Genomic DNA, 47,350 nt, shown 5'->3' with positions numbered 1-47,350 from the left:
ATGGTCTGATTCGTCTTAAAAATTACTATTATGCCTTTGCTTTAACAGACTTTTTTGTTTTTTTGTCGTGTGCAGAGAAGAATACTGTAGGAAATCTCTATTATTTTATAGAGCTTAAAAGTAATAAGATCACCACATGCCTTGAGTTAATATTATCTTGCTCAAGATTTGAAACTTATTAAAAAGCCCACAAATGAGTGGGCTAAAAATGAAAATATCTGGTTTAAATAAAATAGCTGGTTTTGGTCATCAGCTTGGAAATGCCTGTCATGGCGATTTTGACAGGAACGGGCAAATCTACACCACCCGCCTTTAAAGCTGTATCCCGATGGTGCAGTTCATCTTCGTTCATTTGTTCCAGAATACGGCGAGAACGTTCATCCTGAGCGGGCAACTGGCTAATATGATGCTGTAAATGCATGCTGACCTGACGTTCTGTTTCAGCCACAAAACCCAGACTGTATTTATCACCTGCGATTCCGGCAATTGCGCCCATACCAAAGGAAAGGCCGTACCATACCGGATTGAGCAGACTGGTATGGCTATCCAGTTCTTTCAAACGGTCTTCACACCATGCCAGATGATCCTGTTCTTCAATTGCAGCCTGTTCCATTTCACGACGCACATTCGGGAGTTTTGCCGTCATGGCCTGACCATGATACAGCGCCTGTGCACAGACCTCACCACTATGGTTGACCCGCATTAAACCGGCTACATGTCGTGCATCACTGACCGTTAACTGCGTTTCTACCGGTTGGGCCGGGTTTTCACGTTGCGCTGAAGTCGTGCCCGGGACTAGACTGCGTAATGCCTGGTCAAAAGAATGAATCAACTTATCCAGACCTGTATATTGACGCATGAATTAATCCTCCAAGGGTGCTTTCGCGATTTTGATCATTGGTTTTAGGCGGTAAAGTAACCATAAAGTAAACAGGCCACTTAATACTGTAGTAATACAAAAAAGTATTTTAAGATCAAGCTCTAGAATACTTAAAATAATAATAGAAAATATAGCAGAAGATACCATGAAAACGGCATTCAGAATATTATTTGCTGCAACCACACGCGCACGATGTGAGCGTGGAGAATGCGCCTGCATCATGGCATACAGCGGGACAATATAAAAACCACCACTAATACCGAGCAAGGTAATGGCTAGCATCACATGATAATAACTCCAGCCTTGCTGGAACACTTCTGCCAGACCAATTAATGCACCTGCACGTTCTGGAACAAAGGCCAGACTCGAGGCCAGATATAAGGCAAACACTACTAGACCGATTGCCCCAAAAGGCACCATCTTGATATTGACCTGACTGCCACCAATTTTACGGCATAAGTATGAGCCTAACCCAATCCCGACAGAGAAAAAGGTTAAGAGCAGACTGGCGACATTTTCAGATGCATGCAGATTCTGTAACGTCAGCTGAGGAATCTGGGTCAGATAGGTTGCACCATAAAACCAGTACCATGAATTGCCCAGTAAAATGGTAAAAACCAATGGTAAGCTTTTGGCATATTTCAAAGTCTGCAAGCTGGTACGAAAAAAGTTCCAGTCTATTTGCAACTCCGGTGCGGAAATGTTTTGCTTCAGAATATAACGGCTTGATATATAACCTATCAGTGCGATGCTGATGATGGTTAAACTGATCCAAATCAGGTTGCCAGCCGAAGCTGCAATAACTGCGCCGCCCAGAATCATACCGAACAGGATTGCCAGAGAAGTTCCAGACTGGAACAGGGCATTGCCGGACATCAGTTCATCCGGTTTCAGGACTTCAGGTAAAATGGCATATTTGATCGGGCCAAAGAAAGTGGACTGGGTTCCCATCAGGAACAGGGCAAATAACAGAATCCATAAATTGCCCAGCAGGAAACCGATAGTTCCCAGCAGCATGATGACAATTTCCAGAAGCTTGAGATAGCGAATCAGCTGTGAACGTTCGTATTTGTCGGCAATCTGACCGGCAGTGGCCGAAAAAATAAAATAAGGGAGAATAAATAGTAAAGCCGCCAGATTATTCAAGGTGCTGATGCTGGCTGATTGCTGTTGAATCCAGCCATAAGTGATGACCAGCAGTAACGCTTGCTTAAATACATTATCATTTAATGCACCGAAAAACTGAGTCAGAAACATCGGAAGAAAGCGCCGAGAAGCTAACAAATGTTCATTTTTGTTCATATAGGCCGTGCTACATTAAGTTTTATTAAGAAATGTCAGTTATGCGTAAACATTGAGAAAAATCATGTAAGATACTTTCAGCTATGTAAAGGTAAAAACCAATTAATTAAGCTCCTTAGCTTATATTTTTCGGTCAAATAATCAATTAAAGAATGTATTCGTTTAGAGTTTGCTATGCCTGCAAAGAAAAATTTTAAAAAAACGATGCTAAATCGCAGTATGGGGCCTCATATACCACCGCACAGTGGTATGCAGCTGTGTATGAGCATCTTTTTTATGATGTTATCCCATCAGAGCATGGCACAAACCGAACAGCCCGAAACGCCCGTGGCTATTTCCCAGGCAGAAATGGTAGATGAGCTGTCCAAAGAGGCGATTCGTCAGGGCTTAGTTACGTCTGAAACAGAAGCAGAAGAAAAAGTTGAAGAAGCTTTAGAACAGGAAGTGCCAGTTGACAGTATGCTGATGCTGGAACAACAGCAAAATGCAGGATCGGGTCTAGATGAATTTACTCCAATCGAATTTGATGATCTGGAAGAATTGCCAGTTCAGACTATTGACCAAAACATGGCCAATGAAATTTATCGTGTGGCTGAACAAGCCAAACAGGAAGCGCAAAATTATCGCAATAGCCAGACCACCGAAACTGTAGTCGCAGATATCAGCCAGCAAGAACTGCTGGAAATCAATCAGGCGCCGGTCAATGTGGATCAGTTGATGCAGTCCATTCAGGCAGACAGCCAGATTATGGTGCAAAACAACGAAGCAGGCATGACCTTAGCAGAAATACCAGACTCGCTTTCACCTGAAAATGACAAGCGGCCAAATATTTTTAAAAGACTGTTTTATAAGATCCGCCCGCCACGCCAGATTATGACGGCAAGAGTTCCTCGGATTAATGCAGACGTCGTCATTGTGAATGAGGAAGGTGTGGCGCAAAGCAACGGCACACTGAATCGCAAGAGTGAATCCCAAGGTTATCTGAATTTAAGAAATAATGTCAAAGCCAAGCTCTCCAGTTTTACCCAGGAGTCTTTTGGCGATTTTAATTCAGCTTTACCTCAATTGCGGACACTGTCACGGCAGGCAGCTCAGGCGGTGGGTTATTACGATGCCCAGTTCAGGTTTGAAAAAGTATCAGACAGCAGGCTTCGTGTTTTTGTCACACCGAATGAACCTGTGATTATTACCAGTTATGACCTGGAATTTACTGGCGCTGGCGCAGAGCAGCCACAATTTCAGGTCATCAGTATTTTGCCTGAACAGCAAGATGGCGATATTTTTAATCATGGTGATTATGAAAAGACCAAGAACCGGATTGTTACTGCAGCCAATAATAATGGTTATTTTGATTCATACTGGCGTATGCATGATGTCAGGATTGCATTGCCACAGAATACGGCAGATGTGAATCTTCGTTTTGAGACTGGTGATCGTTATAAGCTGGGGAATGTCGAGTTCAGAATGAGTGATCCTGAAAAGGAACTCCCACTCGACCGCGATGTACTCGAAAGTCTGGTTACCTGGAAAGATGGGGCGGATTATACCTTCTGGCGAGTCAATAGCCTGGCCAACAATCTGACCAATTCACGCTACTTTAACTATACCATGGTCGATGCGGTTCGCCCTGATCCGATTGAAAAGGAACTGGAATTGGCACCGGATATTCAGCAGCTGATTGAAGAACAAAAACTTTCTGAAGATCAGTCTGTAGAGAAAAAACCTGCCCGCTCGCCAGCCTCTTCTCAGGAGGTGACCCAGAATGTCGTGGATGAAGATCAGTTTGCCGGTAGCCGTGATCAGGAAAATCCAAACTTAAGAACCTTACGGGTTGAGCAGCAGACCAAAGAAAATGAACAGGATCGTTTAAAGGAACAGGCACGGGAAGAGAAGAAAATCCCGGTCATCGTGACTTTAAATGCAGACCGGGTAAACAGTGCAGAGCTGGGTCTGGGTTATGGAACAGATACCGATATCCGTCTGCGTGGTCAATACAGGCGCGCTATTGTAAATAAGCGTGGCCACTCTTTTGATGCCAATATCGAGTTGTCAGGCATCCGCCAGTCGATTGATGGACGTTATAATATTCCTTATAACCATCCGCTGAATGATTATGTCAGTATTGTGGGGGGCTACGAACGTGAAGAACGTGATAGCGTCGCACAGGGCCAAGGACTGATGATTGAATCAGCAGTGTTAGGTGCAGACCGGATTATTAAAAATCCACTGGGTAACTGGCAGCGTACTTTTGGAGCCCGTTATCGTCTGGATCGCTTAACACAGGATGGTTCTGTCGATTTTAACCAGATTCCAGAAGCATTTCGCTTTAATACCGAAGATGAACAGCAATCGTTGCTCGTTGGTTATGAAGTTTCACGTACCGATAGCGATCGTCGGGTCAATCCGACCAAGGGCTTCAAGCAAACCTATAAGATTGAGCTGGGTAGCGAGGCTTTATTATCCGATGCGGATATGGCCATTGTGAATGCAGGCTGGCGTTTTATCTATTCATTGGGTGAAAATGCAGATTATCAGTTTGTTGGGCGGATGGATTTGGGGTATATCTTTACCGATGATTTTGCCAAAGTGCCATATAACCTGAGATATTTTACCGGGGGTGACCAGAGTATTCGCGGTTTTGACTACAAGAGCCTTTCTCCGGAAATTGACGGTTTTAAAGTGGGTGGTCAGGCCTTGGGTGTGGCTTCATTAGAATATAATTATCAGTTTAAGGAAGGCTGGCGTGCTGCGGTCTTTGCAGATGCCGGAAATGCCTATAATAAGGAATTCAGTAATCCGACCGAATATGGTGCGGGGGTAGGCTTACGTTGGGCTTCACCGATTGGGCCAATACGTGTAGATATTGCGACGGGGCTGTCTGATGACAATCACCCGATTCGGTTACATTTCTTTATTGGATCACAGTTATAAAACTTCAATTTTAAAAAATAGTTATTTGGGTAGATCATGGTCGAGAACCAACCACAGCCAGAACAAGAACCACAAAATAGCGTTGTGCCGAAAAAGCGGCGTATATTTAGAAGTATCTTATTGTCAGTACTTTTCTCCCTGATTTTTCTGCTGTCTGTGCTGGCTCTCTTGTTTTCGACCAATCAGGGCAGTAAATTTCTGCTGGATCAGGTGCTGCAACGCCAGCAAATTATTCATTATGAATATGAAGGCGGTAATTTATGGCGTGGGATTATCCTTAAAAATGTGCTCGTCACTTTAAAACCGGTGGATGTCAAAATTGATCGTGCTGATGTCAAACTGGGCTGGCGGGCAATTGTCAAAAAAGAAATTCATCTTACAGAGGCGGATGTTCGCAATCTGCAAATTATTAATAAAAATCCGTCTACAGGCGAACCATTCAAGTTTAATGCTATCCGCTTGCCTTTTATACTGCGTGTCGATCATCTGTTGCTGGATCATCTGGTCATTAACACCCAGACCAATGCCGTGGATTTTTACAATATTGAATTAAATGATGCACTCTGGTCCGGCACCGAATTAAATTTTGAAGATTCCCGGATGGATATGGGCTATCTTTCGCTACGTGAAGCCACGGGTAAAATGCAGTTCGAAGGCAAATATCCTCTGGATGCCACGGGTATCCTCAATCTGCCTTCTTTAAGAGAAAGCCTGAATATTCATGACATTCAGGTTCGGGTGCGTGGAACGCTAGATACTATTCAGGCAGGAGTAGCGACCAATACGCCTGATTTGTTGACGGGTTGGGTTATCGTACATCCAATGCGTCCACAGGTACCGATGCGCGGCGAGTTACAGTTCAAGGATTATCACTGGCCTATTCTGACTGAGCAGAAACTGTTTAGCAAAGACGGGGTTGCCAAGTTTAATGGTGATATCAAACGTCTGGATCTGAATGTTGATACTGACCTGATTGGGGAAAATATTCCGCAAGGTCAATATAATGCGGTGATGTTTACCGATCTGGTCAATCAGCTGAATATTACTGACCTAAATGGTCAGTTAATGAAAGGTGCAGTTAGCCTTGCTGGAACAGTGGGCTGGAAAGATCGGGTCAGTTGGGATTTAGCCGGACGCCTGAATGGGATTGATCCTAAACATGAACGTATTCCGCAAGTGGTTCAAGATTTCTTGCCGCCAAGTCTGGATGGAAAGATTGCTTCCGCAGGTAACCTGGAAAATGGCCTGCACCTTACCGGACTGGTTGATTTCGACCGCTATGAAACTTGGAATCTGAAGCTGGATCAAAACCCGATCAAAGATGATAAAGTACAACCGATGCTACTGGATGTTGCCTGGAAAAATATTGATCGCGCCGTACCTTATGTGGGCTGGCTCAGCAGTCAGTCTGGTGATGTCAAATTGGCACTGGTTGAAGGTCAGCAGAATATTCATGTGGCGACCAAAGTCGAGCAGCATGAACAAGGTCTTTTGCCTGCAGGCATGTATCAGGCCAAGCTCAATCTGAAAAATAATATCCTGAATGTCCCAAGTTTTAATTATAATGCCAATGCACAGGCAGGTAGCTTAAGCGGTAATGCACGGATTGAACTGCCACAAGAAAAACGTCAGTTGAAGTGGACAGCGGTATTAAATGCCAAAAATTTAAATACCCAAAGTATTGCAGCAGCTTCACCGGTAGACCGTTTGAATGGCCAGATCAAGGCCAATGGCTATGCACAACCGAATCAGCAGATTATTAAACTGAATAATGTCAACCTGACCGGACGCTTGGCAGAGCAGAATGAAACTGTGCGTCTGACTGGTAACAGTACTATTGCCCTGTTATTCCATAATGAAAAAGCTGGCGGTGGATTTAAAGGCTATGCAGTCAATTATGATGGCGCTTTAAATGCTAGTCAGCTTAAAGCCAGTCAGGGCATGCTGAAACTTCGGGTTTCAGGTACACCCGAGCTACTGAAAGTCAATGAATTCCGTCATGATGGTGTGGCTGGCAAGATTAACGCGAGCGGTCTGGTCAATTTGAAGAATGGTATCGGTTGGGATATTAATGCTTCACTCATCCGCTTTAAACCACAATACTTTAATGCTCAATTGAAGGGCGAATTATCTGGCAATGTACAAACTCGTGGTGTCTGGTCAGATGCCTTAAAACGCATTCAGATTCAACGTTTGAATCTGGCCGGTATGCTGAATAATAAGCCGGTACGTGGTACAGGTAATTTATCGGTCATTATTAACTCAAATCAGCGCGGTTTTGTTCCAGAGCAATTTGAAGCCAATAACCTGTTCCTGTCTTATGCCAGCAACCAGATTCAGGCGACTGGAAATGCACAAAACCTGCAACTGAAGGTGAATGCGCCGGCATTGTATGAGTTATATCCGGGCTTAAGAGGTCGTGCGCAGGGCTATATCAATATGCAGGCGCAACCGCGTTTGCAGGCTTCGGCAAATCTTTCAATCGACAATTTTGCTTTTAAAAACCTGTTCAGCGTACAGAAAGTCCGTATTCGTGGACAGTTGCCAACATCGCAGACTACACCAACCTTATTAACTGCAACAATGGATCGCTTGCGTAATGGCTCACGGGAAATTGTTCGAGGCGAAGTATCACTCGCCGGCACACGTTCTGCGCATATACTTAAAGTTCAGGCAGAAAATAAACTGTCAAAATTCTTTGTTCAGCTGGCTGGTGGCTTTAATGCACAAAATAACTGGCTGGGTCAGATTCAAAAAGGTGACTTCGACTCTTTGCGCGCCCATTTGGTGCAGCGTCAAAATGCGGCAGTGATTTATAATACTGCCCAGTCTAGTCTGTTTATCGGTGCTCATTGCTGGATGAGTCAACAAAGCCAGTTGTGTTTTGATCAGCCGATCCGGGTCAATAAAACTGGAGGTAGTGTCTCTTTTATTACCCAAAACCTTGATCTGGAAGATTTCAGCGCATTCCTGCCTGATGGATTGGCGTTGACAGGTAAAGTCAATGGTTATGCCAAGGCAGCTTGGGCACAAGGGGCTAAACCAAAAATTGATGCACGTCTGGTCACCCGAAATGGCGTTGTAGGTTTATCTTCTGAAGACCCGGAATATTTAGGTTCTACGCTAAAATACGATGAAGTTGGCTTGGTAGCAAAAAGTGTGGCACAAGGCTTGCAGCTTCGCCTGGATGTAAAAACTCCAGATATAGGTGCAGGTTATGCCAATGTGATTATTGACCCATATCGGGACAGCAAACCGATGCGTGGCGAAATTGCCTTTAACCAGGTACAGCTCAAGGTCTTTAAACCATTTATTGAGGACATTCGTAATCTGGACGGGACTTTATCCTATGCCGGAAAGATTGGTGGCACTTTAACGGATCCTTTGCTGGAAGGTGAGCTTCGGGTCAAAGATGCCTCGATCAGTATGATTTCTTTGCCGGTGAATCTGACCAATGTACAACTATATTCATCCATACGTCAGAACTCTGCCAGCATTAATGGGGCATTTAACAGTGGTCAGGGTGTCGGTAAATTAACCGGTTCAGTCGACTGGAAAGGTGATCCAAGGGTACAGTTAAAACTGCAAGGTGAAAATCTGCTGATTCGTCAGGCACCATTAATTACGGCCATGGTGACGCCTGATCTGACCTTGGACATGTATCCATTTAATAAAAAACTGAGTTTAAGTGGCACGGTAGATGTACCGCGTGCACTGATTTCAATGCCTGAAGCTTCGGAACCGGTAGTCGGCTTATCCCCAGATGTACGTGTCGTGCGTGAAGGTGAGGATCAACTGGCGATTTTGAGAGCGGCACGTCCATGGGATATCCGGGCGGATGTGGCTGTTTCTTTGGGTAATCAGGTGATCTTCCAGGGCTTTGATAGTCGTATCCCGCTATTAGGCCGAGTGAACCTGTCACAGCGTGGTCTGGAAACCGCAATGCGCGCCAATGGTGCAATCGGGGTATCACAACGGGTGAAAATCGAAGCCTATGGTCAGAGTCTGGATTTGAATCGTGCCATCGCGCGTTTTAATGGTGAACTCACCAATCCGACGCTAGACATTGATGCCAATAAAATGGTTCAGGGTAGTACGGTTGGGGTGCGCGTAACGGGTACTGCATCGAGTCCAAGCATTCAGATTTATAATGATGCGGGCTTGTCAGAGCAGGAAGCCTTAAATGCCTTGATTACCGGTCGTATCAATGAAGGTGCATCTGGTTTAAACCAGACTGAAGGATTCAGGTCTGATGTAAATAATACGATCGCTGCCGCAGGTATCAGTCTGGGCTTGGGTGGTACCCGTGCACTGACTAACCAGATTGGGCGTAGTTTTGGCTTGAGTGGCTTAGCCTTGGATGCACAGGGAACAGGAGATGATACGCAGGTTTCTGTGACTGGTTACATTACGCCAGATCTCTATCTTCGTTATGGAGTTGGGGTATTTACACCAGTAAATAAACTGACTTTACGTTATCAGGTAAATCAGCGTCTTTACTTAGAAGCTAGTCAGTCCTTAGAGCGTGCAATAGACTTGTTCTATAACTGGCGCTTCTAAGCGCAGTAAAAAAGCCCTCAACTGAGGGCTTTTTATGTAGAAAATTTTTATTTATCATAAAATCATCCAGTTTAAGTATCAATCAGTGGAAACAATGAATGTCTAAAATTAAGCTCAATAGAAATAAATAATTCATCCAACATGACTAAATCCTGGCGATTTTATCTCCTAAGAAAGTTAAATACTTCTTATGTTATGACCCCAATAAAATATAAAAAATTAATTAAAAGATAGAATAACTGCCTAAAAATCAATAAACCCATAATAAAATTAGGTGTATATTGGAAATACAATTTTTTTTGTATAAGAGCATCTTTGTATGTCGACTAAATTTATCATCCGTTTTTCTGCGATACTATTTTCTATACTTATTTTGGCGGCATTAGTTATTAAATTCTTCTTTAGCCCAGATGTAACCATCGTGCTATGGATTTTTGCTGTGCCTTTCATTTTGGGTATACCAATTTTAGCTTCTGTTGTATTGGCGACCAATGAAGAGCTGGACCTTCATAGCGTGAATTAGACTCCAATCTTGAGCTAAAAGTTAGAGTAGCCGCCATTTTGGTGAATTTATTCCTAATAAATTTTTTAAGTAATACACGACATCTTAGTACGTCAAAAAATGAGTGTATGTATATGCTCATTTTTTATGGCTTTATCTGATAGTTTTGATTTAAGCTTGTAATTATCTAATTTACATAAACCCTAAGAAATAGTGGAATATTCCAATCCTTACTCATTCAATATAGGGATTCATCATAACTCATTATTTTAGAGAAAAAAGAATGCCTAGAAATAACTATTTGCCAGCTCTAGAACAAGTTTATGAATTTTTAATAGAGCGTCCAAATTTTAAAAATCAAAGCGAATTTGATAAATCAATAGAGTATTTTAAAACTCTACATGAAAGTGATCCTCTGGATTTTAGGGTTCAAACACCTCATGTTGTAGCAGGAAAATTTGGTGCTAAAGAAATCATAAATTTAGGATCTATGCCAAAATTCACTGATAAAGAAAATTTCATTAACTGGATTGATGCGCAGATTAACTGTTAAGTTTTCACACTGACTCATCATAGGCTGGATTCTAGTTATTATTCATACATTCAGTAACATGTAGTACAGAAAATAATCAAAACTGGATTGGAAAGCTACAAACTTGAATGATAACTTTATATTTAAATCTTCCCGGTGATGAGGTAAACAATGAAGTTGTTAACTTTGGTAGGTATGGGAGTTGCAGCAAGTTATTGTTATAAAACTATGAAAAATGGCAAGCTCGCTCTTTCAAAGCCTGACTTTGATGAAAGTGTAAAACGGTTTGTCTTGCAAGAATTTGCAGCTTCACATTCCTGATTTTTTTATAAAAAGGCTCATAAAATAGTGAGCTTTTTTATTTTCTAAAAGCTTATAACTTTAATATTCATATTAAAAGCAGTTTTATTATACTCAGCGTGCTATAAAGCTATTACATTGGCTATTTTAAATAATTAAATGAGAAAAAATGGGCGATGAAGATGAATGGTGTGAACTTATATATTCTGAGGCTTTAAGACTACACAAAACATCACGTTATAAGGCAATTGATAAACTTAGATTCTTTGCCTTGATTTTAGAATTATTCGTCGAGATGCGCAACGATGAGGCAACTATTCAGATAAAGACAGTAAATATCAAGTTTAAGTTAAGATCTAAGAATTATATTTTTTGGGTGTTTGAAATTCCTGATTATCAGGATAAAAGATTATTTATGACATATATGTATCGTCAATTAAGTAAATTTTGAAGTATATTGATGGTTAAAATCTTTAATTAATTCAACAACTATAGCTATTAATTATGCAACTATAGTTTTTTTATATGCTTATGGATGATTATATATTTTTATTTAGAAATTGCCTATGCTCTGCATGTTGTTCATTTTAACAACATACCTGAATCAGCGCAAAATTGAGGAAGGGGAAAGCCTATCGCTAGATAGGCTTTTTTTAGATGTACATTTCATTCAATGAAATGTAATTTAAAATGAATATAAAGGTGAAGATTATTAATACTCTTTATATTCTATTTATAAATTTGAAATGCTATATATGTTTTATGAAAAATAAGAAAATGTACATAATATAGAGATATTGACTACAGTATTAGCCTGCTTATTCAAAAGGTTAAAGAGGTTTTTTAATTGAAAAACTGATGTAATCTTATATTAAAGAACTCTATATTCTATAGCTGTAGTTTCTTCCAGTTGTTGCCTTCCTTTCTAAGGAGGATTTTTTGAACAGAGAAGACCAAAATTCAAACCTCTATTTTGTTTATTCAGTTACACAAATGATCATCGTTAACTATTGAATGAATCCCGTAAATATTTGAGCATGATATTTTCTTGGTTAAATAAATGAGGGACCGCCATGATAGATGAAGAAAAGCCGTTGAACTTTGACGATGATAATGTGCCTCAAGATTTTGAAGATGAAGAGTTTATCGATGATCAGAAAGAGGATGAAATGTACAACGCTATTACCAAAGACGGTTCAAGTGTTGATCCTGCAGATGACGGGACACGTCATATTCGACCTGAAGATGGCGACCCGATTGAAATAGAAGAGTAATAAAAAGCCCAATTTAATATTGGGCTTTTTATTGTATGGTAGAAGAAATATGAGCTGCAGTATTTTTCATTTAATGAGTCAAGCTATTGAGTAAAAAATACCTAAAAAAATGATCACTAATCTTATTTTTCATCTTCATAAAAAGCTCTCCATTACGAGATCTTCTAAATCAGATCAAATAAAACAATAAATAGCCGAAGTTATCTTTTGAGTGAAAAAAGATTTACTCTTTAAAGGTCTCATTGAGAGCGGTTTGCACCGCTTCAACGCGTGCTTTACAGGCCTTATATGCAGTCATGGATTCTTCCACGATTCTCATCAAGTTGTCGATATCTGGTTCTTGCTGGGATTCCAGCAGTTCCGCATTTTTTTTCAAGATGTTATAACCTTCTTCAAAGCTTAAAGTATCATGATTCATGAGGAAGTACCTGTATGAGCTGTGCTGAAAATAGGCCATCGTGTAATTCAATCTGAACAGGCTGCTGATTATCAATTTGAGTAATTGAACTCATCACATGATCTTGCTGGCGAACGATGGCATAACCTTTGGATAAAACGTGTTGAGGGTTTTGTAGCAGCGTTTCTCGCATCAGGGCATCAAGCTGCTGATTCATGAGTTGGGTATGCTGCTGGGCTAGACTGGCAGTATTAGACTTGATTTGTTGCAGACGTTGCAGGGCATCGAGAATCTGGTTATTGGCCAGAGTTTGAATCAGTTTAAAAAAATGATCATTCTGGTTCTGGTAAGCCTGAATCTGTTGTTGAGATAAACGCTGAATCCGCTGTAGACAGTTCGCCACCTCCTGAGTCAGTTCAACTATATGATTGCGGATGCCTGCAATGACTTTACTTGGAGTATCAAAGGAACGATGCGCAATTTCATCCAGAATAGTACGGTCTTTCTCATGGCCAATGCCGACCCAAATGGGTACCGAGCGTTTGCAGAGCAGGGCAGCCAGATCATAATCGTTCAAATAAGCCAGATCATTGACTGCACCGCCGCCCCGTATAATGACGATCAGATCCGGTGCAGTCTCATAGGTCTGCACCCATTGTTTAAGTGCTTGTGCCAGACTTTGCATAATATTTTGAGGGGCCGTATTTCCCTGAAAAGTCGCACTGTGATAAATAAACTCACACACTTGTGCTCGCTGTAATGCATCGGCATCTTTTCTAAAATCTCCAAGTCCTGCTGCATTTTCGGGAGAAATTACTAAAACCCGGTTTAGATCAAAGGGACTGGGCAAATTTTTATTACGCTGAATGAGTCCTTCAGCCGTCAATCGCTCGACAATCTGCTGGTAGCGCCGGGCAATATCTCCCAACGTGTAGCTTGAGTCAATTTCGACGATATTTAATGAAAATCCATACTGTGGATCGAAATTGGCTTTGACCTTAATCAGCACTTTTAGGTCTCGACTCAGTTCAATCCCGCTTTCACGTTCAAACTGCGAGACCATTTTCTGGGCACTAAATTTCCAGATGGTTGCACGGCAACTGGCAATGACCTGATCGCTATCCGCTTCTTTTTCTGCCAGCTCAAGATAATAATGGCCGGCTTTAATGCTTAAATTTCGAATCTCGGCTTTGACCCATACCGGCGTATCGAAAGTCTGTTTGACCACTTCCTGCACCGTAGCAAGATATTCCTTAAGGGAGAGTTGAGGATCGTCTGTCATGCCAATAGAAAGTTTAAGATTCAATCAAATATTAAATCAATCCCGCTTAGATCACAAATTTAAAAGTAAGAATAGATAGGAGTTATGTAATTACAATGTAATTCTGTTGGAATGTATAAATATCTACATGAAATGTTAATTGATTGTATTTTTATTTTAAAGCTCTTCTTTTATTTGATATGTATTCTTTTACTCGAGATTTCAAAGCGTTATAGAGCTTAATTTATTGCTGTTTTATTTTCAGTTTTTAATAATTATAAGGGCTAAAAATCTATACAGACTTGGGCCTGATGGTGATTAAAAAATATGCTAGATTGACAAAGAATGATTAAGAAAGAATAAGCTCTCATGAAAAAAACAATACTGTTGAGTATATTAGCTATCGCTTTAAGCGCATGTACCACCATGCCATCATCAGAAACGCAAACTCCTAAGATAGGGATGGCAAATCCCGCAAGTGAGTATTGTGTTAAGCAGGGTGGCAAGATTGAAATCCGCACTGAAAGTAAGGGTCAGGTTGGATATTGTCATTTAAAGAATGGTCAGGTTGTCGAGGAGTGGGAGTTGCTGCACTTGAATCAACCTAAATGTATTGCTGATCAGGCAGCGGCTTTGGTCGGTCAATTTAATCTGAATGAAGAACAAATCAAGCAAAAAACCAAAGCACAAATTGTACGTATGGTCGAGCCGGGACAAGCAGTAACCATGGATTATCGTGAAGAACGGGTGACTGTAACGGTGGATCCTGTAAGTAAAAAGATTATTCAGGCCTCATGCGGGTAATCATGCAGATTGAAGAAATCCATTGAGGAGTTTTTTAAAATTTAGCATGACCGGCATTTTGAAATGACAAATCTTCTCCGATCTTTTATATTGCCCCTCGGAAGGAGAAATTCATGAAAAAGTTATTGGCTTTATCGTTTATGCTGGCTCTGGCTGGTTGTGCCGAGAAGAAACCCTTAACCCCTGAAGAGCAGTGGCAAGGTTATTGTCGAAGTGTCGGTAATGCAGCGCGTACCATTATGCTGGATCGTCAGAATGCAATTGAGAAAGAAAAAGCAATTGAGCATGCCAACAAGATCGACGATGAAATCACTAAAGGTTTTATACTGGATATTATTGATGAAGTTTATGCGCTTCCAGAAGCTGAGATCAAGACAGATGTAAAAGCAGCTCGTGAAAAAGTTCGCGCTGAATTTACTGCAAAGTGTATTGCGACTCCGCATGATGAATTACCAGATTACAAACCGTTCTAAGGAACGGTTTTTTATGAATAACTAAAATCACTCGGTAAATATTACAACTACAAAATATTTAACCATCAACATTTAAAATACGACTGAATAAAAATAGCCTAAGCAAATGCACACTTTGTGACAATTTCTAAATCTCAAATATAGAAAAGCTTATCTTAATACTGAATAATGAACTTAACTCCAATTAACCGAGGAGTAGCACTATATGGAAGTCGTAAGATATTTGCATCATTCGGATTTGCTTTTGGAAGATGAAGAAGGTGTGGTCATTATTGGCGGAAGCCGCTATGTACTCAGCATCGGTGATAAAGTCATTTTAAAGAAGATGCTAGAACAGGATAAAAAGCTTTATCAGATAGATATTTCCTTTGCCAGCAATAATCACAGTACAACCTGTGAAGATGAATGTGTGGTGAAATTCCAAGGCTGCCGCAACTCATATCAGCAGTATTTAAACTCAACCACTGTACACTAAGGTGGAGTATCTTTTTCACTTCAAATCAGGCAACATCATGGTTGCCTTTTTTATACATTAAATTCCGTTAAAAGAGTCAATTCATGCGCTCGTTTCATGTGGTGTAAGCTGGAACTGATTATGGAATAATCATTAAGGGCATCATTTAGTTATAAAATAACGAGCATCACAAAGAAACACTTGAGTTGCATTAACTTTTAACTGGAAATTTAGTAAAATTTCGGAGTCCATATTATTTGTGAAGCTTGAAATAAGCAGGAATTCATAAGTAATTTTTTAAAAAAGAGGAATAACACTGTGCTAGAAGCTTACCGCCAACACGTTGAAGAACGTGCCGCACTCGGAGTCCCACCGAAGCCACTTGACGATGCCCAAACTGCTGCATTAGTTGAACTACTAAAAAATCCGCCAGCTGGTGAAGAAGCATACTTGGTAGATTTGCTTGAAAACCGTGTACCAGCAGGTGTTGACCAAGCTGCATATGTAAAAGCTGCGTTCTTAGCTGCATTGGCAAAAGGCGAAGCAACCTCTCCACTTGTTTCTAAAGAACGTGCGGTTTACTTACTGGGCACTATGCTTGGTGGTTATAACGTAGCGCCTTTAGTTGAACTTTTAGACAATGCCGAGCTTGCTGAACTTGCAGCTGAAGCATTGAAAAAAACGCTTCTTGTATTTGACGCGTTCCACGACGTTGCTGACAAAGCACGTGCAGGCAATGAAAATGCGAAAGCAGTTCTTCAATCATGGGCAGATGCTGAATGGTTCACAAACCGTCCAGATGTTCCTGAAGAAATCAAACTGACAGTTTTCAAAGTCACTGGCGAAACCAACACTGATGACCTGTCTCCAGCTCAAGACGCTTGGAGCCGTCCAGACATTCCATTGCACGCAAATGCAATGCTGAAAAACGAACGTGATGGTATCAACCCAGAAGTTCCGGGTGAAGTTGGTCCATTAAACCAGATCAAAGAACTGATCGCGAAAGGCAACAAAGTTGCTTACGTAGGTGACGTTGTTGGTACAGGTTCTTCTCGTAAGTCTGCTACTAACTCTGTACTTTGGTTCTTCGGTGACGAAATCCCGCATATTCCGAACAAAAAAGAAGGCGGTTACTGCCTGGGTTCTAAAATTGCTCCGATTTTCTTCAACACAATGGAAGACGCTGGTGCGTTACCAGTTGAAATCGACGTAGCAAACATGAACATGGGCGACGAGATCACCCTTAAGATCGACAAAGCTGCTGCTAAAGTAACTGCGTTCAAAGACGGCGCGCAAATTGCTGAAGCAGATCTTAAAACTCCAGTACTTCTAGACGAAGTTCGTGCCGGTGGTCGTATTAACCTGATCATTGGTCGTGGTTTGACTACTAAAGCGCGTGAAGAGTTAGGTCTTCCTGTTTCTACACTGTTCCGTACGCCTGTACAACCTGCTGCAACTGGCAAAGGCTTCACCCTTGCTCAGAAGATGGTTGGTCGTGCTTGTGGTCTTCCAGAAGGTCAAGGTGTTGTTCCAGGTACTTACTGTGAACCACGTATGACAACTGTTGGTTCTCAAGATACAACAGGTCCGATGACGCGTGACGAACTTAAAGATTTGGCTTGCCTAGGCTTCTCTGCTGACCTGGTAATGCAATCTTTCTGTCACACAGCTGCGTATCCAAAACCAGTTGACGTTCAAATGCAACACACGCTTCCTGATTTCATCATGAACCGTGGTGGTGTTTCTCTACGTCCAGGTGACGGTATTATCCACTCTTGGTTAAACCGTATGCTTCTTCCAGATACAGTTGGTACTGGTGGTGACTCACATACTCGTTTCCCAATCGGTATTTCATTCCCTGCGGGTTCTGGTCTGGTAGCATTCGCTGCTGCAACTGGTGTTATGCCACTTGACATGCCAGAGTCTGTTCTTGTGAAGTTCAAAGGTAAAATGCAACCTGGTATCACACTACGTGACCTGGTACATGCAATTCCTTACGTAGCGATCCAAGAAGGTGACCTGACTGTTGAGAAGAAAGGTAAGAAAAACATCTTCTCTGGCCGTATCCTTGAGATCGACCTGACAGAAATGGAAACTGACCTGACTGTTGAGCAAGCATTCGAACTTTCTGATGCTTCTGCTGAACGTTCTGCTGCTGGTTGTGCGATCACGCTTTCTGAAGAGAAAGTTGCTGAATACCTACGTTCTAACATCACTATGCTGAAGTGGATGATTTCACAAGGCTATGGCGATGCTCGTACTATGGCGCGCCGTGTTGAGAACATGGAAAAATGGTTGGAAAATCCATCACTTCTTAAAGCTGATGCTGATGCTGAATACACTAAAGTGTACGAAATCGACCTTTCTACGATTACTGAACCAGTTCTTTGCTGCCCGAACGACCCAGATGATGCAAAACTTCTTTCTGACGTTCAAGGCGTGAAAATTGATGAAGTATTCATCGGTTCTTGTATGACTAACATCGGTCACTTCCGTGCAGCTGGTAAACTTCTAGACAAAGTACCTGGTGGTTCTTTATCTACTCGTCTATGGTTGGCTCCTCCAACTCGTATGGACGAACACCAGTTAATGGAAGAAGGTTTCTACAATACTTATGGTAAAGCTGGCGCTCGTACAGAAATGCCAGGCTGTTCATTATGTATGGGTAACCAGGCACGTGTAGCACCGAACACGACTTGTGTATCGACTTCTACTCGTAACTTCCCGAACCGTCTAGGTCAAGGTGCGAACGTTTACCTAGCATCTGCTGAGCTTGCATCTGTTGCTGCTGTATTGGGTAAATTACCTTCTCCAGAAGAATACCAACAGTACGCTGCTCAAATCGACAGCATGTCTGCTGACATCTACCAATACTTGAACTTCGACAAGATGAGCGAGTATACAGATGCTGCTAAAGACATCGATACCAAGAAAATTGCTGCTGCTCAATTAGCTTAATTTGTTGATAGTTAATTTAAAGTAGTTTATAAAAGCTCCACTTAGGTGGGGCTTTTTTATGAAACTAACAAAATTTACAGTAAAAAATTTTAGAAGTATTACTGAGGGAAGTGAAATCAATTTCGGAAATTATTCAGTTTTGGTTGGAAAAAATAATGAAGGTAAAACCACAGTCTTAATGGCTCTAAGACTAGCAATGGATACTTTAAAGTTACATGGTTACCAGCTTCCTAGCACTAGAAGAACAATATTTAAATTAAAAAATTCCTATGAATGGGACAGAGATTTTCCAATTTCACTTCAAGAGAAACCTAGAATTAAGAAGGTTACAACTTTTAAAATAGATTTCGAACTATCTGAAATAGAAAAAATTGAATTTAGGAAAGAAATTGGTAGTAAGATTAATGGGAGCTTGTGTATAGAAATAAGTTTTGATGAAAATAATTTATCCACAGTATTAGTCCCTAAAAGAGGAAGTGCAGCGCTATCTAAAAAATCAAATCAAATAGCAAAATATATAGCTAGTAAGATTCAATTTACTTATATACCCGCGATTAGAACTGAGCATGAAGCAATAGGTGTAATTAATGAGATGATTGAAGAAGAGCTAAGAAAGCTAGAAAGTGAAAGTAAATTTAAAGAGGCATTAAATGTTATAGAAGAGTTACAAAAACCTGTTTTAGATAAGGTTGCACATACAATTCAAGAATCTTTACATAAATTTTTGCCAAATATCAATAATGTTGAATTAAGTATTTTAGAAAATAATCGTCGAGCTAATTTAAGAAAAGATTATTTAATTGAAATTGATGATGGCGATTTAACAGATATTAAATTTAAGGGGGATGGCGTAAAAAGTTTAACAGCGATTGGATTATTAAAAGATCGAAATAAAATCATAAATGGTGCATCAATTATTGCTATTGAAGAACCTGAATCCCATTTACATCCTTCTGCAATGCATGAGTTAAAACAAGCTATTCAAAAGTTGGCTGAAGATAGTCAAGTGGTTGTTTCAACTCATAATCCAATTTTTGTTGATAGAGAAAAATTGGCAAATAATCTATTAGTTTCAAATAATAAAGTTAAAGCTGTAAAGAAAATAAATGATATAAGAATATGCTTGGGAATTAGAACATCTGATAACTTAGTGCATTCTAGTAAAATATTATTAGTAGAGGGAGAAACAGATCGAATAATATTAATTAAACTGTTACAAGAAAAAAGTATAAAAATTGCAAAACTGCTTAAAGATGGAGACCTTAATATTGTTTCAACGAATAGTGCATCGAAATTACCTTACAATTTAAGATGGTACCAAGATCAGATATGTTCTTGTTACGTTATTATTGATAATGATCAATCAGCTCAAGATACTATACAGAATTTATTAAAGTCTAAAGAAATTGATCAGCGTTCATATTTACATCTCATAGTTCCAGGTAAAGTTGAGTCAGAAATTGAAGACCTATTTAAGATTGAATTATATGCAGATATTATTAATACAAAATTTAATGTTGATATATTTACAACCAAATTTTCTAAAAATAAAAATAAGTGGAGTGGTGCATTAAAGGATGCATTGAAAAGCGCAGGAAAAACGATAGTAGATGATGATATTACAGAAGTAAAAAAACTCATTTCAAGTAAAATTAATGATTTTGGTGCATATGATCATGTAGCCCAACATAATGTTTTATTTGTAGATAATCTAATTAATCAAATAGAAAATTACTTTATAAAAGTATAACCCTTTGAAATATATTATTTTGTCTTTAGAGCCCACTTTATAAATCGCTTAATTACCGTATAATTTATTTTTTTCTAAAGTTAATTTAAGTAATGCCCAAACAATCCCGCTTCCTCTGTATCGGCGGTTTCCTCAATGGAACCCAAGTCAAAGACCAAGGTGACAGCTTTGTCTGTGTCGAAAAAGGCAAAAATGTCATCTACACCAAAAAGGAAATTTTCCATCCCGATTCATGGAATCATGACTACTATGTTTGTGAAATCATCACAGACAAACAAGCTCGTAATTGGGTCTATGACATTGAAAGCTGATTAAACCGTTATTTTTATAAATTTCAGATATTAAAAAGCCCCAAGGTTAAGGGGCTATTTTATATACATCAGAAGACTATATCGTATTTGGGTTTCCTGACTGCGACTTTCACCAGATTTTCATAAATAGTCCATAATCTTTTGAATTTACCAATACCCAAGTATTTTCCACCAAATTCCGCCTAATACTATAAATATAAGCATATTGATTACACTCATGACAAAACCGGCTTTCCACCACTCACCGAGCGTTGTATAACCTGAACCGTAAATAATAGGTGAGGTCCCGGTTGCGTAATGGGTAAGTGTCATCATGATACTTGAGGCGGCGGCCATCATTAAAGCAAAATACATTGGGGGAGCACCTACTGCAATACCAGCTATGTAAAATGCTGAAAACATTGCGGTAATATGGGCAGTTGTACTGGCAAAAATATAATGGGCATACATATAAGACAATAATAAAAACATGGATGCAGGAACCCAACTCAATCCCATTTGCTCAATGCTTGCTTGTAAGGCGCTGGAAAACCATGCGATTAGTCCCAGCTTATTGAGAAAGGTTGCCATCATGACCAAGGCTGCGAACCATGTAATAGTGTCCCAGGCGCTCTTATGTGTCAAAACATCTTCCCAAGTTAGAACACCGGTGAGAAGCAAAAGTGATAATCCAATAAAAGCGGTGGTAGTTGGGTCTAATGACCATATATCACCCAGAATCATGGCTGGAATCCCTGCCCAGAGTACTAATAAAACGCCGAAGACAAACAGCATTATCATTTCATCTCTGCTGATGGGCCCCATTTCTCTTAAACGATCTTTGGCAAACTGCGCAGCATCCGGTGTCTTTTTAATTTCGGGTGGATACATGAAATAAAGTACAAGTGGCATTACAGCAAGCGCCACAATCCCGGGTAAAACCATGGCCAATGCCCATGTAGTCCAACTCAGACTAATTTGCATGTCGGTTGCATCTGCAATAAGTTGAACGATTAAAGGGTTTGGTGCAGTCGCAGTGATAAACATTGCAGACGTAATGGGATTGGAATGATAATTCACCAAAGCTAAGTATTTGCCGATTTTACCTTCCGTACCTTTTGCCGGATCGGAGTCAAAACTTGTAGCAATGGAGCGGACGATCGGGTGAATGATCCCACCGCCACGCGCAGTATTACTTGGCGTGACTGGAGCAAGAATTAATTCTGATAGGGCCATACTATAACCAATACCTATCGTTCTTTTGCCCCACACCGCAATAAAATAATAACCTAGCCGAGCTCCCAAACCTGTTTTTTGTAATCCTTTCGAGATCATGATGGATATACCAATCAACCAAATCAGTGGAAGAGCAAAGCCACTTAGCGCATCTTTAATCGCATCAGCGGGGTTATCTGATGTCACGCGTGTAACTGCAACGAGAGTAATTGCAATAATTGAAATGGCACCGATCGGCATCGCTTTACCGATAATGGCAGCAATCACACCTATGAACATGGCGAACAGCAACCAGGCGTTCGCGGTAACGCCTTGTGGTATAGGAATAAGAAGCCAGATAATCAATGTGATAGCCACGGAAACTAATGTTGGTATTAATTTAAATCCCATCACGCCTTACTCCCACACATAATAATAATTATTATTTGATCATAATGATCACAACTGATATTGAAGTCTAGCGCTGGTAACATATTCTCCATAAAAAGAGCAGGGGCTTTAAGGTGGTCTCAATAAAATTTATTAAACTTTTTATGTAAAATATATTTTAAATATAAATTAATAATGGTGGAGTTGATTTGCGCTTAATGGATAGAAATTTTTTTTAAATAGAAGAATGTTTAATATTATAGATAGTTTTAATCCCTGTTGTTTATCTCTAAAAACACAATTAAAGAATGATAAAATTATTTTATATAACCCTCTATTATAATAAAAATGATATTGATGAGGGTTTATTTGTTTTAAAATAATTGTTTAGAAGGTTTTAAGATTTTTATTAGAGTTAACTGTTAGTAAATTGAATTTAAATGTTTTTTTTAAATTATGAGCTTGATTGAATAAATAATCTTAAGCTAGTTCAGTCATGCTGGTTATATTTTTATTGATGGATTTTAAATTTAATAATACTATTTTTGTGCAAAATTATAAAATTCTTATTAATAAAATATTAATATAGATGTTGGGGGGTATAAATTTTATACCGTTTTTCTTATATGTTGAATATATCAAAATGGAAAAGGCAGAGAAGGTTGGTGGTTTTAGTGGATTTATCTAATTGCACATTCTAGATTTTATATTTTATTATGAGTTTTTATAATAAATCGAGATAATATATAGATTTCTAAAAAAATAAGTACCTTAGAATATATGGGTAAGGTATCTCTTCGATCGCTGGTTAATTGAAAAAAGATGTGTGTTGGAATTTTTTTAAATTAAAGCTAAGAAAACTTATAATTTGATATATTTCAAAATTTTGGAATATTTTAATTTCATTAAAGGTTTAACAAAAACAGTAAGATATATAACACTTATCTGATTGATTCACTGTGTAAAATTGCGGAAAACTACATACTAGAGGATAAATTTATTGCTGGACTGAATATGAATTATGAAATGGATGCCTTTCTGACCATTATCATCGCTGTTTTTGTTTTGATGGTCGGATTTTTGGTAGTAAACAAAATCAGAATTCTAAAACAATATAATATTCCTGAGCCTGTTGCCGGAGGGCTTGTCGCTGCAGTAATTACTTATATTTTAATTAAAAATTTTAATATTACAGTAAATTTTGATGCCAATATTCAGCAAATATTTATGCTGATGTTCTTTACCTCTGTAGGTCTCAGTGCCAGTTTGGTAAAGCTGAAAGAGGGAGGTAAGGCTCTTCTTCTATTTTTAGGTTGTGTCGTGGCTTTTGTTTTTGTGCAGAATGTCGTCGGAATCAGCCTGGCCAAGGTCTTGGGCCTAGATCCCCTGATTGGTCTGATTACAGGTTCAGTCACCCTAACCGGAGGTCATGGTACGGCCGGTGCATGGGGTATGGTTTTTGAAAGGGATTATGGTATTCAGGGTGCTGTAGTTTTAGGTATGGCCAGTGCAACTTTTGGTTTAGTCATCGGCGGTATGATGGGTGGGCCAGTGGCCAAATTTCTGATTCGTCGTCATCAGCTGGCAGAAGAATTAGCACCAAGTTCAGGGCGAAATGAAGCCCCACCTTCATCTGAAACGGCGCCTTTTGAATACCCGGAAAAAACTCGACTGATCACAGCAGATGATGCAGTAAAAACGCTAGGCATGTTTGCGATCTGTATCAGTTTTGCCTATTTCATGACAATAGCGGCTAAAGGACAGTGGTTCGAACTTCCGTCTTTTGTATGGGCCTTGATGTGTGGAGTGATTTTACGGAACTTTCTGGAACATGTACTCAAAATTGAAATATTTGACCGGTGTATTGATGTTTTTGGAAATGCCTCATTGTCTTTATTTTTAGCTATGGCATTGATGTCATTGCAGTTATGGTTACTGGCAGATTTGGCTGGAGCATTGGTAATTATATTGATTGTACAAGCCTTTGTTCTTGCACTTTATCTATACTTTGTGACATTTAGGGTGATGGGTAAAAGTTATGATGCTGCAGTATTGTGCGCGGGACAATGTGGGGTCAATCTGGGTGCCACTCCAACAGCAATTGCCAATATTCAGGCAGTTACCAATACTTATGGACCTTCACATAAAGCTTTCCTGATCATCCCTTTAACAGGTGCTTTCTTTGTGGATATTGTGAATGCAGTGGTGATTCAGTTTATATTGAGCATCTTTGGTTAAGTTGCTGAATTTTTTCAAAAATCTATGAATATTATTTCAAAAAATTTAAGCATTAAAAAGCCCCATGGTTAAGTGCTATCCCAAATAGCTGAATTATAATAATATTCTATGGGGTTGTTTAATAATACTATATAAAACAACAAATTAAATAAAAATGAATAACATGATCTACTTTAAAAACTTCTTCTTAAATCCATTCCAATTGAACATATTGGACGTTTTAGACAAAAAATAAGTTAAGATGAAAGACTATTTACGCCAAGATTACGCCAGAAATGAAACTACCCAAAGCAAGGAAACGTGGAGAGTCATACCGCATTGAACTGATGTTTAATGGTAAGCGCATTAGTGCTACGCGCGATACTGAAAAGGAATGTGAGCAATGGGCCATGCTCAAAATTCTAGAATTGAAAACTGAGCAAAATAAAAATCAGAGCGAAGTCAAACAACACTATCCATTTTCCGCATTAATGCATAAGTACTATGAGGAAATTGGAAGGCATAAGAAATCTAGCCGAACCATTAGAATCTCAATCAAGCAGTTTCTTGATACCTATCCTGTTATCTCGGAAATGTCAGTGCACGATATTACCCCGCAAATTCTGACTGACTGGCGCAACTCAAGATTAAAAAGCGTGAATGTTGGTACTGTACTTCGTGATATATCTTTGTTTTCAGCTATCTTCACTTATGCCCAGAAAGAGCTTTTTCTTATTGAAAGCAATCCGTTCTCCATGGTTAGCAAACCATCTCAGCCAAAATCAAGAAATCGACGCATAAGCAATGCTGAAATTGATTTGGTGCTAGAAGCTCATAATTATGAGAGAGGGCAGATCCCAACCGAGATACAGCATTTTATCGCTTGGGCTTTTCTTTTCGCCATTGAAACAACTATGCGGCAAGGGGAGATACTATCTATTAAAAGGTCGAATATCCATAAAGACTATATCCACCTGCCTGACACCAAGAATGGCCACTCGCGTGATGTGCCGTTAATGGATAGTGCGAAAGAGTTATTAAAACTAATTCCAGACAATGGGTCTGACAAGCTAATTGAAATAAGCAGCAGCACTTTTCAAAATACGTTTAGTAAAAGGGTGAAAAAAGCAAATATTAAGGAGTTGCATTTCCATGATACCCGACATGAAGGGATTACCAGATTGGTTAAATTAAGAAAGGTGCCAATTGAGATTCTAATGAAAATTACCGGTCACAAGACTGCCGGTATTTTGATTAATACTTATTATAATCCCACAGCAAGCGAAATCAGTGAGATGCTGAACGGGTCTAATTGACCCGTTTTGATCCGCGTTTATTTCTTTGTGGCTTTGATAGGATCATCATGGCCACCTTGGTTTCATAAAGATGCTTACCTTCAGTTCCTTGGTTATAGCCTTCAAGTTTTTTGATGATTGTGGTTTTGGTTAATCCATATTTTTCAACCAACCACGACACTGGAACCAAAGCGGGCAAATCCTCCATCTTAAGTTGAACAATTTTCCCACCAAAGATGCTCTGTCCAAGATAAAGCTGAGGCTCAACATCAGCTTCAACCGTAATGGTGTACTTAAGTGCTCCCATCAGCTCACTTCTCCCAAAACCTTCACCACTCCAAACCGATCGTGCTTTGCGATGTAGCTGCTCAGCATGTGGTAATACAGGTCAGCATTACTATTAATCTCAAGAATCACGCCAGTACCATTGCTCACGCGCTGTCTTAAGGTTGCTTCCAGCTTGCGAACAAAGTCACTGTGCAAGTGATGTGACTCACTCGCAATGTGGTACAAAGCACCCGTTTCACCTGCATCCAAAGCCAAATTAAAAGGCTTGTCCTTGTGCAGCTCGTCAATGATGAAGTTGGCCACAGCAATGTTTGTTTGTTGAATTTCAGTCACTGGCTGGCTCCCGTGGTTCGATTGCTGGATCATTGCCCAACACAGACCAATGTGTGATTAATTCCTGGTTGAGTGCGTCACCATCTTCTATAGATGAGAAGCCCCAAGGTGACTCCCATTTTGCGACCAATTGTTGGTTCATAATAAAGATCTGGTACGGGCCATCAATGCGAGGCGATTCAACTGTGTAATCTTTCCACTCCGGCACCGCTTGGGTTTTGGCTTCCTTCCAGGCGGACCAACTAAAAAGAAGTGCTGTGATTAATTTTCCACACTTCTTTTCAATGTCAGCAGGAACATCAGTACGTTTGATGTATGCTCCAAATTCAAAGAAGGTGTATTGCGCAACATGCTCAAGACGTTTAAAGCATTCAGTCTGCTCAAATTCAGTTTTTAATTTTTCGATATCCATCACGCCACCTTCACATCTAAATAATCAGGGTTATCCAGGTGTTCTTCATATTCATCGAATAACATCTGGCATGCAGCATTACCTGTTAAATCTTTCTTTAAAAGCACATAACTCAGTGTCTTGCGTGTGCCTTTGCCTGAAAACGTAGAACTACCATCTGCAAGCTCTTTTTTGATGTAGCCCAATTTTTCTAACCACAACTTAAAACCGGCTTCATGCTTCTTTTTAATTCTGAAGATCATCTGTACCCCCAAGTGTTCGCAAAATTTTGCAGGCAATCATCAATACCGAATAGGTTGATGTTGCGGTAAGTTCTAACCCGACCCTTGTACTGCACAAGCAGCACTCGGGTCATAGAAGAGTAGGAATAACTCATGAAGCCTCCCCAGTTTCAGCAGCTTGGATCAAGGCATCTTTGCGCTGAGCATAAATACTGAGTAGCTCCTGATGATCAGCTGGAAGTAATTTAGCTGCAGGTATTGCTGGTGCTAATCGTTCTAGAGTTTCAACTGAATCCATGTCATAGATTCGATTGATCAGTATCTTTTTCTTTTGGGTGTAAAGCATGTCGATCGGATAGCTTGATTGACCACTACCTGACATCGCGTCTTTAGATATCTTGTCCCGAACAACTTTGGTGGCTTGTTGATTTATTTCATCAATCAAGCTTGGCTGTATGACTTCAATAACTTCATCTACAACTGGTTCCACCTTGGGTGTGTATTGCTCAGGATCTAGTTCAAGTAATTTGTCTTCAGTAAGCTTGCACAAGTGCTGTTGATCTTTTTGATCCAGGTGTCCATTGGCCAGAAATACGTGACGGAATGAAAGAACGTCCTCAGCATTGGTAAACTGGTCAATTTGTGCTGTGAACTTCTCAACAAGCTTTACTGGGTTGGTTTCAATCAGTTCATCGATCAAGCCGTCTTCTGATATAGCAATCGGACCTTGCTCGGTAATTTGAATATTAGACTGACTTCCAAATGTGTTTTCTTGTGCTATAGCCTCAACAGGTTGAATCACTTCTAGCTCAGGCTGCTTCTCAATATTTGGTATGGAATTACCTGGACCAGCTGGTATGCCAACCTGCTCGGTATCTTCCTTGGCTTTAGTTGAGCGTTTCTTTTTGGCTTTACCTGTATTATCGATTGTTGGTGAATAACAAATGACTCGACCAAACAGCTTACCCATTGCCTCTAGTTGTAACACTGCATTTTTATTATCTGCTTGAGCAAAACCATTACGCACACAAGCAAAATATTCCCCATTCTGTTTACTGTATTTAACCCGGGAAACGTGATCAGGATGAACAATAAAGATTTCCTGATCTTCTACAACATCTTCAAGCGTTAGAGGCTTAGCAAAAGTAATACCTGCCAGCTCCATGGTTTCAACCTTGATGCAGAACTCATAGCCTGGCATAGCGAAAATCGTGGCAGGGAACTGAGACAGGTCATCAAAATCCATTAACTCACCAGCAGCGCGACACATGATATTTCGGCCAGCCATCATTGCTTCAAAGGCTTCTTTGCTATTTAAAATTTTCATGCTGTCATTGCTCCCTTCGCTACTTGTTCTATTTCATTTTTTACGGCTTCAAATTTTGAAGCTTCTATCTGGTTGAGAGCATCAAGCCCTAAATGTTCACATACTGTTTTCGCATCAAGACCACATGTGTCGATGAAATCCTGCAGATCGGCCAGCTGCTCATCAGAAATACCATTGAACTCTGGTGGATCTACCCAGGCATTGCGCTGTTTATCAAATGTGCATTTCATTTCTAGGGCACGACGGACTAATTCAGCACGCATATTCTTGTAATACAGATGAGTGTCTTCAAGAGACTGAGTGAGCTGATTTAGATCACTCGCATACTGGGCCTCACCACAGCTTTGTACCCAGTTTTCTAAATCTTCTTGAGCCTTGATTGCGGCCAATTGATCAGGCGTCAGGGTGTTGATATGGTCCTTAGCCTGTTTGATGAGATCGGCCAGAAATGTAGGACTGGTCTTTAGATCCGGCACCCATACTTCACCAGTATCACCACCTAAACCACCCGCATTTTTAGCATGATGAGTAGGGCAAGGCTTAAAGCTAATTACCCGGGCATTCTTACCTTCACCAGTGGCGACTGTGGTCAAATAGCCCATGATGTCAGCAATGCGGTAAAGCTCATTTCGGTTTTTACCACCCAGATCAGGACGATAAATTACCTGGTCACCGCTTTGATCTTCAGAAGCATGGGCAATAAACACCACATCTTTTCCTGAAGCGATCAGCGTATTCACGTACTGCTTAAAGATGTTGTTGGCCAAGCCCTGGGCTTTAAGCTTTAACGATCCATCTTTTTGTTTGTTGGTCGCATTCAGCATTAAATGTGTTTTGATACTTTCAAGCATTGCCCCAACGGTATCGATTACAATAGTGTTGTACGGTTCAAGATCGGCCATTGTGAGGTTTGCAACATCAGACCACTGGTGAGCCTGAACTACAGCACCGCGACGAAGTTCGCCAGTACGGTGAGAACCCTTGTCAAAGTCGAATGAAATAGCTTTATCACCAGTAAAGCCGATAGATGTTTTACCCAAGCCTGGATCTGCATACAGGTAAACAATAATTGCCTGAACTAGCAGCGCTTGATTCGCTGGAATAATATTAATCGCCATCTCAACGTACTCCTGCAGAACGGTTATTACGTTTAAAGTTTTTATAGTCTTCAGATGCAAAGAAGCCCGTACTTTCTAAAGCTTGATGACGCTTGTTCTTGCGCATAGCAACACGCGCATTTTCCAATCCATCCAGAACCCATTGCGGAGTAAGAGATTTATCCATCTTCTTCAATGAGCCATTGGGTTGAATGGAGTAGATCTGCGTATTACAGAAATAGTCAGCAATAGTTCCAGAGCTTTTGATGCGTAGAGCGAAATAGCTCACACGCGTTTTACCCACTCGATATATTTCAAGTCCTTCGAAGGTCTTGATGTATTCAGAGAAGTAGCGATGAGTTGAGTTGAACTCAATCGGCATTGGAACTATAGGTAGCTCATCTGCTTTGAATTGCAGGAAACCAGTGTAAAGATCTACAAAATTAATTTGAGTTCGATCATTTAGAGGAGACCAGTCATCAGAGCCGCATTCACACCAGTAGACTGATTGACCATTCAAAAGCGCCTCAAAGATTTGATCAGCAGAATTTAAAATCATGACTGCACCTCCACTAGGCGATGCTTCATGATGTAGCTAGTGATCATTGAATTGATTTCGCGGTGATCCTGATGATCAGTGAAGTCTTTATATGGATTACCATTGGCATCAAATACATTGATTTCACCCAGCTCTGTTACTTCGACTGCAGTAAACTCTGAACCAGGTACGCCGTAGCTATCTGGATAAGCCTGAACTTCAAATGAAGAGATATTTAAACGGAATCCATCCAGATTAAGAATTGCTTCACCACGACTTTGGTCATGCATTTTTAGTGAAATAATGCCGTATTCAGACTGAATGTTTTGCGCTGGAGCAGGTTGTCCAACATTTAAGTCCGCATGAAAAGCGACTGCTAAAGCGCTTACTGTTAAGGCAGCAGTAAACAGAGTTACCTTAAAGCTATTGTGTGGAGTTAGTTTTGTGTTCATAATTACTTTACTCACAGATAGAGTGTGGGTCACGCCTCAGGTTGCTCGAACAACACTGAGGCTTTTCTTTGCTTGTGAGATAAAATATACCTGTGAGGTAAAATAAAGTAAATACCTGTTAGGTAAAAATAGTAAAAATATTTTTACTCTTCAGGTGAAATAAGATTTAATAGACAAAAGAAAACCCACGCAAGGTGGGTTCTCTTAAAGCGTAAATCTTATTTTTTGTATTCAGTAATACTGATAGGTTTGTCTTTCATAAACTCTACAATACCTTCACCAGCTTTGAAGTGAATTGAAACGCCGTCATCATTGGCCAAACGCATACCACTTCCTGAAATAGCTCGTTTAAGGTGATAAACCTTGCCAGAATTATCAGTCATTTCTGCGGTTTCAAAATTATCTGAAGATTTCAATTCGACTGTAAGATCCATTGGACCAGTAAAGTTAATTACCTGAGTTTCAGCTGCAGTATTGCTCACAACTTTTTCTTGCTCTACTTCGTTTTTTGGATTTGAAGTACAGCCAGTAATCACTAATCCTAACAATGCTGCGCCTAACAAATATTTCATTGAGACTTACCTTTCTATTTATGAATCATAGGTATCTTTATATTAATTGTTATAATGTAACATTTAAAGACAAGGTTACACTTACCTTACATAAAGAAAACCCGCGGATAGCGGGTTAGTGATGCTTTACTTAGTTATTACAGACCTGGTCATGAGAGGTCTTAAGTCCAATATAAAGATTTAATATTTCAGAAGTAAGAAAGCTTTAGCACTGAATAGCATCTTTCTCTTTGTAGTGATCCAAAACCAAATCCATATCAGCCAAAAGTGCAACTTCAGAGTATTCACCGGGTGATAGCTTCAACAAGTTAGGCATATAGTTTTTTTCATACTCACGCGGGTAGTCTCTGCATAAGATCTTTACCCGCACATCTTGAGTGGTGAACTCTGAATCTAACTTTTCTAGGTATTTGCTAAGAATATTATCTGAGTTCTCAAGAGCTGTAGCGGTGGCAATTGGATCCACACCTTCATCTGGTTGCTTCTGGCAGCCGGTAAAAGTCAAAGATAAGAGCAGAGTAGTAAGTGTGATGTATTTCATAGTTATAGGTTTATTGTTATTGGAGTTTGAATTATAAGCAAGTTTAGGGAAAAGAAAACCCACCGTTGGGGTGGGTTAGCTTTGAAAATTTAGAATTTCTTGTATATAGCTAAAAGTTTCACTGTTATTTAAAGAGTTAGGATTGGTTTTTGATTGTATAAAACCCTTTTTATTAATAGTAAGTTCAATAGAGCTAATAAGGTTTTTAATATGCAAAGTTACTTTGTTAATTAAAAAAACTTCCTTGGATAAAAAATATTTTGAATCTTGAATTGCATTTTCTGTAGAAAAAATCTCCAAATTAGCAAATGATTTATTATTTAAGCTTAATTTTTCTATTGAAATAAACTTAATATTACAATTGTATTTTTTGAAAAAATATTCAGAAACTGCATTAATGTTAATACTAACAGGCTCAATTGTGTACCCCATTCCTGCCAATTTTGATAACTGATTGAAAAAATTTCGTAAAGATCTCGGTGGATTTGAGAGTGCTAAATAATAAATATCATGTTTTTTAAATATTGAAAAATTAATATTTTGATAACTTTCATACTCAATAATCTTATTTTCACCTTCAGGCGATAAAAAAGAAACTTTATTAAATATTTTCTCAAAACAATTTACCTCTAATATTTGACTATTAAAAGTAAGTATATTGAAAGAAAAAATATTATGCTCGTAATTTTCTAATGTTCTATGTATTATCCCAATACCTTTAGGAAGTTTAATTCTATATAGATAAATCTTGTGCATATTGTTCACCAGGAGAATTAATGGAATTAAGACTTCTTACAGCAGCAAAATAAATTTCACGATTAATTCTCATAGTTTCTGTATGAGAGCACTGTTCAATCTTATTGTTTTGAAGTTTACGGCCTTTCAAAAAATATGAAAATCCTGCACATTCATCTGGTATGGTAAATTTGGCTTCGAATACAAACTTTTCATCATTATCTTCTTTTGATGTTGCTTGCCAGATTACACGATAGATATGAAACCCTTTACCTAAAAGTGTATCAAGCTCAGGAACATCCATTAAACCATGACCACTAAAAGAAGCTTTGCGAATTGAAGCCACTGAGGTCATGATAGCTAAATCATCAGTACTCGAAGAGTTTTCTTTTGTTACATAGATATCTAGTACAGTATCATATTCAAAACCCTCAATATCTCTAATAAGATTATCAAAGAATTGCTTTCTAAGCAGATTATCTGTAATACCTAATAATTCTATTTTAGTTTTTGAAGGTTGTGAAAATTGATTGATGACATGCGATAATATTTGTGATTCAACCAAGTTGTCCAACTCTTTAGAGTTTGGGTATTCCAAATAGAGGGAGTTTCCACCTTCTATAGGCCGTATCATTATAGCTGCTTCTTTTCTTTCTCTACGATTAAATGCATTTTTTGTGAAATCGTAGACTGAATAGTTTATATTTATTTGTCTTGATTTTAGACCATTTCTTTTATAAACAACCTTATCAATGTCTATTTCCTCTTGATTAGTTAAGTCGTCAATAAATTGACTTTCCAAAGAATCAAGTTTATTTAAGACCTGTCTGTCTGTCAGATCATCTAAGTTATTTAATGATAATCCTGATACCGCCGTACTTCTTTTATTTTCAGTAGCTAATGCGGATTCTATTAAATGATAATCGTAGCTAGAATGAAAAAATGAAGAAAACTCTCTTGCTAATAATTCCCGAGAAGTGTTTTTTCCATAAATTATTCCTCTTTTAGCAAATAAATACGCAACTTCATCATTAGTTAATGCCCTATTTCTATTTAAGGTTCCAAATAAATCAATGTCATTAGGATTTATATACGAAAATCTTGAATAATTCATTAAAGATGTCGAGCCCCATTTAATGGTGAAGGTAAAAATTTTTTCTCTAAGTTTGAAATTTGATTAAATGTTAGTTGACCATCAGATATAGGATTTAATCCATTTACGCTCCAAGTTTTATTGTATTCTATTAAAGCATTATTAAAGTTTTTTTCTGCATTAATATGTGGGTTTAAATGAATTTGTCTAACATTGACTTTTTTACTGTTGTTAAACATCTGATATCTTGATAATTGATCAATTAAAAATAAAAATTCCTCTTGCGTACTACCATCTAATCTGTAGTAGACAATAAATCCTGGAAAGAATTTAATGACTTTATCAGAGTCTGCATCAATTTGTTCTGAGGCTAAATTTCCAACTATAAGATATGGACCACATAGTACTTCAACTGTCGCAGGAAACTTACTCTCATCACCTTGTGTTCGATGTAATTCAAGATTTGGATAATAAAAGTAATAGTTTTTATTTCCCAATGGGAATTTTAATGAACCCCTAAGACTTTGTATGTCTTTTCTTATCGTTTGCATGTATACAATTACTGTCGGGTCCATAATGTGCACAAATTGATTTGGATCTATATGCAAGTTTTCAACATTTAAAGTCTTAATATTACCTCTATGTTCTTGCGGCTCAAATTTCGCAACAACATTGAGCTTAGAAAGAATGTCTTGAGAGTAGTCCCCATCATGATTTAGTAAAAATAATAAACCTCTAACTTCTCCACTAAAATCAGGATTAGAAAAGTCAATTCTCCATTGTTCATTATCTCTGGCACAGGAAATTGATTGTCCCAAAGATTTTAATGCTTCTCGGAGTTTTGGTGGACTTATTGACGAACTACTGTAACTTTTTAAGTCACAATAAAAAAAGATTTCTTTACCTGTATAAGGATGTATATATGAAAAAACTATATCTAAGGGGTGCTGATCATATTGTCCATCAGGAAAATGCCTTTCAGTATCCTGACATAAATAATCATTGTTTTCTAAAGTATCAGAATAGGTAGACCATCTGAAAAATTCCAGCATTTGTTTTGATTCATTTTCTGCAATTTTTGCAGTCGAAGCCGTTTCAACCATTTATTACCCCCTAATAATCAATTAAATCTTAAGTATTTCTATACAACCTCTCCCATATAAACTGTGTAGAGAGGTACTTTTAACTAAATAAAAAGCTGAATACGCTTAAACTTTTTATTCGCTTCAATTTCAGTTTTATAAAATTTATCTTTATCAGTTGAATCTATGAACTTGGTAAAAGTAGTGGATTCAAGAAGACGATATAGAAATCTTTCGCCCGTCTGAAGTATTACTGTCAGTAGATGATGCTGATAAAGCACATGGCTAATCTTATGGGAATTGATTTCAATTGTTTGCATATCACACTTCCCGTAATTATTATTTGGAAAAACCCCAAGCCGCATATAGCGGCTTTTATTTTTTTAAGGTTTAACTAAAGCAGATTCCAGGCGACCAATAAAATCAATTTCATTAAGCTGCTCATTAGTAATAAATTCATCTGGATAGCGAATCTTGTCAGGATTATCACTTGCAAGCCTTACTGTTGTGCCGCCTGCATAGCTTATAAAAATCCTTTTCATTCTTAGCTCGTAGTTATGCTTAAAAACATACACCGATCCACTCTTAAGCATGCCTGGATCTTTATCAGCCACATCAATAAAAAGAGGGCTGTCTGGTGCTACAGTTGGCCACATACTGTATTCATCAGAATAAATCACACGTAGATTCTCCGGCTTAGCTTGTATACCTAAAATCCTTAGTAGCGATGGGTCAATGTCTAAATATTCACTTGGATCTTCTAAAAAATTCTCTATCCCACTTCCACAAGAAGCCTTTACATCCCTGTACACCGGTATTCTCACATTATTTCTTTTGCTTCCTTCGGCACCACGAAATTCAATGGGCGCAATTTGGATTCCGCTTTTATTTGAAATATCACTTAAAGGCATGGTGATGGCATTTGCCTGATCCAAAAAACCCTTAGGCTTACCAAAAGCCTCTTCTATTTTGGTTGCAGTCTCATCGCCAATATTTTTAGTCGGGTTTTTCCCGATGTATTGGCTAACCAAATTATAAGAAAGCCCCACCTTTTCAGCAAAATCAGTACGACTCAACCCAGACTCCTTCATTAAGTCTCGAGCATTCTTAAGCCGTATTTCATGAATTTGCATCAAACCAGACATGCCAAACCCCATTATTTAATCCATTGCTAAATTTACCTGTTAGGTAGAAAAAATAAATACCCTGACAGGTTGAATAAGTTTTACCTAAAAGGTATATTTAATATTAATTTACCTATCAGGTGTATTTTCATGCGAAACCTATATGATTACTGGAAATCCTTAAGCGAGGATGAGAAGCATATTTTTTGTTCTCGTGTAGGGGTGTCTTACGGCTATATGGAATCACATTTGATTCATGGTCGTAAAAAACCCCGCATGGAAACTATCCAAGCAATTGTTGATGCTAGCAATAACAAGCTATCCCACAAAAATCTTTTTGACTTCTTCCTAAAGAAGACCCCAATAGCTGCTTAAACCAATTATCAATCAGTAATCGTTTTAAAGAAACGTGAACAAAAACAGGGATTCACATGATTCTAAAGAAAGAAACAAGAATAGCGATTCATCAGATGATTAATCAGTCCGAAGGATTTGATCCAAAGGATATTGCTCAAGTCACTGGTGATGCTCACAAGACGATTTGCAACTATGGCAATCCAAATATGGAGAACCATGATCCAAGTCTAAAGAAGTTTGAGGCGATCATGCTTTTGACCCAAAACCCGGTAGTTCTGAAAGTTTGGGCTCATATGCTTGGTTTTGTTCTTATGCCGGCAGGTGGAGAAGGCACACATCGTCAGATGACTATCGTAGAGGCATTACTTCAAATGAATTCTGAAACTGGAAAAGCCAATCAAAAGGTTTATGAGGTTTTAGAAGATGGCATGGTGACGCCACAAGAATATGCGGAAGCGAGCGAAATTCTTAATCGCATTATTGAAAACGCTAAAGCGGCGGATATGGCTTTAAGCAAGCAAATGCATAAATTCACACAAAAAGAAAAAGCCTGATTTCTGAGATCAGGCTTTATCAATTCAAAACTTTAGAGGGCATTGAATATGAAATCAAATCTAGCACATGAACCACCAATACCTCAAGGGCAAGTAGTTCATTTTCCAAAAAATGAGCGCAAAGCTATGTCGAATAAAGAAGAGCGCTACACCAAGATGCCAAATGGTTTAATTGACGGTCAGATCATGGCTCAACTGAACGATAAGGCATTTAAGTGTTTAATGTTTGTCATGCGCCAAACCATTGGGTTTGACCGCGCATCCCACCCAATTGCCATCACTCAATTTCAAAAGTATTGCGGGATTAAAAAACGCGACACGGTTATGTCATGTATTCGCGATCTGGAAGAACTTGGTTTGATCAAAGTTGAGAGAACAACAGGCTGTCTAAGTGAATATCAATTTACTCCTGACCAGTACCGCGAAAAGGGACTAGTACCAAATGAAGGTAGTACCCTTAAAGGTGATGGGACTAGTACCACCAAACGGGACGGGACTAGTACCGCGAAAGGTGACGGGACTAGTACCGTTGAACGGGACCCTATTAAAGAAACACTTAAAGAAACACTTAAAGAAAACTTTAAAGAGAAAAACGCGCAAGAAAATTCAGTTGATCAGGTTCTGAATCTCTGGACACCAGATTTACATTCTCTGAATTCTTGGTTACAGCGATCAGGTGAAACCCCGATGACCCAAGAACTGGTGAATCAGATTTTACTTGAAGTGAATGCTCACTACGAACCACGTTTGAATGCAGGCTTGATTACAGATACCCAGATGTATTCAAACTTCGTGAAGTGGATCAAACGCAAGTTTACTCAAAAAACGTATCAATCCTCTGAAAAACCAAATTCCAATCTTGACGTGAATACAGCTTGGGCAGACCAAGCATCGCAATATCACGCACCAGTGAATTCACCAGTCCATATTCCGGAGGATTTTGTATGAACGCAATGTCGATGCTGACTCAGGGATTAAAACAAACACAAGCGATCTGCTTGAAACACAAAACCGCCATGGTACAAGCAGGCCCTTTTCAGAAGTGCCCACAATGCGCCGTAGAGTTTCATGAAGAACAACTCGCACAAGCACAGGCTGAAATTGATCGTACCGTACGTGAAAAACACTTTGCTGGGGCAATGCTTCCAGAGCGTCATGCAACATCAGGTTTTAAGAATTACCTGGTCAAACATGTTGGACACCAGAACGCATTGAATCAGGTCGTTTCTTTTGCCAAGAACATGATCAATGGCCACAAGAATAATTTTGTGATGGTAGGGCCTACAGGCACCGGTAAAACCCATTTGAGTTGCGCTACGGCTCGAACACTGCTCAACAAGGGCAAGTATGCGCGTTACATCACCAGTGAGGATATGGCACAGCGAATCATGAATGCGTGGGAGCAGCCGGACGCTACAGAGAAGTCTGTGATTTATGACTTCACCCAGTATGACCTGTTGATCCTGGATGAATACGGATTACATGACCGTGATAAACGCCGTGAGTTGGTTCACAAAGTTTTATATGCACGCTATGACCGTATGAAGCCAACCATGTTGATTTCGAATCTCACATTGGCTGAACTGCAAAAGGATCTGGGTGATCGTCTTTGGTCTCGTTTCCAGCAGGGTGGATTGACCTTGGTGGAATGCAATTGGGCAGATCAGCGTGTAGGGGGTGCAGCGTGAGTGTCGAAGTCCAAGTGACGGCAATTGATCGTCAAGCGCAAACAGTAACTGTTGAGGCCTATCAAGATGAAAGACGTATTTTCAGAAGTCCGATGCCTTACAAAATTGAAACCAGAGCAAGCATTGAATCATCTTTAAGAAAAGAACTTAAGAATTTTAATCGCCCATCATGGGGTGGAATGAGCATCGTATTCATGTGCCGTATTGGAGATATGAAATGAGAAGTATTCGAGATCAAAAAACAATGGATTGGTGTGAAGAGCTAGAAGGGCTTGCTTATGCACCTGTAATCAATCACGGCACTGTTTACGCATACAACAAACATAAATGCCGCTGTGAGTTCTGCAAGGAAGCCAAGGCGATTAGCAATCAACGTGCCGCATTGAAAGCGAAGATAAGACAGGTGGCAGCATGAACACACCCACCATTCAGCGCTTTGAAGAAATCAAAGACATCCTGGTGTATGTAGCCTTCTCAAAACATGAGGTGACTTCGGCAGAGCTTGAAGAACATGTGTGTGATAAAACGCGAGCAGCTTTGAATCAAAAATTGCGAGGCTTAGTTCAGGCAGGCTACTTAGAATTTAGATGTAACCATAGCACTAGACTCTATGTGGCAACAGGAAAGACCAAGCAATTATTTGGAGCTAATGTAGCGGCATGAAGGATCTAAACAAAGCGCTGATGTTTATTTTTATGGCCATTGGGGCTGTTGTATTGAGAGTTGGGGGTGTGGGGTGAATGACAAGCTACTCAATCGCTGAATACAAAAAAATGGTTAAAGCCACCAAACCGAAAGGGCGCTCCAAGCGTCCTAAGGTGAAAGGCGAAAAAGTACAAAGCGAAGGTGAAGTAAAACTGGCCACTGCGTTAAGAGCTTTAAAAATAGATTTTGAGCAGGAATTTAAGTTTCACCCAGAGCGTAAGTGGAAAGCAGATTTTCATTTAGTGGGTAAAAAAATATTGGTTGAAGTGGAAGGTGGGATCTGGAGTGGTGGTAGGCATACAAGAGGCAAAGGCTACATTGGCGACATGGAAAAATATAACGCAGCAACCATGATGGGTTATCAGGTAATACGGTTTAGCACAGAGCAAGTGAAATCAGGTTTAGCGATACAACAGATAGAGAAGATGGTAGGGGATTTAGGATGAATGCGATGGTTGAAAAATTTGAACAGTTTGAATGGTTGATTCGGGGTACTACAGCAAAGTCACCTAACTTTGAGCCTGTGGTACATGGGACTAATGAGAAGCCTCTGGATTATCAAGATCGTCTTGGTGCGGTGGCATCCATGGAAACGCAGCTTGCTAAGTCAGTTACAGCATTGATTGTCTTTGAAGGCAAATCCGAAATGGATTATAGACATGTGCAGTCACACCTTGCGCTCATCATGTCTACAAATGCAAAGCTGGAAAAAAGACGAGATCCTGCCAAAGTGACCATTGATGAGATGGCATCAATGATTGCACGGATGGTAATAGACTTTTCTCTTAATCCTGATTTGGAGAATAATTTTACAGCTCAGGGGCGATTGTATTATGCGGGTCTGCGTAGCTGGCAGATGGATGCAGAGTGCTATCGTAAAACATGGAAGCAATACGAAAACCTTATGGTTTTAGCCATTGAGAATGCAATTGATGAGGCAGCCAAAACCATTAAAAGTTATCGAAAAAATACTTATAAAGAATTTGAAGCGTAGGGATTCCATTATTCCGGAAACCGAGGTATAGTTTCACTATACTGGTCGTATTACGGTTCAACCGAGACCAAGTTATTAAAGCTCATCGAAAGATGGGCTTTTTTGACATTATTTATTCATAAAATTAAGTGATAATGCCTTTTTGTTTTTGAGCTCTAATTGAAATGGCGATTTTAACTGTTAAAAAACTAGAAGATACTCTCGGTAAATTAGTAGCTGAAGGCAAAAAGCCTGAAAAGATTTTATTAGGCTATAAAGCGTATGGCGAGCTAATGAATGATCGTAGCTTTTTTGAGGAAGTGGCTGGCTCAGCAATGGATCCAAACAAACGAAAATATAAAAATATTAAAATTAAGGTCACTCAAGACGAATACCAGTTTAACGTGAAATGTCAAAAATAGGTTTAAGCATCAAGGAAAGCTCGCCAAATGGTGGGCTTTTTTAATGCATAGAATTTATTATCTGAAAAGAAAATTAACTTAAGCTCAACATTTGAAAACATTTTCTTAATATTCTCTATACTTTCTAATCAAAGCTTCGGTGCTATATTGTTTTTGCGATAAGAAGAAGATGCAATACGAAGAAAGTGACTACAGCACTGGCCCACTTATTTGACGAGTAAGTGGGCTTTTTAACGTGATCAATAAAGTAACATTATGCTAATGAATAAATTATGGCTTTGTATAAAATGACCACCTAGATTCTATGCTGTAGAGTCTTTCCTATTCAGCCTCCTTTCCCCAAAAGGAGGCATTTTTTTGTCCGGAGAAAAGTATGCTCCAATTTATATTCTGCTTATTCGGCCTACATGGTGCGACTGAGATCGATTACACGGTTGATGATGAAGAAATCAAAGTGTGCCGTGATTGTTTGAAAGAAGTTGAATGAACCCTTGTCACTTCGGTGACACTAGCCGAACGTATTACGGCAATCAAAGCCCCTCGCATTCTAGATGTTGAGGGGTTTTCTTTTCTTATTGGTGGTAGATATGCGATTAGGTCGAATGGTTGTTGCTGCAATGCTAGGTACGGCATTTGCGGAATACTCACGCTCAAGTGGTGGTGATTGGGATTCAATCTTGTGGGGTGAGCCACAATCAAACAAATCAAAGCCTAATCGTGTAAGTCAGGCAAAGAGACGCAAGTATAAGCGTCAAGGTCGGTGAATATGGACATAGTATCTGCGCAAAGGGAATTAAAAGAACACTGCGACCAGATTGATATTTTACTCAGTCTGTCCCGCAGCATGATGACTGCTAAAGAGATGGTGAATGTTGATGAAAAGCTTAAACGCCACCGAGAGCGGGCAAGAAACATCAGAATCAATCTCTATGAAGCGCAACCCCAAAAGACTCGCGGCAATCAGAAAGCTGCCGTGTATTCGGTGTGAATTTGATGCGCTTCATGGTTGAATTAAGCTGAATTCCAATGCTAACCTCAAGCTCCTTTTTAATAGTGATATTTAAAAAATGCCTTATAAAAGAATTGAGTTATTTGAAAAAAAGCAGTTTGGCGAAACACCTCTAAAGGTGGATGCTTATTATATTTATTATGGTGATGATATGAATACTGGTGGGTATACAGCAAGCTTAGCTTATAAGCCTGCGGGCTGTGCTTATCAAGGGCGTTATCGCACCTTATCAAATATTAGTGCTGATGAGGCGTTAAGTGAAATGCTTGATAACATAAGAAGTGCCTACAATTTAAATGAATATGTTGAAAACCTATCAGATTGGAATCAGTTGTAACATAAACCTCCCTCGGGAGGTTTTTTTAATGGGCGCAATTTATGGATGTTGATGACTACTTCTGGAAAACCAAAAAACGCCCAATTAAAACAAAATCACGCACCAAGCCTTTGCCTAAGGCTAAAGAAAAATATCTAGAAGCAGAAGAAACCTTATTTCAAGAATTAGAAGAATACCGAATTGGTTATCGACGCAAGTTTCAATTTGAATCGACCAAAAATTGGCGCTTTGATTTTTATATTGTGAAATTGAATCTTCTTATAGAAATCGTGGGTAGTTCATGGTCGGTTGGCCGTGGTGGGAAAAAGATAGCGAATTCATTTAATAAGTATGATCTTGCTGAAGATCAAGGTTATACATTTGTGCGTCTTGAGCCTCATCAAATTGAATCAGGTTATGCAATTAATTGGATTAGAAGCCAGTTAGAGAGATTAGAAGATGGAACAGTTCAGACCATTCCCGCCGACGGAGCTGATTGATCAGGCTGAGCAAGAGGAAGCCATTCGCTTGGCACCAGCACCAGAGCTTAAAGAATGGGTCATTACAAATTGGCTTACTTTAGGTGGTGAACTACATAACCCCGATCATGATCATATTGCCGAACTACTCCATGACAATGAAGAGTTCCTTGCATTTGCATGGGCTTCATCTGCCGCCGTAGCGAAAAAACGTATGGTGCTGGGCCAATGTGAAAAGGTCATGTTTAACCAGGGTGGATGGAAGAAAGCACGCCAAGAACAACAGATGCGGGATTGGTTCGGCTTTGTGCCTCAATACTTGATTACTGTGGATGCCACATTCTGTGAACAGGCTTCGGATCGTGAGTTCTGCCGCTTGATTGAACATGAGTTGTATCACATTGGTGTAGAGCGTGATGAAGATGGCGAAATCATTTATAGCGATATGACTGGGCTGCCTAAGCATTACTTGGCTGGCCACGATGTCGAAGTGTTCTTTGGTGAGACTAAACGGTGGGGAGCTGATGATTCAGTGAAACGTCTCGTTGAAATTGCCAAGAATGCGCCGTTTGTATCTGAAACAAGTATTGCTGCGTGTTGTGGAAACTGTGTCATTGTTTAAATTTTTTTGCCTACTTTGCATGACGTAGCATGACAAAAGGGGGATTTATGGCAGCACTTAAAGAGCCTGTAAAAATATTTATTGTTCAAGCTCTTGCATGCCGTGATACCCCTCAAGAAGTTGCGGAGTTGGTCAAGCAAGAGTTCAACATCGAAATCGATCGTCGTCAGTGTGAAAACTATGACCCGACTAAATATGCAGGTCGCAATCTCGGGAAAAAGCTTGCAGATCTATTCAACCAGACTCGTAAGAAATTTGATGAAGGTTTGATAGATATTCCAATTGCCAGTAAGTATTACCGGCTTAAGCAATATCAGAAGCAACTTGAAAAAACCAAGAATGCAAAATTAGCACTCAAGATTCTTGAGCAGGCTGCTAAAGATGTAGGTGGTCAATTCACTAACCGACAAGAAATTACCGGTAAGGACGGCGAAGCATTACAGACCACCGTTGTTCATGCTACTCAAGAACAGGTCGAAGCTGCTGTAAAGAAGGCCCAAGAGGAATACTAAATGGATCTGCAAACACAGGTTGAAAAGAAGCTGTGTGAAGATGAGCATTTATATTTCACCCGGCGTTTTTTCAAGCCCCGGATGGGCTTTAAATTTACGGTGAATTGGCACCATGTTTATATCTCTTGGATCATTGATCAGGTGATAGCTGGTGAGATTGCAAACGTTGTTATCAATGTTCCACCAGGTGCTGGTAAGACTGAATTGACAACCAATCTAATACCACGTGGCTTGGCTTTGAATGCGCGCTCTCGATTCCTGTATCTATCTTTCTCTCAGTCACTGGTCGAAGGTGTATCAGATACGGCGCGTGACATTGTGAAGTCGAAAGACTATCGATTGATGTGGGATTTAACGGTCTCCAATAGTACTGACTCCAAAAAGGAATGGAAGATTACAGTTGAGGACTACGATGTTGGCCATGTGTATGTGGCCTCTATGGGTGGACAGGTAACAGGACGGCGCGCAGGAACACTGGCTGATGATGGCTTTACAGGTTGTATCATTATCGATGACCCATTAAAGCCAGAAGATGCTTTCAGTAAGATCAAACGAGATGCCGCCAATCGCAAGTTACTTAATACGGTGAACTCACGTAAGGCCAAGTCTGATACACCCATCATCATGATCATGCAGCGCCTGCATACTGAGGATCCAACCAACTTTGTCATGACAGGTAATTTACCTGGTGAATGGACTCAAATATCTATTCCGGCATTAATTGATGATAAGTACATTGCAACCTTGCCAAAGCATATTCAAAAGCTGGTACCGCGAGATGCTGAGCGTGATGAGCAAGGCCGCCAAAGTTACTGGCCAAAGAAAGAATCGCTTCAATCCTTATTACAACTTGAAAAGGGTGGCAAGGATAAAGAAGGTGCCACGGTATCCCGTTATACGTTTTCAAGTCAGTACATGCAGCAGCCTAAGAAACTGGGTGGTGACTTAATCAAGTCCGAGTGGTTTGGATTCTATAAAGAGCATCCAGAATTACAGTGGCGCGCCGTCCTTGTTGATACGGCGCAGAAAACCAAAGAGCACAATGACTATTCTGTATTCCTGCTTGTAGGCATGGGGATAGATGGCAAGCTGTACTTGCTTGACCTCTTACGTGGCAAATGGGAAGCACCGGAGCTAAACCGTCAGGCGAAAGCCTTTCTGGATAAGCATAAAGAATACACCTGGCACACCAAGCCTATTCGCTACATGAAAGTAGAGGACAAGGCATCTGGTACCCAGTTGATCCAGACACTAGGAACTTATTCCGGTGTTGCTGTGATTCCGGTCCAACGTAATACAGACAAGCTATCCCGTTTTATGGATGTGCAGGTTCATCTTGAAGCGAACTATAAGGATAAGCCTGATGACCGGTTTGTATTGGTACCTAAAGATGCTCATTGGGTCGGTGAATTCTTTGAAGAGTGTGAAGCATTTAATGCGGCATTTACCCATGATCATGACGATCAGGTGGATACGCTCATTGATGCGATTGAAGATGCAGTGATTGCAATTAATTACAGCCCACCAGCGGCTTAAGGTTTTATTTATGGCTAAGAAAAGTAAAAAGTCTGAAAATAGCAAGCCCGAATCTGGTGCACTCTATTCTCATGAGGCAGAGCAGGCCTTAATCAGCTATCTGACCAAAATGCCAGATGGTGATGAGGTCCTTCGTAAGGCGGGGGTCACACGTCCACGATTGAAAGTCATGATGTATGACGATGAGATTTATCAGGCCATTGAGAAACGCCAGGATAAACTTGAGAGTGCATCATGGCGTGTAGAGCCGATGGACCGACCGGAATCTAAAATCATTATGGAGCATTTACGTGAGTGGTGGTCTGAGATTCTCTTGGGTGCGCAGAATGCTCGCTGGTACGGATATTCTGTATTAGAGGCAATCTATACCAAGCCTGAGGAACCGAGCCTACATATTGACGGCGATACTATTACACCGTTTATTGGTTTTAAGTGGATTGGTGAAAAGCCAATGCAATGGTATGAGCCTAAGAATGATGGTCGTCTGATGTTGCTGGCCAACTACAACACAACTCGACAGGATCAGGAAGTAGACCAGCGCTTCAAGCACTTTTTGACACGTTGTAAATCTACTTATGAGAATCCATTAGGTGAGGCTCTTTTAAGTCGACTGTACTGGGTCTGGTTCTTCAAGACTTCTGGTTTTAAGTTCTGGGCCAAGTTTGTCGAAAAGTTTGGCTTACCCATGCTGGTTGGTAAAACTACCGGCAAGACAACAGATATGCGTGATGCACTACTTAGAGCTCATGCCAGTTCAGTGATTGCTTTAAGTGGTACAGATTCAGTTGAAATACAAACTGCCAATACTAATGGTAATGCTTCCCAGACATTTGAAGTCTTTGACAAGAACTTAGAGCGCCGTATTCAAAAGGTGATTCTGGGTCAGACTTTGACAAGTGGTACCGACGGCGCAGGTTCACGAGCTTTAGGTGATGTGCATTTAGAAGTACAGAACTCGAAGTATAAAGCTGACGTACGAATGATCATGCCAACGATCCAAGCCGTTATTAATGCGTTATGCGATCTAAATGGCTGGGAACGTCATCGAGTCATCATTGGTGAAGAGAAATCACTCGAAGAGCCTAAAGCAGATCGTGATGTGAAGTTAAAGAATGCAGGTGCAGTCTTAACGCCACAATACTTCAAGCGTGAGTATGGGCTTGAGGATGGCGATGTGATTGAGCAGGTTCAAACAGGTTTCAATCAATTCACAGCATTACCGCGTCAGGCATTCAATTTCAAGGCAACAGCAAACAAGCTCTCACCAGAGCAGCAAGAAGTTGAAGAGTTGACTGATGCACAGGATGAATTGCAGCTATTAAAACCGGATCAGGTCAAGGAATTGGTATTCAAGTCTGATAGCCCTGAAAGTCTGGCTTATAACTTGATGCAATTGATACCTGATGCAACTCAGACGCAGTTCACGGCTAATCTGGATCAAGCTTTGTATGCTGCAGATGTGTTGGGGTATGTGACGGCGCAAGATGGGAAGTAAGTTATGCAACCAGTCACATTTCTTGAGGCGCTTCGGTACGCTCACAGTAAAAAGATTGCATTACCTGATGAATTCTATTCAATGGATCTTAAAACTCGGCAGATGGCAACTAGGGTTAGCTTTCTATCGAGCCTTGAGCAGGTTGAAACAGTCATTAAGGCCGTGAATAAATCGATTGCCGATGGCGGTACTTTCAAGGACTTTCAGAAGCTGATTGAAGAATCTGAAATCATCCTGCCTAAACACTATTTGGATAATGTATTTCGTACCAATATCCAAAGTGCTTATGGACATGGACGATGGCAACAGCAGCAACGGAATAAAGCTAAACGACAATACCTGATGTACTCGGCGATCAATGATAGTCGCGTACGTCCTGCTCATTTAGCTTTGAATCGTATCGTACTGCCGATTGATCATCCATTCTGGCTAACACATTATCCACCATTGGGATTTCGTTGCCGGTGCACCGTGATTGCCTTAACCGAGAAGCAGGCACTGAAATACGGCATTACACCTGATGATCAGTTGCCTGAAATTGCCGAGGCTTTGGATTGGAGTTCTCACCCATTGCAGTTTGGTGAACTTGAAACGCTGGTAGATAAAAAGATCAGTGCTTCATCCTTAGATAAAGAATATCTCCTCGAACAGAAAGAGGTCATCAAAGCAGAATGGACGGCGAGTAAAAAGCTCACCAGTCTATTTGCTCCAATGGATGATAACGCCCGGGACCTGTTCGACACAGTGGCCAATACGGTGATTCCACTTGATCCAAGTATTCGGCCAAGTGCAATTCGTACCTTCTTGGACTATGTGCAAGGAAATGATGCTGCACTGAGCGGCTATTTAAACTCTGCTACAAGCTCACTGGCTGATGATGTGCTTAAGCGGTGGCTGAGTACCGATATGGCAGCTATTCAGGCTGTGGCAAGCAATACTGTCTCAACCGTGGTGGGTACCGCAACTCTTCAACAGATAGCAGCGTATCAGGTCGGGCAAACTATTCAGTTGAATGCGCCGTTATTGATGGCTGAAAGTGCTGGTGACATCGTGATCAAGATTGAGAATGCTAAAGGGCTCGG

55 protein-coding genes are annotated in these 47,350 nt (G+C 39.9%); 35 read left to right on the top strand and 20 right to left on the bottom strand.

The genetic code is table 11. The features are described 5' to 3' along the window. A partial coding sequence (locus VXP95_RS12845) for a hypothetical protein (protein WP_416712160.1) occupies positions 1–182 on the top strand: 182 nt, incomplete at its 5' end. A gap of 41 nt (positions 183–223) precedes the next feature. On the opposite strand, the gene coq7 is transcribed toward VXP95_RS12845, so the two are convergent. Together coq7 and VXP95_RS12835 are read right to left on the bottom strand one after the other, a co-directional pair. Continuing rightward, positions 224–859: a 2-polyprenyl-3-methyl-6-methoxy-1,4-benzoquinone monooxygenase gene (gene coq7 / locus VXP95_RS12840; RefSeq protein ID WP_416705761.1), complete on the bottom strand. Its 636-nt coding sequence runs from the start codon at positions 857–859 to the stop codon at positions 224–226. Between the two features lie 3 nt (positions 860–862). Continuing rightward, positions 863–2,182: an MFS transporter gene (locus tag VXP95_RS12835; protein ID WP_416712159.1), complete on the bottom strand. Its 1,320-nt coding sequence runs from the start codon at positions 2,180–2,182 to the stop codon at positions 863–865. Positions 2,183–2,356: 174 nt separating this feature from the next. Between VXP95_RS12835 and VXP95_RS12830 the strand changes: the two genes are divergently transcribed. The 7 genes from VXP95_RS12830 to VXP95_RS12800 all read left to right on the top strand — a co-directional run bounded on the left by VXP95_RS12830 (position 2,357) and on the right by VXP95_RS12800 (position 12,281). Next, complete coding sequence (locus tag VXP95_RS12830) at positions 2,357–5,113, top strand: autotransporter assembly complex protein TamA (protein ID WP_416712157.1); 2,757 nt, start codon at positions 2,357–2,359, stop codon at positions 5,111–5,113. A gap of 36 nt (positions 5,114–5,149) precedes the next feature. Continuing rightward, positions 5,150–9,673 carry a translocation/assembly module TamB domain-containing protein gene (locus VXP95_RS12825; RefSeq protein ID WP_416712156.1) on the top strand — a complete coding sequence of 1,508 codons (4,524 nt, stop codon included), beginning with the start codon at positions 5,150–5,152 and terminating at the stop codon, positions 9,671–9,673. 319 nt (positions 9,674–9,992) lie between these two features. Then, positions 9,993–10,196, top strand: a complete 204-nt coding sequence (locus VXP95_RS12820) for a hypothetical protein (RefSeq protein ID WP_064096488.1) — start codon at positions 9,993–9,995, stop codon at positions 10,194–10,196. A gap of 262 nt (positions 10,197–10,458) precedes the next feature. Next, complete coding sequence (locus tag VXP95_RS12815) at positions 10,459–10,728, top strand: hypothetical protein (RefSeq protein ID WP_064096487.1); 270 nt, start codon at positions 10,459–10,461, stop codon at positions 10,726–10,728. A gap of 150 nt (positions 10,729–10,878) precedes the next feature. Then, positions 10,879–11,028: a hypothetical protein gene (locus VXP95_RS12810; protein ID WP_171255309.1), complete on the top strand. Its 150-nt coding sequence runs from the start codon at positions 10,879–10,881 to the stop codon at positions 11,026–11,028. Positions 11,029–11,176: 148 nt separating this feature from the next. Continuing rightward, on the top strand, positions 11,177–11,458 hold the full coding sequence (locus VXP95_RS12805; protein WP_064102674.1) for a hypothetical protein: 282 nt from the start codon (positions 11,177–11,179) through the stop codon (positions 11,456–11,458). Between the two features lie 622 nt (positions 11,459–12,080). Then, on the top strand, positions 12,081–12,281 hold the full coding sequence (locus tag VXP95_RS12800) for a hypothetical protein (protein ID WP_064096485.1): 201 nt from the start codon (positions 12,081–12,083) through the stop codon (positions 12,279–12,281). A 223-nt stretch (positions 12,282–12,504) separates the two neighbouring features. On the opposite strand, the gene xseB is transcribed toward VXP95_RS12800, so the two are convergent. Together xseB and xseA are read right to left on the bottom strand one after the other, a co-directional pair. Beyond that, entirely contained in the window at positions 12,505–12,699 is a 195-nt protein-coding gene (gene xseB / locus VXP95_RS12795; RefSeq protein WP_064096484.1) for an exodeoxyribonuclease VII small subunit, read from the bottom strand. Continuing rightward, the gene (xseA, locus tag VXP95_RS12790) at positions 12,689–13,960 is read right to left on the bottom strand and encodes an exodeoxyribonuclease VII large subunit (protein WP_416712155.1); all 1,272 of its coding nucleotides are present in this window, start codon (positions 13,958–13,960) and stop codon (positions 12,689–12,691) included. The genes xseB and xseA overlap by 11 nt, the downstream gene beginning before the upstream one ends. 348 nt (positions 13,961–14,308) lie before the next feature. On the opposite strand from xseA, the gene VXP95_RS12785 reads away from it, so the two are divergent. From VXP95_RS12785 to VXP95_RS12760, 6 genes are all read left to right on the top strand, one after another. Beyond that, positions 14,309–14,743 (top strand): I78 family peptidase inhibitor, encoded by a 435-nt coding sequence (locus VXP95_RS12785; RefSeq protein WP_416712154.1) that lies wholly within the window; start codon positions 14,309–14,311, stop codon positions 14,741–14,743. Between the two features lie 113 nt (positions 14,744–14,856). Beyond that, positions 14,857–15,216 (top strand): hypothetical protein, encoded by a 360-nt coding sequence (locus tag VXP95_RS12780; protein WP_416680613.1) that lies wholly within the window; start codon positions 14,857–14,859, stop codon positions 15,214–15,216. Between the two features lie 205 nt (positions 15,217–15,421). Beyond that, positions 15,422–15,691 (top strand): hypothetical protein, encoded by a 270-nt coding sequence (locus VXP95_RS12775; protein ID WP_416680612.1) that lies wholly within the window; start codon positions 15,422–15,424, stop codon positions 15,689–15,691. Positions 15,692–15,988: 297 nt separating this feature from the next. Beyond that, positions 15,989–18,628, top strand: coding sequence for a bifunctional aconitate hydratase 2/2-methylisocitrate dehydratase (locus VXP95_RS12770; protein WP_064102672.1), 2,640 nt, complete (start codon positions 15,989–15,991; stop codon positions 18,626–18,628). 58 nt (positions 18,629–18,686) lie between these two features. Then, complete coding sequence (locus VXP95_RS12765; protein WP_416712153.1) at positions 18,687–20,378, top strand: ATP-dependent nuclease; 1,692 nt, start codon at positions 18,687–18,689, stop codon at positions 20,376–20,378. A 92-nt stretch (positions 20,379–20,470) separates the two neighbouring features. After that, entirely contained in the window at positions 20,471–20,689 is a 219-nt protein-coding gene (locus tag VXP95_RS12760; protein ID WP_416712152.1) for a hypothetical protein, read from the top strand. 147 nt (positions 20,690–20,836) lie between these two features. On the opposite strand, the gene VXP95_RS12755 is transcribed toward VXP95_RS12760, so the two are convergent. Beyond that, positions 20,837–22,294, bottom strand: a complete 1,458-nt coding sequence (locus VXP95_RS12755) for a DASS family sodium-coupled anion symporter (protein ID WP_416680606.1) — start codon at positions 22,292–22,294, stop codon at positions 20,837–20,839. Positions 22,295–23,287: 993 nt separating this feature from the next. On the opposite strand from VXP95_RS12755, the gene gltS reads away from it, so the two are divergent. Next, positions 23,288–24,511: a sodium/glutamate symporter gene (gene gltS, locus VXP95_RS12750; protein WP_416712151.1), complete on the top strand. Its 1,224-nt coding sequence runs from the start codon at positions 23,288–23,290 to the stop codon at positions 24,509–24,511. 275 nt (positions 24,512–24,786) lie between these two features. Beyond that, a complete protein-coding gene (locus tag VXP95_RS12745) occupies positions 24,787–25,806 on the top strand; it encodes a tyrosine-type recombinase/integrase (protein WP_416712150.1) in 1,020 nt (339 codons plus the stop codon). On the opposite strand, the gene VXP95_RS12740 is transcribed toward VXP95_RS12745, so the two are convergent. The 15 genes from VXP95_RS12740 to VXP95_RS12670 all read right to left on the bottom strand — a co-directional run bounded on the left by VXP95_RS12740 (position 25,799) and on the right by VXP95_RS12670 (position 35,633). Next, the gene (locus VXP95_RS12740) at positions 25,799–26,092 is read right to left on the bottom strand and encodes a hypothetical protein (protein ID WP_004731408.1); all 294 of its coding nucleotides are present in this window, start codon (positions 26,090–26,092) and stop codon (positions 25,799–25,801) included. The genes VXP95_RS12745 and VXP95_RS12740 overlap by 8 nt on opposite strands. Beyond that, positions 26,092–26,406, bottom strand: a complete 315-nt coding sequence (locus VXP95_RS12735) for a hypothetical protein (RefSeq protein WP_159515991.1) — start codon at positions 26,404–26,406, stop codon at positions 26,092–26,094. The genes VXP95_RS12740 and VXP95_RS12735 overlap by 1 nt, the downstream gene beginning before the upstream one ends. Then, the gene (locus VXP95_RS12730) at positions 26,399–26,818 is read right to left on the bottom strand and encodes a hypothetical protein (RefSeq protein ID WP_416712149.1); all 420 of its coding nucleotides are present in this window, start codon (positions 26,816–26,818) and stop codon (positions 26,399–26,401) included. The genes VXP95_RS12735 and VXP95_RS12730 overlap by 8 nt, the downstream gene beginning before the upstream one ends. After that, positions 26,818–27,060: a hypothetical protein gene (locus VXP95_RS12725; protein WP_416712148.1), complete on the bottom strand. Its 243-nt coding sequence runs from the start codon at positions 27,058–27,060 to the stop codon at positions 26,818–26,820. The genes VXP95_RS12730 and VXP95_RS12725 overlap by 1 nt, the downstream gene beginning before the upstream one ends. Positions 27,061–27,190: 130 nt before the next feature. Beyond that, positions 27,191–28,366 carry a hypothetical protein gene (locus VXP95_RS12720; protein WP_416680601.1) on the bottom strand — a complete coding sequence of 392 codons (1,176 nt, stop codon included), beginning with the start codon at positions 28,364–28,366 and terminating at the stop codon, positions 27,191–27,193. Then, positions 28,363–29,484, bottom strand: a complete 1,122-nt coding sequence (locus VXP95_RS12715) for an ATP-binding protein (RefSeq protein ID WP_416712147.1) — start codon at positions 29,482–29,484, stop codon at positions 28,363–28,365. The genes VXP95_RS12720 and VXP95_RS12715 overlap by 4 nt, the downstream gene beginning before the upstream one ends. A 1-nt stretch (position 29,485) precedes the next feature. Beyond that, positions 29,486–30,022, bottom strand: a complete 537-nt coding sequence (locus VXP95_RS12710) for a hypothetical protein (protein WP_416712146.1) — start codon at positions 30,020–30,022, stop codon at positions 29,486–29,488. Continuing rightward, positions 30,019–30,453 (bottom strand): hypothetical protein, encoded by a 435-nt coding sequence (locus VXP95_RS12705; RefSeq protein WP_416680598.1) that lies wholly within the window; start codon positions 30,451–30,453, stop codon positions 30,019–30,021. Before VXP95_RS12705 ends, VXP95_RS12710 begins: the two co-directional genes overlap by 4 nt. Positions 30,454–30,671: 218 nt before the next feature. Further along, positions 30,672–31,025, bottom strand: coding sequence for a hypothetical protein (locus tag VXP95_RS12700; protein ID WP_416712145.1), 354 nt, complete (start codon positions 31,023–31,025; stop codon positions 30,672–30,674). 205 nt (positions 31,026–31,230) lie between these two features. After that, entirely contained in the window at positions 31,231–31,566 is a 336-nt protein-coding gene (locus VXP95_RS12695; protein WP_416712144.1) for a hypothetical protein, read from the bottom strand. 75 nt (positions 31,567–31,641) lie between these two features. After that, positions 31,642–32,322: a hypothetical protein gene (locus VXP95_RS12690; RefSeq protein WP_064101974.1), complete on the bottom strand. Its 681-nt coding sequence runs from the start codon at positions 32,320–32,322 to the stop codon at positions 31,642–31,644. Then, a complete protein-coding gene (locus tag VXP95_RS12685; protein WP_064101975.1) occupies positions 32,300–33,415 on the bottom strand; it encodes a hypothetical protein in 1,116 nt (371 codons plus the stop codon). The genes VXP95_RS12690 and VXP95_RS12685 overlap by 23 nt, the downstream gene beginning before the upstream one ends. Then, positions 33,415–34,497: a hypothetical protein gene (locus tag VXP95_RS12680; RefSeq protein ID WP_064101976.1), complete on the bottom strand. Its 1,083-nt coding sequence runs from the start codon at positions 34,495–34,497 to the stop codon at positions 33,415–33,417. Before VXP95_RS12680 ends, VXP95_RS12685 begins: the two co-directional genes overlap by 1 nt. Positions 34,498–34,580: 83 nt before the next feature. Next, on the bottom strand, positions 34,581–34,796 hold the full coding sequence (locus tag VXP95_RS12675) for a hypothetical protein (protein ID WP_416712143.1): 216 nt from the start codon (positions 34,794–34,796) through the stop codon (positions 34,581–34,583). Between the two features lie 63 nt (positions 34,797–34,859). After that, positions 34,860–35,633 (bottom strand): LexA family transcriptional regulator, encoded by a 774-nt coding sequence (locus VXP95_RS12670; protein ID WP_159137898.1) that lies wholly within the window; start codon positions 35,631–35,633, stop codon positions 34,860–34,862. 117 nt (positions 35,634–35,750) lie between these two features. Here VXP95_RS12670 and VXP95_RS12665 point away from each other — a divergent pair, with 117 nt between their 5' ends. The 19 genes from VXP95_RS12665 to VXP95_RS12575 form a co-directional block, all read left to right on the top strand. Beyond that, positions 35,751–35,975: a hypothetical protein gene (locus VXP95_RS12665; protein WP_005262243.1), complete on the top strand. Its 225-nt coding sequence runs from the start codon at positions 35,751–35,753 to the stop codon at positions 35,973–35,975. A gap of 56 nt (positions 35,976–36,031) precedes the next feature. Beyond that, complete coding sequence (locus VXP95_RS12660) at positions 36,032–36,511, top strand: phage regulatory CII family protein (protein WP_005171431.1); 480 nt, start codon at positions 36,032–36,034, stop codon at positions 36,509–36,511. Between the two features lie 48 nt (positions 36,512–36,559). Next, positions 36,560–37,459 (top strand): replication protein, encoded by a 900-nt coding sequence (locus VXP95_RS12655; protein WP_416712142.1) that lies wholly within the window; start codon positions 36,560–36,562, stop codon positions 37,457–37,459. Next, entirely contained in the window at positions 37,456–38,199 is a 744-nt protein-coding gene (locus VXP95_RS12650) for an ATP-binding protein (RefSeq protein ID WP_416712141.1), read from the top strand. Before VXP95_RS12655 ends, VXP95_RS12650 begins: the two co-directional genes overlap by 4 nt. Continuing rightward, positions 38,196–38,420 (top strand): hypothetical protein, encoded by a 225-nt coding sequence (locus VXP95_RS12645; protein ID WP_416712140.1) that lies wholly within the window; start codon positions 38,196–38,198, stop codon positions 38,418–38,420. Before VXP95_RS12650 ends, VXP95_RS12645 begins: the two co-directional genes overlap by 4 nt. Next, the gene (locus VXP95_RS12640; RefSeq protein ID WP_416712139.1) at positions 38,417–38,614 is read left to right on the top strand and encodes a hypothetical protein; all 198 of its coding nucleotides are present in this window, start codon (positions 38,417–38,419) and stop codon (positions 38,612–38,614) included. Before VXP95_RS12645 ends, VXP95_RS12640 begins: the two co-directional genes overlap by 4 nt. Then, entirely contained in the window at positions 38,611–38,862 is a 252-nt protein-coding gene (locus VXP95_RS12635) for a hypothetical protein (RefSeq protein ID WP_416712138.1), read from the top strand. Before VXP95_RS12640 ends, VXP95_RS12635 begins: the two co-directional genes overlap by 4 nt. Before the next feature lie 77 nt (positions 38,863–38,939). Continuing rightward, positions 38,940–39,350: a DUF559 domain-containing protein gene (locus VXP95_RS12630; protein ID WP_416712137.1), complete on the top strand. Its 411-nt coding sequence runs from the start codon at positions 38,940–38,942 to the stop codon at positions 39,348–39,350. Then, positions 39,347–39,898, top strand: a complete 552-nt coding sequence (locus VXP95_RS12625; RefSeq protein WP_121980183.1) for a hypothetical protein — start codon at positions 39,347–39,349, stop codon at positions 39,896–39,898. Before VXP95_RS12630 ends, VXP95_RS12625 begins: the two co-directional genes overlap by 4 nt. Positions 39,899–40,062: 164 nt before the next feature. Continuing rightward, on the top strand, positions 40,063–40,299 hold the full coding sequence (locus VXP95_RS12620) for a hypothetical protein (protein WP_005262234.1): 237 nt from the start codon (positions 40,063–40,065) through the stop codon (positions 40,297–40,299). Positions 40,300–40,886: 587 nt separating this feature from the next. Then, a complete protein-coding gene (locus tag VXP95_RS12615) occupies positions 40,887–41,063 on the top strand; it encodes a hypothetical protein (RefSeq protein ID WP_416656324.1) in 177 nt (58 codons plus the stop codon). 2 nt (positions 41,064–41,065) lie between these two features. Then, on the top strand, positions 41,066–41,287 hold the full coding sequence (locus VXP95_RS12610) for a hypothetical protein (RefSeq protein WP_416680581.1): 222 nt from the start codon (positions 41,066–41,068) through the stop codon (positions 41,285–41,287). A 79-nt stretch (positions 41,288–41,366) separates the two neighbouring features. Beyond that, a complete protein-coding gene (locus VXP95_RS12605) occupies positions 41,367–41,645 on the top strand; it encodes a hypothetical protein (RefSeq protein WP_416680580.1) in 279 nt (92 codons plus the stop codon). 41 nt (positions 41,646–41,686) lie between these two features. Then, positions 41,687–42,124 (top strand): hypothetical protein, encoded by a 438-nt coding sequence (locus VXP95_RS12600; RefSeq protein WP_416680578.1) that lies wholly within the window; start codon positions 41,687–41,689, stop codon positions 42,122–42,124. Further along, positions 42,084–42,725 (top strand): putative metallopeptidase, encoded by a 642-nt coding sequence (locus VXP95_RS12595; protein WP_416712136.1) that lies wholly within the window; start codon positions 42,084–42,086, stop codon positions 42,723–42,725. The genes VXP95_RS12600 and VXP95_RS12595 overlap by 41 nt, the downstream gene beginning before the upstream one ends. Positions 42,726–42,772: 47 nt before the next feature. Further along, positions 42,773–43,237 carry a DUF2280 domain-containing protein gene (locus tag VXP95_RS12590; RefSeq protein WP_005236588.1) on the top strand — a complete coding sequence of 155 codons (465 nt, stop codon included), beginning with the start codon at positions 42,773–42,775 and terminating at the stop codon, positions 43,235–43,237. Further along, positions 43,238–44,773 (top strand): phage terminase large subunit, encoded by a 1,536-nt coding sequence (gene terL, locus VXP95_RS12585; RefSeq protein WP_416712135.1) that lies wholly within the window; start codon positions 43,238–43,240, stop codon positions 44,771–44,773. 10 nt (positions 44,774–44,783) lie between these two features. Next, on the top strand, positions 44,784–46,268 hold the full coding sequence (locus tag VXP95_RS12580; RefSeq protein WP_416712134.1) for a phage portal protein family protein: 1,485 nt from the start codon (positions 44,784–44,786) through the stop codon (positions 46,266–46,268). Positions 46,269–46,271: 3 nt separating this feature from the next. Beyond that, positions 46,272–47,350, top strand: a 1,079-nt coding sequence (locus VXP95_RS12575; protein ID WP_416712133.1) for a phage minor head protein, incomplete at its 3' end; no start/stop codon positions are given.

The sequence above is a fragment of the Acinetobacter sp. 226 genome (assembly GCF_048147925.1).
Classification (GTDB): Bacteria; Pseudomonadota; Gammaproteobacteria; order Pseudomonadales; family Moraxellaceae; genus Acinetobacter; species Acinetobacter pecorum.
Note: the sequence above shows the minus strand (reverse complement) of the source record. Positions and strands in the feature narration are given on the sequence as shown.

Bases quoted from the DNA above. Each gene is read 5' to 3' on its own strand.
- coq7 (WP_416705761.1), bottom strand. From the start codon at position 859: ATGCGTCAATATACAGGTCTGGATAAGTTGATTCATTCTTTTGACCAG.
- VXP95_RS12835 (WP_416712159.1), bottom strand. From the start codon at position 2,182: ATGAACAAAAATGAACATTTGTTAGCTTCTCGGCGCTTTCTTCCGATG.
- VXP95_RS12830 (WP_416712157.1), top strand. From the start codon at position 2,357: ATGCCTGCAAAGAAAAATTTTAAAAAAACGATGCTAAATCGCAGTATG.
- VXP95_RS12825 (WP_416712156.1), top strand. From the start codon at position 5,150: ATGGTCGAGAACCAACCACAGCCAGAACAAGAACCACAAAATAGCGTT.
- VXP95_RS12820 (WP_064096488.1), top strand. From the start codon at position 9,993: ATGTCGACTAAATTTATCATCCGTTTTTCTGCGATACTATTTTCTATA.
- VXP95_RS12815 (WP_064096487.1), top strand. From the start codon at position 10,459: ATGCCTAGAAATAACTATTTGCCAGCTCTAGAACAAGTTTATGAATTT.
- VXP95_RS12810 (WP_171255309.1), top strand. From the start codon at position 10,879: ATGAAGTTGTTAACTTTGGTAGGTATGGGAGTTGCAGCAAGTTATTGT.
- VXP95_RS12805 (WP_064102674.1), top strand. From the start codon at position 11,177: ATGGGCGATGAAGATGAATGGTGTGAACTTATATATTCTGAGGCTTTA.
- VXP95_RS12800 (WP_064096485.1), top strand. From the start codon at position 12,081: ATGATAGATGAAGAAAAGCCGTTGAACTTTGACGATGATAATGTGCCT.
- xseB (WP_064096484.1), bottom strand. From the start codon at position 12,699: ATGAATCATGATACTTTAAGCTTTGAAGAAGGTTATAACATCTTGAAA.
- xseA (WP_416712155.1), bottom strand. From the start codon at position 13,960: ATGACAGACGATCCTCAACTCTCCCTTAAGGAATATCTTGCTACGGTG.
- VXP95_RS12785 (WP_416712154.1), top strand. From the start codon at position 14,309: ATGAAAAAAACAATACTGTTGAGTATATTAGCTATCGCTTTAAGCGCA.
- VXP95_RS12780 (WP_416680613.1), top strand. From the start codon at position 14,857: ATGAAAAAGTTATTGGCTTTATCGTTTATGCTGGCTCTGGCTGGTTGT.
- VXP95_RS12775 (WP_416680612.1), top strand. From the start codon at position 15,422: ATGGAAGTCGTAAGATATTTGCATCATTCGGATTTGCTTTTGGAAGAT.
- VXP95_RS12765 (WP_416712153.1), top strand. From the start codon at position 18,687: ATGAAACTAACAAAATTTACAGTAAAAAATTTTAGAAGTATTACTGAG.
- VXP95_RS12760 (WP_416712152.1), top strand. From the start codon at position 20,471: ATGCCCAAACAATCCCGCTTCCTCTGTATCGGCGGTTTCCTCAATGGA.
- VXP95_RS12755 (WP_416680606.1), bottom strand. From the start codon at position 22,294: ATGGGATTTAAATTAATACCAACATTAGTTTCCGTGGCTATCACATTG.
- gltS (WP_416712151.1), top strand. From the start codon at position 23,288: ATGAATTATGAAATGGATGCCTTTCTGACCATTATCATCGCTGTTTTT.
- VXP95_RS12745 (WP_416712150.1), top strand. From the start codon at position 24,787: ATGAAACTACCCAAAGCAAGGAAACGTGGAGAGTCATACCGCATTGAA.
- VXP95_RS12740 (WP_004731408.1), bottom strand. From the start codon at position 26,092: ATGGGAGCACTTAAGTACACCATTACGGTTGAAGCTGATGTTGAGCCT.
- VXP95_RS12730 (WP_416712149.1), bottom strand. From the start codon at position 26,818: ATGGATATCGAAAAATTAAAAACTGAATTTGAGCAGACTGAATGCTTT.
- VXP95_RS12725 (WP_416712148.1), bottom strand. From the start codon at position 27,060: ATGATCTTCAGAATTAAAAAGAAGCATGAAGCCGGTTTTAAGTTGTGG.
- VXP95_RS12720 (WP_416680601.1), bottom strand. From the start codon at position 28,366: ATGAAAATTTTAAATAGCAAAGAAGCCTTTGAAGCAATGATGGCTGGC.
- VXP95_RS12715 (WP_416712147.1), bottom strand. From the start codon at position 29,484: ATGGCGATTAATATTATTCCAGCGAATCAAGCGCTGCTAGTTCAGGCA.
- VXP95_RS12710 (WP_416712146.1), bottom strand. From the start codon at position 30,022: ATGATTTTAAATTCTGCTGATCAAATCTTTGAGGCGCTTTTGAATGGT.
- VXP95_RS12705 (WP_416680598.1), bottom strand. From the start codon at position 30,453: ATGAACACAAAACTAACTCCACACAATAGCTTTAAGGTAACTCTGTTT.
- VXP95_RS12700 (WP_416712145.1), bottom strand. From the start codon at position 31,025: ATGAAATATTTGTTAGGCGCAGCATTGTTAGGATTAGTGATTACTGGC.
- VXP95_RS12695 (WP_416712144.1), bottom strand. From the start codon at position 31,566: ATGAAATACATCACACTTACTACTCTGCTCTTATCTTTGACTTTTACC.
- VXP95_RS12690 (WP_064101974.1), bottom strand. From the start codon at position 32,322: ATGCACAAGATTTATCTATATAGAATTAAACTTCCTAAAGGTATTGGG.
- VXP95_RS12685 (WP_064101975.1), bottom strand. From the start codon at position 33,415: ATGAATTATTCAAGATTTTCGTATATAAATCCTAATGACATTGATTTA.
- VXP95_RS12680 (WP_064101976.1), bottom strand. From the start codon at position 34,497: ATGGTTGAAACGGCTTCGACTGCAAAAATTGCAGAAAATGAATCAAAA.
- VXP95_RS12675 (WP_416712143.1), bottom strand. From the start codon at position 34,796: ATGCAAACAATTGAAATCAATTCCCATAAGATTAGCCATGTGCTTTAT.
- VXP95_RS12670 (WP_159137898.1), bottom strand. From the start codon at position 35,633: ATGGGGTTTGGCATGTCTGGTTTGATGCAAATTCATGAAATACGGCTT.
- VXP95_RS12665 (WP_005262243.1), top strand. From the start codon at position 35,751: ATGCGAAACCTATATGATTACTGGAAATCCTTAAGCGAGGATGAGAAG.
- VXP95_RS12660 (WP_005171431.1), top strand. From the start codon at position 36,032: ATGATTCTAAAGAAAGAAACAAGAATAGCGATTCATCAGATGATTAAT.
- VXP95_RS12655 (WP_416712142.1), top strand. From the start codon at position 36,560: ATGAAATCAAATCTAGCACATGAACCACCAATACCTCAAGGGCAAGTA.
- VXP95_RS12650 (WP_416712141.1), top strand. From the start codon at position 37,456: ATGAACGCAATGTCGATGCTGACTCAGGGATTAAAACAAACACAAGCG.
- VXP95_RS12640 (WP_416712139.1), top strand. From the start codon at position 38,417: ATGAGAAGTATTCGAGATCAAAAAACAATGGATTGGTGTGAAGAGCTA.
- VXP95_RS12635 (WP_416712138.1), top strand. From the start codon at position 38,611: ATGAACACACCCACCATTCAGCGCTTTGAAGAAATCAAAGACATCCTG.
- VXP95_RS12630 (WP_416712137.1), top strand. From the start codon at position 38,940: ATGACAAGCTACTCAATCGCTGAATACAAAAAAATGGTTAAAGCCACC.
- VXP95_RS12625 (WP_121980183.1), top strand. From the start codon at position 39,347: ATGAATGCGATGGTTGAAAAATTTGAACAGTTTGAATGGTTGATTCGG.
- VXP95_RS12620 (WP_005262234.1), top strand. From the start codon at position 40,063: ATGGCGATTTTAACTGTTAAAAAACTAGAAGATACTCTCGGTAAATTA.
- VXP95_RS12615 (WP_416656324.1), top strand. From the start codon at position 40,887: ATGCGATTAGGTCGAATGGTTGTTGCTGCAATGCTAGGTACGGCATTT.
- VXP95_RS12610 (WP_416680581.1), top strand. From the start codon at position 41,066: ATGGACATAGTATCTGCGCAAAGGGAATTAAAAGAACACTGCGACCAG.
- VXP95_RS12605 (WP_416680580.1), top strand. From the start codon at position 41,367: ATGCCTTATAAAAGAATTGAGTTATTTGAAAAAAAGCAGTTTGGCGAA.
- VXP95_RS12600 (WP_416680578.1), top strand. From the start codon at position 41,687: ATGGATGTTGATGACTACTTCTGGAAAACCAAAAAACGCCCAATTAAA.
- VXP95_RS12595 (WP_416712136.1), top strand. From the start codon at position 42,084: ATGGAACAGTTCAGACCATTCCCGCCGACGGAGCTGATTGATCAGGCT.
- VXP95_RS12590 (WP_005236588.1), top strand. From the start codon at position 42,773: ATGGCAGCACTTAAAGAGCCTGTAAAAATATTTATTGTTCAAGCTCTT.
- terL (WP_416712135.1), top strand. From the start codon at position 43,238: ATGGATCTGCAAACACAGGTTGAAAAGAAGCTGTGTGAAGATGAGCAT.
- VXP95_RS12580 (WP_416712134.1), top strand. From the start codon at position 44,784: ATGGCTAAGAAAAGTAAAAAGTCTGAAAATAGCAAGCCCGAATCTGGT.